The 56,431-nt window shown below is 67.5% G+C and carries 47 protein-coding genes and 1 pseudogene (2 of these 48 cut by a window edge); 20 read left to right on the forward strand and 28 right to left on the reverse strand.

Annotated features, from left to right (window positions below):
* The 5 genes in view from HMPREF9710_RS05040 to HMPREF9710_RS05060 are tightly spaced (each overlapping or abutting the next) and all read left to right on the forward strand, a layout consistent with a single transcriptional unit that may run on beyond the window.
* Nucleotides 1-2,425: the 3' portion of a cobaltochelatase subunit CobN gene (locus tag HMPREF9710_RS05040; RefSeq protein ID WP_005664470.1), read on the forward strand. 1,931 nt of this gene lie to the left of the window's left edge; the window shows 2,425 of its 4,356 coding nt (coding positions 1,932-4,356); its start codon lies off the left edge, out of view; the stop codon is at nucleotides 2,423-2,425.
* On the forward strand, nucleotides 2,422-2,865 hold the full coding sequence (locus HMPREF9710_RS05045) for a MotA/TolQ/ExbB proton channel family protein (RefSeq protein WP_005664472.1): 444 nt from the start codon (nucleotides 2,422-2,424) through the stop codon (nucleotides 2,863-2,865). The genes HMPREF9710_RS05040 and HMPREF9710_RS05045 overlap by 4 nt, the downstream gene beginning before the upstream one ends.
* Nucleotides 2,862-3,179, forward strand: coding sequence for a hypothetical protein (locus tag HMPREF9710_RS05050; RefSeq protein WP_005664474.1), 318 nt, complete (start codon nucleotides 2,862-2,864; stop codon nucleotides 3,177-3,179). Before HMPREF9710_RS05045 ends, HMPREF9710_RS05050 begins: the two co-directional genes overlap by 4 nt.
* Nucleotides 3,179-5,263, forward strand: coding sequence for a TonB-dependent receptor (locus HMPREF9710_RS05055; protein WP_005664476.1), 2,085 nt, complete (start codon nucleotides 3,179-3,181; stop codon nucleotides 5,261-5,263). Before HMPREF9710_RS05050 ends, HMPREF9710_RS05055 begins: the two co-directional genes overlap by 1 nt.
* Nucleotides 5,264-6,700 carry a PepSY domain-containing protein gene (locus HMPREF9710_RS05060; protein ID WP_005664477.1) on the forward strand — a complete coding sequence of 479 codons (1,437 nt, stop codon included), beginning with the start codon at nucleotides 5,264-5,266 and terminating at the stop codon, nucleotides 6,698-6,700.
* On the opposite strand, the gene HMPREF9710_RS05065 is transcribed toward HMPREF9710_RS05060, so the two are convergent.
* The 5 genes from HMPREF9710_RS05065 to HMPREF9710_RS05085 form a co-directional block, all read right to left on the reverse strand.
* On the reverse strand, nucleotides 6,701-7,468 hold the full coding sequence (locus HMPREF9710_RS05065; RefSeq protein WP_005664479.1) for a ThuA domain-containing protein: 768 nt from the start codon (nucleotides 7,466-7,468) through the stop codon (nucleotides 6,701-6,703). It lies immediately after the preceding gene.
* 9 nt (nucleotides 7,469-7,477) lie between these two features.
* Nucleotides 7,478-10,507 carry a glycosyl hydrolase family 28-related protein gene (locus tag HMPREF9710_RS05070; protein ID WP_005664481.1) on the reverse strand — a complete coding sequence of 1,010 codons (3,030 nt, stop codon included), beginning with the start codon at nucleotides 10,505-10,507 and terminating at the stop codon, nucleotides 7,478-7,480.
* A 15-nt stretch (nucleotides 10,508-10,522) separates the two neighbouring features.
* Complete coding sequence (locus HMPREF9710_RS05075) at nucleotides 10,523-11,836, reverse strand: gluconate:H+ symporter (protein ID WP_005664482.1); 1,314 nt, start codon at nucleotides 11,834-11,836, stop codon at nucleotides 10,523-10,525.
* Between the two features lie 12 nt (nucleotides 11,837-11,848).
* Entirely contained in the window at nucleotides 11,849-14,833 is a 2,985-nt protein-coding gene (locus HMPREF9710_RS05080) for a TonB-dependent receptor domain-containing protein (protein ID WP_005664484.1), read from the reverse strand.
* Nucleotides 14,834-14,977: 144 nt separating this feature from the next.
* Complete coding sequence (locus HMPREF9710_RS05085) at nucleotides 14,978-15,511, reverse strand: gluconokinase (protein WP_005664485.1); 534 nt, start codon at nucleotides 15,509-15,511, stop codon at nucleotides 14,978-14,980.
* Between the two features lie 316 nt (nucleotides 15,512-15,827).
* Here HMPREF9710_RS05085 and HMPREF9710_RS05090 point away from each other — a divergent pair, with 316 nt between their 5' ends.
* Nucleotides 15,828-16,388 carry a putative glycolipid-binding domain-containing protein gene (locus HMPREF9710_RS05090; RefSeq protein WP_005664487.1) on the forward strand — a complete coding sequence of 187 codons (561 nt, stop codon included), beginning with the start codon at nucleotides 15,828-15,830 and terminating at the stop codon, nucleotides 16,386-16,388.
* Between the two features lie 2 nt (nucleotides 16,389-16,390).
* On the opposite strand, the gene mnhG is transcribed toward HMPREF9710_RS05090, so the two are convergent.
* The 8 genes from mnhG to HMPREF9710_RS05130 form a co-directional block, all read right to left on the reverse strand.
* A complete protein-coding gene (gene mnhG / locus HMPREF9710_RS05095) occupies nucleotides 16,391-16,762 on the reverse strand; it encodes a monovalent cation/H(+) antiporter subunit G (protein WP_005664489.1) in 372 nt (123 codons plus the stop codon).
* Nucleotides 16,759-17,037 carry a K+/H+ antiporter subunit F gene (locus HMPREF9710_RS05100; RefSeq protein WP_005664490.1) on the reverse strand — a complete coding sequence of 93 codons (279 nt, stop codon included), beginning with the start codon at nucleotides 17,035-17,037 and terminating at the stop codon, nucleotides 16,759-16,761. Before HMPREF9710_RS05100 ends, mnhG begins: the two co-directional genes overlap by 4 nt.
* Nucleotides 17,021-17,551 carry a Na+/H+ antiporter subunit E gene (locus HMPREF9710_RS05105; protein WP_005664492.1) on the reverse strand — a complete coding sequence of 177 codons (531 nt, stop codon included), beginning with the start codon at nucleotides 17,549-17,551 and terminating at the stop codon, nucleotides 17,021-17,023. The genes HMPREF9710_RS05100 and HMPREF9710_RS05105 overlap by 17 nt, the downstream gene beginning before the upstream one ends.
* Entirely contained in the window at nucleotides 17,548-19,212 is a 1,665-nt protein-coding gene (locus HMPREF9710_RS05110; protein ID WP_005664494.1) for a monovalent cation/H+ antiporter subunit D, read from the reverse strand. The genes HMPREF9710_RS05105 and HMPREF9710_RS05110 overlap by 4 nt, the downstream gene beginning before the upstream one ends.
* Entirely contained in the window at nucleotides 19,209-19,553 is a 345-nt protein-coding gene (locus HMPREF9710_RS05115) for a Na+/H+ antiporter subunit C (RefSeq protein ID WP_005664496.1), read from the reverse strand. Before HMPREF9710_RS05115 ends, HMPREF9710_RS05110 begins: the two co-directional genes overlap by 4 nt.
* Complete coding sequence (locus tag HMPREF9710_RS05120) at nucleotides 19,553-22,465, reverse strand: monovalent cation/H+ antiporter subunit A (protein WP_005664498.1); 2,913 nt, start codon at nucleotides 22,463-22,465, stop codon at nucleotides 19,553-19,555. Before HMPREF9710_RS05120 ends, HMPREF9710_RS05115 begins: the two co-directional genes overlap by 1 nt.
* A 60-nt stretch (nucleotides 22,466-22,525) precedes the next feature.
* Nucleotides 22,526-23,374 (reverse strand): universal stress protein, encoded by an 849-nt coding sequence (locus HMPREF9710_RS05125; protein WP_218918181.1) that lies wholly within the window; start codon nucleotides 23,372-23,374, stop codon nucleotides 22,526-22,528.
* A gap of 185 nt (nucleotides 23,375-23,559) precedes the next feature.
* Entirely contained in the window at nucleotides 23,560-24,099 is a 540-nt protein-coding gene (locus tag HMPREF9710_RS05130; RefSeq protein ID WP_005664500.1) for a hypothetical protein, read from the reverse strand.
* 176 nt (nucleotides 24,100-24,275) lie between these two features.
* On the opposite strand from HMPREF9710_RS05130, the gene HMPREF9710_RS05135 reads away from it, so the two are divergent.
* The 3 genes from HMPREF9710_RS05135 (at nucleotide 24,276) to HMPREF9710_RS26455 (ending at nucleotide 28,692) form a co-directional block, all read left to right on the forward strand.
* The gene (locus HMPREF9710_RS05135) at nucleotides 24,276-25,376 is read left to right on the forward strand and encodes a porin (protein WP_005664501.1); all 1,101 of its coding nucleotides are present in this window, start codon (nucleotides 24,276-24,278) and stop codon (nucleotides 25,374-25,376) included.
* An 83-nt stretch (nucleotides 25,377-25,459) separates the two neighbouring features.
* A complete protein-coding gene (locus HMPREF9710_RS05140; RefSeq protein ID WP_005664503.1) occupies nucleotides 25,460-26,608 on the forward strand; it encodes a serine hydrolase domain-containing protein in 1,149 nt (382 codons plus the stop codon).
* Between the two features lie 80 nt (nucleotides 26,609-26,688).
* Entirely contained in the window at nucleotides 26,689-28,692 is a 2,004-nt protein-coding gene (locus HMPREF9710_RS26455; RefSeq protein ID WP_005664504.1) for a hybrid sensor histidine kinase/response regulator, read from the forward strand.
* On the opposite strand, the gene HMPREF9710_RS05150 is transcribed toward HMPREF9710_RS26455, so the two are convergent.
* From HMPREF9710_RS05150 to HMPREF9710_RS05175, 6 genes are all read right to left on the reverse strand, one after another.
* A complete protein-coding gene (locus HMPREF9710_RS05150; protein ID WP_005664506.1) occupies nucleotides 28,677-29,660 on the reverse strand; it encodes a Gfo/Idh/MocA family protein in 984 nt (327 codons plus the stop codon). The two genes, HMPREF9710_RS26455 and HMPREF9710_RS05150, sit on opposite strands and share 16 nt — an antisense overlap.
* The gene (locus HMPREF9710_RS05155; RefSeq protein ID WP_005664508.1) at nucleotides 29,657-30,226 is read right to left on the reverse strand and encodes a heme-degrading domain-containing protein; all 570 of its coding nucleotides are present in this window, start codon (nucleotides 30,224-30,226) and stop codon (nucleotides 29,657-29,659) included. Before HMPREF9710_RS05155 ends, HMPREF9710_RS05150 begins: the two co-directional genes overlap by 4 nt.
* Nucleotides 30,223-31,563 (reverse strand): MFS transporter, encoded by a 1,341-nt coding sequence (locus HMPREF9710_RS05160; protein WP_005664510.1) that lies wholly within the window; start codon nucleotides 31,561-31,563, stop codon nucleotides 30,223-30,225. Before HMPREF9710_RS05160 ends, HMPREF9710_RS05155 begins: the two co-directional genes overlap by 4 nt.
* Nucleotides 31,556-32,578, reverse strand: coding sequence for a glucokinase (locus HMPREF9710_RS05165; RefSeq protein WP_005664511.1), 1,023 nt, complete (start codon nucleotides 32,576-32,578; stop codon nucleotides 31,556-31,558). The genes HMPREF9710_RS05160 and HMPREF9710_RS05165 overlap by 8 nt, the downstream gene beginning before the upstream one ends.
* Before the next feature lie 31 nt (nucleotides 32,579-32,609).
* Entirely contained in the window at nucleotides 32,610-33,962 is a 1,353-nt protein-coding gene (locus HMPREF9710_RS05170) for a GH1 family beta-glucosidase (protein ID WP_005664513.1), read from the reverse strand.
* A gap of 87 nt (nucleotides 33,963-34,049) precedes the next feature.
* Nucleotides 34,050-36,473, reverse strand: coding sequence for a TonB-dependent receptor (locus tag HMPREF9710_RS05175; RefSeq protein WP_005664515.1), 2,424 nt, complete (start codon nucleotides 36,471-36,473; stop codon nucleotides 34,050-34,052).
* 287 nt (nucleotides 36,474-36,760) lie between these two features.
* On the opposite strand from HMPREF9710_RS05175, the gene HMPREF9710_RS05180 reads away from it, so the two are divergent.
* The 4 genes from HMPREF9710_RS05180 to HMPREF9710_RS05195 all read left to right on the forward strand — a co-directional run bounded on the left by HMPREF9710_RS05180 (nucleotide 36,761) and on the right by HMPREF9710_RS05195 (nucleotide 41,379).
* On the forward strand, nucleotides 36,761-37,771 hold the full coding sequence (locus HMPREF9710_RS05180) for a LacI family DNA-binding transcriptional regulator (protein ID WP_040775722.1): 1,011 nt from the start codon (nucleotides 36,761-36,763) through the stop codon (nucleotides 37,769-37,771).
* Between the two features lie 220 nt (nucleotides 37,772-37,991).
* Nucleotides 37,992-38,417, forward strand: a complete 426-nt coding sequence (locus HMPREF9710_RS05185) for an organic hydroperoxide resistance protein (RefSeq protein WP_005664520.1) — start codon at nucleotides 37,992-37,994, stop codon at nucleotides 38,415-38,417.
* 212 nt (nucleotides 38,418-38,629) lie between these two features.
* On the forward strand, nucleotides 38,630-39,655 hold the full coding sequence (locus HMPREF9710_RS05190) for an alpha/beta hydrolase (protein WP_005664521.1): 1,026 nt from the start codon (nucleotides 38,630-38,632) through the stop codon (nucleotides 39,653-39,655).
* Nucleotides 39,656-40,218: 563 nt separating this feature from the next.
* Nucleotides 40,219-41,379 (forward strand): MFS transporter, encoded by a 1,161-nt coding sequence (locus HMPREF9710_RS05195; RefSeq protein ID WP_005664523.1) that lies wholly within the window; start codon nucleotides 40,219-40,221, stop codon nucleotides 41,377-41,379.
* Nucleotides 41,380-41,468: 89 nt separating this feature from the next.
* On the opposite strand, the gene HMPREF9710_RS05200 is transcribed toward HMPREF9710_RS05195, so the two are convergent.
* Entirely contained in the window at nucleotides 41,469-42,299 is an 831-nt protein-coding gene (locus tag HMPREF9710_RS05200) for an AraC family transcriptional regulator (protein WP_081589849.1), read from the reverse strand.
* A 123-nt stretch (nucleotides 42,300-42,422) separates the two neighbouring features.
* Here HMPREF9710_RS05200 and HMPREF9710_RS05205 point away from each other — a divergent pair, with 123 nt between their 5' ends.
* Nucleotides 42,423-44,075, forward strand: a complete 1,653-nt coding sequence (locus HMPREF9710_RS05205; protein ID WP_005664527.1) for a methyl-accepting chemotaxis protein — start codon at nucleotides 42,423-42,425, stop codon at nucleotides 44,073-44,075.
* Between the two features lie 70 nt (nucleotides 44,076-44,145).
* Here HMPREF9710_RS05205 and HMPREF9710_RS05210 read toward each other — a convergent pair whose 3' ends face one another.
* From HMPREF9710_RS05210 to HMPREF9710_RS05220, 3 genes are all read right to left on the reverse strand, one after another.
* Nucleotides 44,146-45,198, reverse strand: coding sequence for a glycosyltransferase family 9 protein (locus HMPREF9710_RS05210; protein WP_005664529.1), 1,053 nt, complete (start codon nucleotides 45,196-45,198; stop codon nucleotides 44,146-44,148).
* A gap of 126 nt (nucleotides 45,199-45,324) precedes the next feature.
* On the reverse strand, nucleotides 45,325-46,740 hold the full coding sequence (locus HMPREF9710_RS05215) for a N,N-dimethylformamidase beta subunit family domain-containing protein (RefSeq protein ID WP_005664531.1): 1,416 nt from the start codon (nucleotides 46,738-46,740) through the stop codon (nucleotides 45,325-45,327).
* Nucleotides 46,737-48,320 carry a carbamoyltransferase C-terminal domain-containing protein gene (locus HMPREF9710_RS05220; RefSeq protein ID WP_229409729.1) on the reverse strand — a complete coding sequence of 528 codons (1,584 nt, stop codon included), beginning with the start codon at nucleotides 48,318-48,320 and terminating at the stop codon, nucleotides 46,737-46,739. The genes HMPREF9710_RS05215 and HMPREF9710_RS05220 overlap by 4 nt, the downstream gene beginning before the upstream one ends.
* A 341-nt stretch (nucleotides 48,321-48,661) precedes the next feature.
* On the opposite strand from HMPREF9710_RS05220, the gene nudC reads away from it, so the two are divergent.
* Nucleotides 48,662-49,483, forward strand: coding sequence for an NAD(+) diphosphatase (gene nudC / locus HMPREF9710_RS05225; RefSeq protein WP_005664534.1), 822 nt, complete (start codon nucleotides 48,662-48,664; stop codon nucleotides 49,481-49,483).
* Between the two features lie 16 nt (nucleotides 49,484-49,499).
* Here nudC and HMPREF9710_RS05230 read toward each other — a convergent pair whose 3' ends face one another.
* The gene (locus HMPREF9710_RS05230) at nucleotides 49,500-50,411 is read right to left on the reverse strand and encodes a hypothetical protein (protein ID WP_005664536.1); all 912 of its coding nucleotides are present in this window, start codon (nucleotides 50,409-50,411) and stop codon (nucleotides 49,500-49,502) included.
* Between the two features lie 143 nt (nucleotides 50,412-50,554).
* Here HMPREF9710_RS05230 and folE point away from each other — a divergent pair, with 143 nt between their 5' ends.
* From folE to HMPREF9710_RS05245, 3 genes and pseudogenes are all read left to right on the forward strand, one after another.
* Nucleotides 50,555-51,121 carry a GTP cyclohydrolase I FolE gene (gene folE / locus HMPREF9710_RS05235; RefSeq protein WP_005664537.1) on the forward strand — a complete coding sequence of 189 codons (567 nt, stop codon included), beginning with the start codon at nucleotides 50,555-50,557 and terminating at the stop codon, nucleotides 51,119-51,121.
* A gap of 80 nt (nucleotides 51,122-51,201) precedes the next feature.
* Nucleotides 51,202-51,474, forward strand: a pseudogene (locus HMPREF9710_RS05240) (transposase); the annotation flags it as partial.
* A 282-nt stretch (nucleotides 51,475-51,756) separates the two neighbouring features.
* Nucleotides 51,757-52,254, forward strand: a complete 498-nt coding sequence (locus HMPREF9710_RS05245; protein WP_229409730.1) for a phosphatase PAP2 family protein — start codon at nucleotides 51,757-51,759, stop codon at nucleotides 52,252-52,254.
* Here the strand turns inward: HMPREF9710_RS05245 and HMPREF9710_RS05250 are convergent, their stop codons facing one another.
* On the reverse strand, nucleotides 52,255-52,674 hold the full coding sequence (locus tag HMPREF9710_RS05250) for a hypothetical protein (RefSeq protein WP_229409731.1): 420 nt from the start codon (nucleotides 52,672-52,674) through the stop codon (nucleotides 52,255-52,257).
* Between the two features lie 119 nt (nucleotides 52,675-52,793).
* On the opposite strand from HMPREF9710_RS05250, the gene HMPREF9710_RS05255 reads away from it, so the two are divergent.
* Both HMPREF9710_RS05255 and HMPREF9710_RS05260 read left to right on the forward strand, forming a co-directional pair.
* Nucleotides 52,794-54,032 (forward strand): RtcB family protein, encoded by a 1,239-nt coding sequence (locus tag HMPREF9710_RS05255; RefSeq protein WP_040775731.1) that lies wholly within the window; start codon nucleotides 52,794-52,796, stop codon nucleotides 54,030-54,032.
* 31 nt (nucleotides 54,033-54,063) lie between these two features.
* On the forward strand, nucleotides 54,064-54,255 hold the full coding sequence (locus tag HMPREF9710_RS05260; RefSeq protein ID WP_005664542.1) for a hypothetical protein: 192 nt from the start codon (nucleotides 54,064-54,066) through the stop codon (nucleotides 54,253-54,255).
* A gap of 14 nt (nucleotides 54,256-54,269) precedes the next feature.
* Here HMPREF9710_RS05260 and HMPREF9710_RS05265 read toward each other — a convergent pair whose 3' ends face one another.
* The 3 genes from HMPREF9710_RS05265 to HMPREF9710_RS05275 all read right to left on the reverse strand — a co-directional run.
* Nucleotides 54,270-54,905, reverse strand: coding sequence for an HAD hydrolase-like protein (locus HMPREF9710_RS05265; RefSeq protein ID WP_005664543.1), 636 nt, complete (start codon nucleotides 54,903-54,905; stop codon nucleotides 54,270-54,272).
* 159 nt (nucleotides 54,906-55,064) lie between these two features.
* The gene (locus tag HMPREF9710_RS05270; RefSeq protein WP_005664544.1) at nucleotides 55,065-55,988 is read right to left on the reverse strand and encodes an AraC family transcriptional regulator; all 924 of its coding nucleotides are present in this window, start codon (nucleotides 55,986-55,988) and stop codon (nucleotides 55,065-55,067) included.
* A gap of 91 nt (nucleotides 55,989-56,079) precedes the next feature.
* Nucleotides 56,080-56,431, reverse strand: partial view of an SDR family oxidoreductase gene (locus HMPREF9710_RS05275; RefSeq protein ID WP_005664545.1) — the final stretch only. 383 nt of this gene lie beyond the right edge of the window; 352 of the gene's 735 nt are visible here — the last part of the coding sequence; its start codon lies beyond the right edge, outside the window — the gene reads right to left on this strand; its stop codon occupies nucleotides 56,080-56,082.

Here is a 56,431-nt window from a genome sequence, read left to right on the forward strand (position 1 = left end):
GAACACCAGCATCACGCCGCCGCATCAGTTCCTGGGCTTCTACCACTGGATCCGCGACCGCTTCAGGGCCGACGCCGTGGTGCACGTGGGGCGCCACTCGACCTATGAATTCATGCCGGGCAAGGCCGTCGGCCTGTCGAGCGACGACTATCCGAGCCTGATCGCGAGCGACCTGCCGGGCATCTACCCGTATATCGTCGACGGCGTCGGCGAAGGCACGCAGGCCAAGCGCCGCGGCCTGGCCATCATCGTCGACCACCTGACGCCGCCGCTGGCCACCACGCCGCTGTACGACGAACTGCTGTCGCTGCGCCAGATCGTCGAGAGTTTTGAAGCCGCATCGTCCGAATCGCTCAAGACCCAGGCCGCGCAGCTGATGCGCGAGCGGGTCGTGGCCCTGAACCTGCGCGCCGAACTGGAAGCGTCGATGTCCGACGTGCTGGAGGTGCGCGGCATCGGTTTCGACGCGGCCGACGACGACCTGCTGGCGCACGAGATCGGCCACTATCTGACCAAGCTGCAGGAGAAATTCATGCCCCATGGCCTGCACGTGTTCGGCCGGCCGTGGAGCAGTGAGTCGCTCGAGCTGATGCTCGATTCGATGAAGAAGAGCGGCATCGACGATCCCGACGTCGCCCATCAACTGCGCGACTCGCCGCGGCGCGAGATGGCGGCATTGCTGGCCGGCCTGGATGGCCGCTACATCGAGCCGGGCAAGGGCAACGATCCGCTGCGCTCGCCCGAGGCGCTGCCGACGGGCCGCAACTTCCACGCCGTCGACGGCGACATCCTGCCGACCCGCCTGGGTTATGGCCTGGGCCGGCAGATGGCAGGCAAGGCGCTTGACCGCGACAAAGTGGGCGAGGGCAGCGAAGGCATCATCCTGTGGGCGTCCGACGCCGTGCGCGACGAAGGGGTGATGGTCGGCTTCGCGCTGGCGATGATGGGCGCCGAGCCGGTGTGGAATGCGCGCGGCATCGTCACCGACGTGAAGCTCACGCCCGGCGCCGTCCGGCGCGATGCGGTGGTCACCACCTCCGGCCTGTTCCGCGACCTGTACCCGAATCTGATCCGCCTGATCGACCGCGCCGGCCGGCTGGCGCTGGCGGCGTCGGCGCAGACGCTGGTCGAACAGGACCCGTCCTTGCGCGACGCCCTGCAGGCGGCGCTGGCGCCGATCGAAGGCGCCGTGTGGGGCCGCGAAGCGGCAAGCGGCAACCGTGTGGCGCGCGAGTGGCTGACGCGCCAGCGGGCGCTGCTGGCCGATGGCATGGCGGCGAGCGAAGCAGGACGGGCCGCGGCGCTGCGCGTGTTCGGCGACGCCCCGGGCGCCTACGGCGCCGGCGTGAACCGCCTGACCGAGCGCTCGGGCGCCTGGCGCGAGCGCGAGGAGATCGGCCGCGCCTACCGTAACCGCATGGGCCACGCCTATGGCCTCGATGCCGAAGGCGCCTCCAGCCACCGCGCCTTCGACGTGGCGCTGGACGGCATCCATCGCACCTATCATGGCCGCGCCAGCAACCTGTATGGCCTGCTCGACAACAACGACGCCTTCGACTACCTGGGCGGCCTGTCGCTGGCGGTCGAGACGCGCACCGGGCGCGTGCCGGATGCGCTGATTCTGCAGCACTCGCGGCCCGGCCAGGCCGACGTCGAGCCGCTCGCCAGCGCCCTGCTGGGCGAGCTGCGCGGGCGTTTCCTGAACCCGGCCTGGCTGCGGCCATTGATGGACAACGGCTATTCCGGCGCGCGCACCATGGGCCAGGAGTTCATCGAAAACCTGTGGGGCTGGCAGGTGACGCGGCCCGACCTGGTCAAGAACTGGGCCTGGGACGAAGTGAAGGCCGTCTACTTCGACGACCGGCACAAGCTCGGCCTGCCCGAATTCCTGGGACAGCGGCACAACGCGCACGTGAAGGCGCACATGCTGGCGGTGTTCATGGTGGCGGCCGAGAAGGGCTACTGGAAGACCGATCCCGAGGCCATCCGCCGCCTGGGCGGAGAGCTGGCGCGCCTGGTGGCGGCCAATGGCTTGCCGGGCAGCGGCCATACGGCGCCGGATCATCCGATGTGGGGCTGGCTGGCGCCGCAACTGGATGGCGCGGATGCGCAAAAGCTCGGCGTGACGCTTGCCAAGGCGCGTGGCGAGCTGCTGCCGGCAGTGGCGACGTCCGTCCCCTCCGTCGCCGTCCCGGCGCAGCAAGCTATCGCACCTGACGCCGGCGAGACGGCAGAACCGGCAGCGCCCGCGCCGGAACCCGAACCGATGCGCGTCTATGAACTGAAACAGCAACCAGAACCCGCGCAGCCCGCCGCGCTGCGCATCGTGCAGGTGCTGGCCATCCTGGCCGCCTGCCTCGCCCTGTTCTCGCTCGGCCTGTGGCGCGGCCGGCACATCCCTCAACCTCTCAGGAGTCATCCATGATCGAAACCCTTTCCTATGCCTGGCTGCACGACGCCGTCAGCTGGCTGCTCGCGCCATCCCTGGTGGCGCTGCTGGCCGGCTGCGCGATCGCGCTGGTCGAATCCGGCATCGCCGTCGGCGAACGCTTCCACGGCCTGGCCAGGCTGCGCGCCAGCGGCGACGTCGAGGCGGTGCAGCGCATTGCCCGCCACCGTCTGGAACGCGCCGACCTGCTGGCGCGCATCCCGCCGATGCTGGGCCTGATGGCCACCATCATCCCGCTCGGACCGGGCCTGGCGGCGCTGGGCGAAGGCGACCCCGCCAAGCTGGCCAGCGCCGTGACCGTCGCTTTCGACGCCACCGTGCTGGGCCTGGTGGCCGGCATCGGCGGCCTGGTGATCGGCAAGCTGCGCCGCCGCTGGTATGAAGAGACGCTGGACGCGATGGAGCCGCAGCCATGAGTGGGCGCGGCAGACTGCGGCTGTACCGCCACCTCGACGCGCGCTTCGACCAGAGCGACGAAGATCCGCGCGCCAGCCTCGTCAACCTGGTCGACGTGATGCTGGTGTTCGCCTGCGGCCTGATCGCCGCCATCGCCGGCGCGCAAGGGGCCCTGAAAACCCCGCAGCCGGTGGAGAAGGGCCGCCAGATCGAGCGTCCCGCCAGCGGCGTGACCCAGGACGGCAGCGGCTACGACCGCGTCGGCGAAGTCTATCGCGATCCCGCGACCGGCCAGCTGGTGCTGATCGAACCCGTGCAAACCAGGAACAAATAATGAACACCGTTTTCCCACCCCGCCCGCTCGCCGCGGTCGTCGCCCTGCTGTGCGCCGCCGGCGCCTTCGCACAAGACCTTCCCACCGTGACCATTCGCGGCGCGGCCGGTGAAGAAGGCCTGGCACTCGACCGCCAGAACACCACCGGCAGCCGCCTGGACATCAGTGCGCTCGACCTGCCCGCCAGCGCCGAGAGCCTTAGCGCCGCCACCATCGCCGCGCGTGGCGACCTGCTGGTCAAGGATGCGGTGACCCGCAGCACCGGCGTGACCGACAGCAGCTCGCCCGGCAGCGGCATCAGCTATTCGGCGCGCGGCTTCAACGGCAACAACGCGATCGCGATGCTGGAAAATGGCCAGCGCCTGCTGGTCGGTTCCAGCACTGCGGCCTATCCGGCCGATCCCTGGGGCTACGAGACGATCGAGGTACTGCGCGGGCCCGGTTCGGTCGTCCAGGGCAGCGGCGCCACCGGCGCCGTCATCAACGCCGTGCGCAAGGCGCCGCGGCGCGCATCCTCGCTCGAGATCCTGGGCGGCATCGGCGGCGGCGAGTCTCTACGCGCCGGCATCGGCGCCACCGGTGCGCTGGGCGAGCAGGGCGCCTTCCGCATCGACGCCTATGCCGGCCGCAGCGACGGCTTCATCGACCGCGGCGAATCCCGCCACGGCAAGATCCTGACCAGCATGACGACGACCCTGGCGCCCGGCGTGACCCTGTACGCCCAGCTCGATCATGCCGAACAAGAGCCGATCCGCTACTTCGGCACGCCACTGGTGAACGGCGGCCTGGCCGAACGGCTGCGCGACCAGAACTACAATGCCGGCGACGCCGTGCTGCGTTTCGTCGACGACAAGGCCGTCGCGCGCCTGCACTGGCAACCGGCGCCGAACCTGGAGATCAGCAACGAACTGGCTTACTTCACGTCGCGTCGCGACTGGCGCAATATCGAGTCGTACGCCTACGACGCCATGCGCGACGTGGTGGAGCGCAGCGACTACATCGGCATCCGCCACGACCAGGAGCAGACCGCGAACCGCCTGGAGGCGCGCTGGAAGACCGGCGCCAACCAGGTCGTGGCCGGCTGGGAAGCGTCGACCATCAACTTCCGGCACATCAATAACTCGCCCTATGGCGGCGCATCGACGGTGGCGCCGACCGGCTTCGACCCGGGCAGCTTCTGGGACACGCCGGACCCGTTCCGCCCGAACTTCGCGACCGACACCACCACCCATGCCTTCTACCTGGAGGACGCGTATCGTGTGAATGAACGCCTGCTCCTGACGGCGGGCGCACGCCATGACCGCTACCAGATCGGCCGCCGCAACCTGCTGGCCGACAGCGGCCATTTTGGCACGACCCTGCGCGCCAATTCGGTCCGGGTCGGCGCGAGCTGGAAGCTGGCGCCGGACACCTCGCTCTACGGCCAGGTCAGCACCGGCAGCGATCCGGTGACGAGCCTCTTGTCGATGACCCTGGCCAACAGCAGGTTCAAGCTGACCGATGCGCGCCAGGTCGAGGGGGGCGTCAAGCAGATGCTGGCCGGCGGCCTGGCCGAGTGGACGGCGGCGCTGTACCGGATCAGGAAGGACGACATCATCACGCGCGACCCTGACAATCCGGCGCTATCGAGGCAGGGCGGCTCGCAGACCTCGCGGGGCGCGGAAGTGAGCGCCAGCGTAAGCCTGGCCCCCGGATGGCGCATGGATGCCAACCTGGCCTATACGGATGCCGAGTTCGACGAACTGCTGGAGGCGGGCAACGTCTCGCGCGCCGGCAATCGCCCGGCCGACGTGCCGAAGGTTTCTTCGAACCTGTGGCTAACGCACCGCGCCGGCGACTGGCGCACGAGCGCCGGCCTGCGCTACGTGGGCGAACGCTTCATCAGCAATGCCAACACCCAGGCCTTGCCGGCCTACACCACGCTGGACGCCTCGCTCGGCTGGGCGCTGAGCCGCAACGTGCAGCTGCAGCTCAACGTACGCAACCTGACCGACAAGCTGTATGCGATCACCTCGTACGGCTCTTCGCAATACCTGCTGGGCGACGAGCGTCATGCCGAGCTGACCGTCCACTGGCGTTACTAGGTGAGTTCCTGGAAGCGCCAGCTCTACTGGTGGCACCGCTGGCTGGGCATCGCGATCGGCCTGCTGGTGCTGCTGTGGTTCGGTTCCGGCATCGTCATGATGTACGTGCCGTATCCCGAGCTGACGGAACAGGAGCGCATGGGCTGGCTGGCGCCGCTCGATCCCGACCGGGTGCAGGTCACGGCCGCTGAAGCATGGACCGGGATCGGCGCCCCCGCGCCGGATGCGGTGCGCCTGAACACCGTGGCGGGCCGCCCCGCGTGGCACTTCCAGCACGAAGGCAGCTGGCATTCGGCATGGGCCGACAGCGGGGCGCCGCTGGAAGTAAACTACCTGATCGTCTCGAGCAGCGCGCGCAGCGCGGCGCCTGATGCGCGTTCGCTGGCGGTCGACAAGATCGAACTGGACCAATGGACTTTCGGCGCCGTGCGCGCGCACCGGCCCCTGTACCGCGTTGCCGCCGACGATGGCGCCGGCAGCATCCTGTACGTGTCCGGCCGCACCGGGGAGCTGGTGCGCGACACGACCCGCAGCGAGCGCGCCTGGAACTGGGCCGGCTCCGTCATCCACTGGCTCTACGTGACGCCGCTGCGCCAGCACAATGAAGCCTGGCGCCAGGCCGTGATGTGGACGTCCGGCGTGGCCCTGGTGCTGGCCGTGACCGGCATGGCGATCAGCCTCCTGCGCCTGCGGCTACGCACGGGGCGGCGCTATGCCGGCGGCAGGATGTCGCCGTATACGGGCTGGAAAGCCTGGCACCACTGGCTGGGCCTGGGCGTCGGTGTGCTGGTCATCACCTGGCTGTTCAGCGGCTGGCTGTCGGTCGGGCCGTTCGGCTTTCCGGCCGGCGGCGGCGTCACCGCGCAAGACCGGCAGGCGTTCGCCGGCGGTGCACTCGACAGCGACGACCTGGCGCTGGATGCGGCCGCGCTGCTGCGCGCGCATCCCGGCGCCTTGGAGCTGGAATGGCGCCGCGTGGGCGGCAAGCTGTATCTGAACGCGCTCGGCCGCGAACGACGCAAGCTGGTCGACGCGCGCAACAGCACCGCCGTGCCTGGCGTGCCGCAGGACGTGCTGCTGCATGCCGCGCAGGCAATCCGCCCCGGCGCGCCATTGCAGGCGGAACTCCTCACCGGACCGGACGATTATTACTACAGCCATCACCGCGCAGTGGCCTTTCCGGTCTTGCGCGCGCGCTTCGACCTGCCTGACGCGCCGGTGTTCTACATCGACCCGGCCCAGGGCCGCCTGGCCGGCTACGTCGACCGCGACAAGCGCTGGGACCGCTGGCTATTCAACGGCCTGCACCAGCTCGACTTCGCCTTCCTGCGCACCAGGCCGGTGTGGGACGTGGTCGTGATCGTCCTGTGCGTGCTGGGCTTTGCCCTGACCTTCAGCGGCCTGGTGCTGGGCTGGCGGCGCTTGACGAAAGGATGATCAGCGCTGCTGGCCGCGGCCGGTCGCGGCCCAGTAGATCCCGCCCAGCAGGTGGCCCAGGTATTGCGGGTCGCGGTACATCTCGCCATTGTGTCCGAGCGTGGTGACGAACACGCGGCCCTTCTCGTGCTGGTGGTGCCAGGCGATCGGGTGCTCCTTGCCCATGCCCTTCACCGTCTGCCCCGGCCAGATCAGGGTCGGGTCGTAGCTCGACTCGTCCACGTTCAGCACCGGGTTGATCGTCACGCTGTAGGGATTGGTGAAGGTGTAGAACTCGTCGCTCCAGACCCAGCGCTCGGGCAGGCCGAAGGTGGCGGGGAAACGCTTGTCGACAACGGTCACCACGCCGGTCTGCAGCTTCGGATGCAGGCCGACCGTGCGGCCCACCATCTTCTCGAACCAGACCCAGTCGTTCGGCCTGGCGATCGCCGCGCGGTGCACCACGACGGCATTGCCGCCGCCGCGCATATACTCCTCGAAGTTGGCGCGCTGGGCGGGGTTCAATTCCTCGCCCGGCGTGTTCAGGAACATCACGGCGGCATACTGTTTCAGGTCGCCTTCGAATACCTGCGTCTTGTTGGTGTAGGTCAGCGCGAACGCGTGCAGCTTGGCCAGGCGTTCCAGGTTGTCGCGCGCGATCGGGATGTATTCGTAGTGGTATTTGCCGGGCGTGGCCAGGACCAGCAGCTTGAACTGGTCTTCGGCCAGGCCGTGCGACGCCGCCGTCGTCAAGACGACGGCGCCCAGCAGCGTTGTCATGCGTCCCATGGATTCTCCTCAGTCGATGCGGGTCGAGTACAGCGAGTGGTGGGTCAGGATGAACAAGGTGCGCTTGTCGGGTCCGCCGAAGATCAGCTGCAAGGGCCGCTCCGGCACGTCGATGCGGCCCTTCTGCTTGCCATCCTTGCCATAGATGAAGACCTGGCCGTTGGCCACGTAGACGTCGCCGTTCGGGCCGACCGCCGCACTCTCGCCGCCGCGGTTGGCCAGCAGCTTAAGGTCGGTGATGCCGCCGCCCGCGTTGACGGCGCCGCTGAAGGTGCGGTTCTCGGAGCCGTTGGTGAACACCACGCGCTGGCCCACCGGCGCCGTGACGAAGCCGAAGGCCTGCAGCGAATCGGCCCAGCGCCAGCCCAGGTGGTCCGCCGCGCCCTGGCGCAGCACGCGGTAGGCGGGCAGCACCAGGCTGCCGTCGGGCGACACGTATTCTTCCTTCTTCGGCAGGGCGACGTCGCGCGCGAACATCTCGGCCAGGGTCGTGAATTCGAAGGTGTCGTAGTCGAGTTGGTCCTTGAATTCGCCGTTCTGCCAGAAGTTGACCGGCACCGCGACCCGCGCGCCCTGGCGAGGCGCGACCGGGGTCGGCTTGATCATCGTGATCTCCGTTCCCGGCGTGCCCGGCTTGAAGGCATACACGCTGGCCTGCGGGCCGTAGTTCGAGATCACCATCAGGTTGCCGCTGTCGTCGATGGCCAGGTTGACCGGGTCGAGCGGGGCGTCGCGCACCACGACCAGGCCCTCGTCCTTCGTGTAGCTGTAGATGCGTTTCCAGTGGCGGTCGACGAAATACAGCTTGCCCTTGGGGTCGACGGTGGTGCCGGCGATCGAATAGAAGCCGCCTTCCAGCTTGTCGACCTTGCCCAGCGGGGCGGGCGCCTTGCGCTGCTTGCCGGTGTAGTCGAACACGGCGAACTCGCGCTCGCGCACTTCCAGCTTGTTGGTGACGTCGCGGATCGCGTTCTCGTAGGCGAACTTGCTGGCGCGCAGATAGGTGGTGCAGCCATTGTCGTCGCAGGTGGCGAAGCCGCTCTCGCCATTCACGTGGACGTTGCGGAAGCGGATGTCGCTGGAATTGGTGATCAGGATCGCGGCCGGCATCGGCTTGTACGAGCGCGTCACGCGGTAGCCGTGGTAGTTCGCAAACAGCAGGTTCTTCGAGTTGCGAATCTCCAGCGACACCGCATCGGCGCCGTCGCGGATCTCTTCCTCGGTCTGCGGCGCCAGGAATTCCCAGTTCTCCACATTGTCCAGCACGATCTCGGCGCGGATATGGTGTTCGGCCGACAGCTCGTAGACCTTGCCCGGCGTCTTGGTATTGGTCACGTAGAAGCCGGCCTGGGCATAGCCGCTGGGCGACCAGATGCCGGAGAAGGTGCCGCCGCCGCCATCGGTCACCCACACGCTCGGATACTGGCGGTCCCAGTGCGCGGTGGTGTCGAACTTGGCGTCCTTCTGGTACGGATCGGCGCGCCGGCCGTCGTACAGGCGGGTGCCGTGGCCGCCCTGGATGCGCACGTCGTCCACCAGCGAGTGCTCGCCGGCGCGCCACAGCAGCGCCACCGCGCGGTTGTTGATCTCGCCGGTCGCCAGGCCGATGCCGGACACGATGCCTTCGCCGCCGCGCGCGCTCTCCAGCAGCGCCTTCGGGCTGTCGACGCCCTGGAACCTGGGCGAGCCGTTTGGCAGCAGGAGCTGGGTCAGGCCCGGGTGCAGGGCGATGATCACGGTGTCGGGCCGCATGCGGATGGTGTCGTTGACGACGTAGAAGCCCAGCGGCAGGTAGACCACGCGATTGGCGTCGATCGCCTTCTGGATCGCCGCCGTGTCGTCGGTCTTGCCGTCGCCTTTCGCGCCGTAGGTATGCACGTTGGCCCACTCCTTCGAGGCCGGCAGCGGGCGCAGGGCGCGCGTCGTCGTCGGGTTGGCAGGCAGCGCAGCTGTCTTGTAATGGGTGGAGAACGTGCCCGGCTCGCCCATCTGCTTGATGAACAGGCCGTAGTTGAATTCGCTGACGGCGTAGTCGCGGCCCTTGCCGGCCAGCGTCTTTCCGCTGTCGCGGAAGCGCACGAAGGTCGGCACGTTGCGCGCGATGGCATTCTCCATGCCGACCTGGGTATAGACATTGTCTTCGTTGCTGACGATGAGCGCAGCCTTGCTGACGTTCTCGAAGCGCACGTCCTTGCCCCACAACCAGTCGCCATAGCCACGGTTGATCTCGACGCCGACCGGGGTGTCCCTGATTTCCGTGTTGATCATCGTGAGGCTGGCCTCGTGCTCGCGGATCGCCGCGTCGCGCTGGCCCTCGAACGTCGAATCCATCAGCGTGAACTGCCAGGCGGGCGAGGTCTTCTCGCTCAGGATGCCGTAGCGGCCGCCGTAGAAGCGCAGGTTGTAGGCCACGTTGCCGACCTGGTAGACGCCGGCCAGGCCGGAACCCAGGTGGAAATCGATATGGCTCAGGTTCGAGTGCTGGGCCGTGTGCATGCGCACCGCGGCCGCGGCCGGGTTGCCGTCCTTGATCTCGAAGTCGACGTTCGACAGCGCCGAATAGAAGGTCGAGGAGTTGGCGTTACGGACCGCCTTGCCTTCCTCCGCGCTGAACGGCACCGCGCTCGGCACCGGCATCGGCACCTTGCCGACGCTGTACTGGTCGCCGCCGGTGAAGATGACCATATTGGCCACGCCCTTTTGGTAGCCGGGCGTGTTCTCGGCCAGCACGAACACGGGACGGGTCGGTCCGACGCCATACAGGCGCACGGCCAGCGGAATCAGCAGCGAGCGGGTAATGCGATAGCGGCCCGAGGGCAGAAACACGATGCCGCCCTGGCTTTTGTTGGCGGCGGCGTCCAGCGCTTGCTGGATCGCGGCCGTGTCGTCGGCCTGGCCGTCACCCGTGGCGCGTACCACGACGGCGCGTGGGTCTTCGGGCATGGTCTGGTAGGCCGAGATGGAGGCGGCGTTCGCGGCGCCGGCCAGCAGGAACGACAGCGCGAGAAGGCGCGGAAATACGGAAAGAGTTGTCATCATTGATCTTTTCCTCAGCTATTGTAGAAACAGCGACAGAAGCATCACGAACAGCAGGCCGAACACGCCCACCAGGGTCTCCATCAGGGTCCAGGAGCGGAAGGTATCCTTCAGGGACAAGCCAAAATATTCCTTGAACATCCAGAAGCCGGAATCGTTGACGTGGCTGCACATCAGGCTTCCCGCGCCGATGGCCAGCACCATCAGGTTCGGGTCGACGCCCGAGCTGTGCACCAGCGGCGCCACGATGCCGCCGGCCGTCACGCCCGCGACCGTGGCCGATCCGAGGCAGATGCGGATCACCGTCGCGACCGACCATCCCAGCACCAGCGGCGGCACCGGAAGGCTGGACAACAGCGCGCCGAGATCGGCGCTGACGCCCGACTCCACCAGCACCTGCTTGAGCGCGCCGGCGCCGGCGATGATCAGGAGGATCGGCGCGATCTCGCGCATCGCCTCCGCCGGGCCCTGCATCACGGCCGAGAAACGGCGCCCTTGCGCGAGGCCCAGCGTGTAGATCGCCACCAGATAGGACGCCAGCATCACCACCAGCGGATTGGCGAGGAACGACAGGCTGCCGTTCAGCTCCGGCCGCGCCATCATGAGCACCGTGCTCGCTCCCAGCAGCAGCACCGGCAGAAGCGCGGTGGCGAAGCTGTTGAAGACGCCCGGCAGTTCTCCATCCTGCAGCGCGCGACCGTCCTGGAACATGGCGGCCGGTTGCGCCTCAATGCGGCGCAGCGACAGCGCGAACAGGGGCCCGGCGATGATCAAGGTCGGTATCGCCACCACGATCCCGTACAGCAGGGTAGTGCCCATGTCGGCGTGGATCGCCGAGACCAGCGCTACCGGTGACGGATGCGGCGGCAGGAAGCCGTGCGCGATCGACAGCCCGGCCAGCAGCGGGATCGCCAGCGCCACCGCCGGCCGTCCCGAGCTGACCACCAGCGAGAAGATCAGCGGCACCAGCAGCACGAAGCCGACGTTGTAGTACAGCGGGATGCCGACCACGAAGCCGGTGACGGTGAGCGCCACCGGGATGCGCGACGGGCCGAGCGCGTCGACCAGGCAGGTGGCGATGCGGCGCGCGGCCCCGCTGTCGGCGATCAGCTTGCCGAACACGGCGCCCAGGCAGATGATCACCACCAGGGAGCCGAGCAGGTCGCCGATGCCCTTCTCGATCGCGCCGGGAATCTTCGACGGCGGCACCCCGAGCAGCAGCGCCGCCGCGATCGACGCCGCCACGAAGGCCAGCAGGGGCTGGACCTTGCCCCAGGCGATGAGCAGGGTCAGCAGGCCGACCGCCAGCAGCACGGAAACGATGTTCCACACGGCCGGCCTCCGTCAGAAGCCGTAGCGCAGGCCGGCCCGGTAAGTCCGTCCAACCACGTCGTACAGCGCCGGGTTGATGCCGTAGCTGGCATTGGTCTGCGGCGCCGCTTCCGGCGCGCGGTCGGTCACGTTGTCGATCTTGAAGTAGGCCTGCAACTGCTTCGACAGGTTGTAGCTGGCGCCGATGTCGAGATAGGCCGCCCCCTTCATCTTGTTGTCGTAGATGGTCGGGTGGATCAGGGTCGACATGGGGCAACCGGTCTGGCACTCGATGAAGTCGTTGCGGTAGGTGCCGTCGCTGAACCAGCGTTCGGTCAGCGTGACGCTCAGCTTGTCGTTCTCCCAGGTCTGCTGCGCCAGCACCTTCCACTTCGGCGTATTGCCCATGTTCGAGCCGGCCGAATCCACCGCGATGGTGCCGACCACGCCCGACTCGGTGATGTAGTGCAGGTTGCGGGTGGCCAGCGCGCGGAAGGTGAAGCGGCCCGGCAGATTCAGCCGCTCCAGCCCTGTCCGGTAGGCGGTCTCGAGGTCGAAGCCCTTGACCTTCAGCGACGCCAGGTTGAAGTTCTGCACCGTGACGTAGTTGTTGCCCGGGCTGTTCAAGACCATGGCATTGCAGATCTCCTGGTTGCCGGCCACGCACAGGTCGACTTCCTGCTGGATCGTCAGCGCCGAGATCACGCCTTTGACTTCGATGTCGAAGTAGTCGGCCGAGATACTGAAGCCCGGCGCCCACTTCGGCTGGCTCAGGACGATGCCGAAGGTGTTGTTGCGCGCGATCTCCGGACGCAGGTTGGTGTTGCCCACCGTGCGTTCCTGGACGCTGATGGTATTGCCCTGGTACTGGACCACGTTGTTGACCACCACCGGCGCCGCGAACAGTTCGGACAGGTTCGGCGCGCGCACGTCCTTCGAGGTCACGCCGCGCAGGCGCAGGCCGTCGATCGGCGTCTGCCAGGTGGCGCCCAGCTTCCAGCTGCCCACGCTGCCGGCGGTGCTGTACTTGGTCTCGCGGTCGGCCAGGTTGAGGTTGGCCTCGCCCCAGGTCGCGGACTTGAACACCGGGATGTTCAGCTCCACGTAGGCTTCGCGCACGTTGTAGCTGCCCTCGCCGTTGTGGAAGTTACCGGCGTACCAGTTGTTGCCGACCGTGGTATTGAGCAGCGGGTCGGCCGGGTACATGGCGTTGTTCGGCGATTCCGGCGTCACGCCGTTGCCGTAGGCGTCGCCGCGCACGCGGTATTTCTCGCGCCGGTACTCGGCGCCCGTGGCCAGCGAGATCGGGCCGGCCCAGCCTTCGAACAGCTCGCCGTTGATGTTGAAGCTGCCGACGTCCTGGCTTTGCGTGGTGCGCTGGCGCGGGCCGTTGGCCGGCGCGATATAGGCCCAGGCGGCCGGATCGATCGGGTTGTCGCCGATGATGTTGAGCGGCACGCAGCCCGACGCCGCGGCCACCGGATTGCGGCAGACGATGCGGCCGTCCGGCGCGCGCACCGCGTCGATCGCATTGTTGTAGCGCGCATTGAGCGTCATGTTGAAGGCGTCGAGATTGGTCTTGTTCTCGCCATGGGTCACATAGGCGTCGTACGACCAGTCCTTGCCGAACAGGGCGAACTTGCCTTCGGCGCCGAGCACGAAGCGGCGCTGGGTGCGGGTCGGCTGGACGTCGATGTTCTCGGGGAAGACCGCGTTCGCGGTGCCGTACTGGAAGCTGGTGATGTTGTTGCGGGCGCAGGCATCGACGATCGACGCCGGCAGGAAGGGATTCGAGCACTGGATGGTCAGGTTGGCGTTCTTGGCCGCGCCCGGGTTGGGCGAGAAGCGCGAGTCCACCTTGCCGTAGTTGGCGGTGAAGTAGAGCTGGTGGTCGGGATTGAGGTCGAACGACATGCGGGTATAGGCCACCTGGCGCTTGAAGTTCATCGCCAGGTTGGTGCCCGAGCCCACGCTGCCGCTCAAGTCGCCGCCGATGCAGAACGGGTTGACGCAACCGGTGACGGCGCCGGTGCCGGTCGGCTGGCCATTCGAACCGTACTGGAACTGGTAAGGCACGCCGCCCGCGCCGAAGGCCGTGCCCTGGAGCGGGCCGCTGGTGATCAGGCCGTACTTGGCGTACTGGTATTGCTGCGCCTGTTCGATCACGCGGTATTGCGGCAGGCCGTCGCCGGTCTGGTTCAGCGGACGCACCGAGTAGGCCGGGTTCTGGTACCAGGTGCGGCCGTTCGGTCCCTTGCCGCCGAAGCCGGGCGACTCGATGCCGTTTTCCTTCGTGAACTCGGCGCTGGCCGTCACGTGGAAGCGGTTGTCCAGGAAAGCCCGGCCCCAGGCCGCCTGCACGCTGCCGCCGCGGTCGTCGTCGTACTTGGTCTGGCCGCCCTGGACGTGGGCCTTGAAGCCGGTGAATTTTTTGTCGGTGACGAAGTTGACCACGCCGCCCACCGCGTCCGAGCCATAGGACGCCGAGGCGCCGCCGGTCACCACGTCGACACGTTTCACCAGCAGTTGCGGGAACTGGCTGACGTCGGTCACGCCGGTGACGTTGGCGCCGACCACGCGCTGGCCGTCGAGCAGGGTCAGGGTCCGGATCGTGCCCAGGCCGCGCAGGCTCAGCGAAGACAGGCCCTGGATGCCGCTGCTGGTGCTGTTGGTGCTGGTGGTGCGGCCGGTGCTGCCCTGCAGGGCCGGCAGTTCGGCCAGGGTGTTGAACAGGTTCGGCTTGGCCGATTTCTCGAGGTCGGCGCTGGTGAGGCTCGTCGTCGGCGTCGGCATGGTGAAGCCGCGCGCGGCGATGCGCGAGCCGGAGATGCGCACGACGTTGGAGGCTTCCCCGGTCGCCGGTGCGACCTCCGCGGGCGTGGCTTGCGCCGCGGCGTCGGCGGTGGCGGCCGGGGTGTCTGGCTCGGGCTGCGCCTGCTGGGCATGGGCGATGCCCACATTCCAGCAGGCGCTGGCCACGGCCAGGCTGATGATAGTCCGTTGAACTGGTGTACGCATGATGTCTCCTCGATGCTTGTTGTATGGGAGCGCGCCGTCTCTGTGGTCGGCTGCGCGACAGCTTGCAAAGACTGCTTGCGATGAATCTTGCCGAACCCCGGTGCCAGGGCCGTGGTGCAGGTGTCGTAATTCGGACGTCGTGGTTCAGGCGCTTCTGGTGATGCGTTCCACCAGCGCCGGCGGCGCCAGGGTGATGTCCAGCGTGAGGCCGGCTTCGTCGGCCTGCAGCGGTTCGAGGATGCTCAGCTGCGAATCGAGCAGCGAGGGCGGCATGTAGTGGCCGGGGCGGCCGTGCATGCGCACGGCGATCAGTTCGCGCGGCCCGGCCAGGTGCACGAAGCGCAGCGCCGGGTCGGCCATGCGCAGCAGGTCGCGGTAGCGCCGCTTGAGGGCCGAGCAGGACAGCACCAGGCCCTGGCCCCGGCTGCGGGCCTGGCCGATCTCGGCCGCCAGCGCGTCCAGCCAGCCGGCGCGGTCGTCGTCGTCGAGCGGGATGCCGGCCGTCATCTTGCTGACGTTGCTGGCCGGGTGGTAGGCGTCGCCTTCGAGGAAGGGGACGGCGAAGTGGCTGGCCAGGGCGGCGCCGATCGTGCTCTTGCCCGATCCGCTGACGCCCATGACGACCCAGCGCAGGGCGCCGGCGGGTTGGGACGGGGTGTTGACGCTGGATGCTGACATCGTTTCTCCTCGATAGACCGTTAGCGCTAACATCGCGTTTTTCGGAGTGTTGTTCAGCTAATTTTTTTTGTAAACACGTTATCGATGTTGCAATGCAATGTGATCCAGGGGCGGTTTTGCCGCTTTGTCGTGGGCGCAAGCGGGGGCGTCAGCGGTTTTTCACTCAGAAAGCACCATGAAAATCTGATAGCGCTAACATTGTTGCGACGCGCAATCTATTTTTTCGCAATGTTGTATTTACTCGACGGCGCCATGTGCGCGTGACTGGAATCGGCTATGTTGGAACCGATCACGCACGCAGAAAGCGAGGACGACCATGGAACGCCGCTTGCGCTGGGCAACGGAAGAAGGAAACGGCCTGGAATATGTCGCGATCCGCGGCACGCCACAAGGCGTCGTTGCCGAAGGCGTGGTGATCGGGCCGGATTCCGGCACGCCGTACGAGGGCAGGCTGTTCGGCTGCAGCTACGCGATCCATTGCGATGCGCACTGGCGGGTGCGCCAGGTCCAGGTCAGGTTGGCCGGCGGCGCCCACTTGCTGTTGCGCGCCGATGGCGAAGGAAGATGGAGCGGCCCGGACGGCGCGCCGCTGCCGGCGCTGGACGGCTGCATCGACGTCGACCTGACGTGCACGCCATTCACCAATACCTTGCCGATCCGGCGCCTGGGCGAGGCCCTGCGCGAGCGCCGGGAAGTCCGGGTGGCCTACGTCACCTTGCCCGGGGCGGCCGTGATGCCCTCGCGCCAGGCCTATTCCTTGCTGGGCGAGGGACGCTACCGTTTCGAGAGCCTGTCGGATCCCTTCCGGGCCGACATCGAGACCGATGCCGACGGCCTCGTGGTGCACTATCCAGGCCTGTTCCAGCGCCTGGACTGATCCTACTCGCGCGAGATGGTGTACACCTCGCCCGCGGTCGCGCCGGCGTCGCCTTTCTTGGCGCGCAGGTCGCGGTAGACGGCGGCGCGCATGATCATCATCGACACCACGGGCGCGGTCAGCAGCACGAACACGGTGATGATGATCTCGTGGACGACCGGCCGCGACTGCGCCACCGTAAAGTACAGCATCGAGGCGATCAGGAGGCTGCCGGCGCCCAGCGTGACCGTGATCGCCGGGCCGTGGATGCGCTGGTAGAAGGTGCGCAGGCGGACCAGGCCGAGCGCGCCGATCAGGATGATGCTGGCGCCCAGGATCAGCAGCAGCGAGACCAGCAGGGCGGCCCAGTCGGGCAGGTGTTCGATGCCGGTCATTCGATGATCTCCCCGCGCATCAGGAACTTGGCCATCGCGATGGTCGAGACGAAGCCGACCAGCGCGATCAGCATCGCCACTTCAAAATAGACCTGGGTGCCGAAGCGGATGCCCAGCACCAGGGCCAGCAGCATGCCGCACATCCAGAGGGTGTCGAGGGCCAGCACGCGGTCGTGGGCCGAGGGGCCGATCAGCAGGCGGCCGGCGCATAGCGCCATGGCCGCCAGCACGCATACGAGGGCGTAGCCGATCGAGAGTTCAAGCAGGGTCGCCATGGCGGACCTCCGTGTCGAAGATGTGAATGAGGGGCTGTTCGTAGCGGGTCTTGATGGTGTCGACCCACCACGCGGCGTCGTGCAGGTCGAACACGTGCAGCACCAGCTCGAGCTTGTCGGAATCGGCGCTCGGCTGCAGCTCGGTCCACACCGTGCCCGGCGTCATGTTGATCAGGCAGGACAGCGCCGCCAGGCCGTAGGGGTCGCGCATGTCGAGCGGCACGCGGATGAACTGCGAGTTCAGGTTGGCGTAGTCGGCGAACAGGATGACCTTGCTCACGTTGAGGCAGGAGCGCACCACCTCGACCGAGGCGAAGCCCAGCAGGCGCAGCGCGACGATGGGCTTGTGCAGGCGCGGGTAGCCCAGCGGGTTGAGGTGGCGGGTCAGGACCGGGCCGGCGATGCCGAACAGCGCGCCGAGCAGGATGTGGCCAGGATACAGGGTCTGGTTCAGCAGCAGCCACAGGCCGCACAGCGCCAGCGACACGAAGGGATGGGGAAGCCAGCGGGTCATGGCGCCTCCTTGGGCGAGAGGGGCGCGGGCGCCGGGTTCGATACCGGTCCCGGCACGGTCGGCTCGGCCAGCACGCGGCCGATGTAGGCGCCCGGACGGTGGATGTCGTCGCTGGCGCGGGCCAGGTAGCCGAACAGCGGATTGGCCTGCACGGTCATCAGGACCGACAGCGCCAGCAGGAACAGGATCGGCGCCACTTCGGAGCGGTGCACCTTGGGCGGCTCGGTGGCGCCGCTGGCCCAGAAGGTGCGCACGCCGAAGCGCATCATCGAGATCACGGCGATCAGGCCCGAGACGATGATCAGGGCCATCAGGGTCCAGCCGGACGCGGAGATCGCGGCCGCGCCCGACACCGCGTCGACCTGCGGATTGAGCAGCGCGTGGAACATGCCGAACTTGGCCACGAAGCCCGACAGCGGCGGCAGGCCGGCGATCATCAGCGCGCAGGCGGCGAAGGCCAGCGACAGGAAGGCCATCGCGGCCGGCACGCCGCGGCCGGTCGGCTCGTCCGGCGCATCCTCGACCGCGAACGCTTCCATGGTCAGCGCCAGCATCGCCGAGCGCGGGGTGCGGATGCGGTCGATCAGCTCGATCAGCAGCAGGAAGGCGGCCACCGCGATGGTGGAGCCGATCAGGTAGTAGATGCCGGCCGTCACCAGGGTCGGCTGGCCGTAGCCGATCACCGCCAGCAGGGTGCCGGACGAGACGATCGCGCCATAGCCCGCCATGCGGCCGGCGGTGTCGGTCGACAGCATGCCGGCGGCGCCGAACACGATGGTCGCCATGCCGGCATACAGCAGCGCGTCGCCGCCGAAGCCGGCGGCGGCGCCCGCGTTGTCCGAGAAGATCAGGAGCCACAGGCGCAGGATGACGTAGGCGCCGACCTTGGTCATCAGGACCAGCATCACCGCCACCGGCGGCGAGGCCGCGGCATAGGTGGTGGGCAGCCAGAAGCCCAGCGGCCACATGGCGCCCTTGGTCAGGAAGGCCAGCGCCAGCACGCTGGCGCCGACCTTGAACAGGGCCAGTTCCTCGCCCGCCAGCAGCGGCACGCGCGCGGCCAGGTCGGCCATGTTCAGGGTGCCGGTGGTGGCGTAGATCAGGGCGGTGCCAAGCAGGAACAGCAGGGCGGCGGCCAGGTTGATCGCGATGTACTGCATGCTGGCGCGAATGCGCTCGGCGTTATACCCATGCAGCACCAGGCCATACGACGCGGCCAGCATCACCTCGAAGAACACGAACAGGTTGAACAGGTCGTGCGTCAGGAAGGCGCCGTTAATGCCCATCAGCAGGAACTGGAACAGCGTGTGGTAATGCACGCCGATCCGGCCCCAGCGGGTGCGGGTGAAGTGCAGCGAGGCCAGGCCGAGCACCGCGGTCAGCAGCAGCATGATGGCGCTCAGGCGGTCGGCCAGCAGGGCGATGCCGAACGGCGCGCTCCAGTTGGCGGCCAGGTAGATGCCCATGCCTTCCTGCCAGTGGCCGCCGTCGGTCATGAAGATCAGCGCCAGCGAAGTCGCCAGCAGGCCCAGCAGCGAGGCGTAGCTGAGCCAGTACTTCAGGCGGTGCCAGCCCTGCGTCAGCGGGGCCAGGGCGGCGCCCACCAGCAGCGGCAGCAATACCGGCACCAGGATCAGGTGCTGGGTCCAGTGCAAACTCATAATTCAGGCTCCTTGCCATCCACGTGGTCGGTGCCGGTCAGGCCGCGCGAACCGATCATCACCACCAGGTACAGCGCGGTGGTGGCGAAGCCGATGACGATGGCCGTCAGCACCAGGGCTTGCGGCAGCGGGTCGGCCAGGACGGCCGGATTGGGCGTCGTGCCGGCGGGCGTGAGCGGCGGGGCGTCGACCCACAGGCGGCCCATGATGAAAATGAACAGGTTGACGGCATACGACATCAGCATCAGGCCCGAGAGCACCTGGAAGCTGCGCGGACGCAGGATCAGCCAGATGCCGGAGCCGAACACGATGCCGATGGCGAGCGAAATGACGAGCTCCATCAGAAGATCTCCTTGGCGGGCGGGATGGTGGCGCGCGTGGCGTCGGCCGCCGCGCGGTGGCTGCGCAGCGACTGGTGGGCCAGCGCGACCAGGGTCAGCATGGTGGAACCGACCACCACCAGGAACACGCCCAGGTCGAACATGAAGGCGCTCGGGACGTGGATCTCGTCCAGGATCGGCAGGGTGAGGTGGGCGGTGTGGCTGGTCAGGAACGGGTAGCCGAGGAACCAGGCGCCGATGCCGGTGAAGGCGGCGCACGCGAGGCCCCAGGCGATCCAGCGGTGCGGCCGCAGGCGCAGGTGCGATTCGACCCAGTCGGTGCCGGCCACCATGTACTGCACGATCAGCGCGGTGGCGAAGATCAGGCCGGCGACGAAGCCGCCGCCCGGCAGGTTATGGCCGCGCATGAAGAAGTAGGCCGCCATCACGCCCATCACCGGCAGCAGCATGCGCAGGTACACCGCCGGAATCATGAGGTAGCCGCTCGAGGCCTGCTCGGCCGGGGGCTGGGTGACGGCCGGATCGACGTCGCTGGCCTGCTGCACCGGAATCGCGATCGATTCGGTGGCAGGGCGGAAGCGGCGCAGCAGGGCATAGACGGTCAGGGCGACGGCCGACAGCACGGTGATCTCGCCCATGGTGTCGAAGCCGCGGAAGTCGACCAGCAGCACGTTGACCACGTTCGAGCCGCCGCCTTCGGTGAGCGCGCGCAGCACGAAGAATTCGCCGATCGAGGGCGGCGGGGACAGGCTCAGGATCGCATAGCTGGCGGCGGCGATGCCCAGGCCGCCGGCGACGGCGATGAAGCCGTCGCGCCCGCGGCGGAACCAGGTGCTGGCCGGCGCCCGCTGCTTGAGGCCGGGCGGGGCGAAGCGCGGCGGCAGCCAGCGCAGGCCGAGCAGGATCAGCACCGTGGTCACGGTTTCCACCATCAGCTGGGTCAGCGCCAGGTCGGGCGCCGACAGCCAGACGAAGGTGATCGCGGTCACGATGCCGGTGCCGCCGACCAGGGCCAGCGCCACCAGGCGGTGGTATTTGGCGTTGTAGGCCGCGCCCAGCGCGCAGCCGGCGCCGATGATCCACAGCACTGCGAACAGCGGGTCGAGCGCGTGCACGCTTAAGGTAGGAATGGCGGGCAGCGGGTCGACCAGCAGCAGCGGCGTGGCCACCATGAAGGCCATCAGCACCAGCATCTGCGGCTGCAGGCGGCGGGTGCCGGTCCAGCGAATCAATGCGCTGGCGCCGGTCGACAGCGCCAGCATGGTGTTCTCGTAGGCCTGCGCGCCTTTCAGGCGATGCAGCACCGGCACTTCGGTGCGCTCGCGCAGGTCGTGGCGGCGCAGCAGCACCCAGTACAGCAGGGCGCCCAGCACCAGCGCGGCGCCGCTCATCCCGAGCGCCAGGTTGAAGCCGTGCCAGATCGCCAGGTCGTATTCGGGCATGGCGGCGCCCAGCACCGAGCCCGATGCGACGGCCAGCACGTCGCCGACCACGCGCTCGGGCATGACGCCGACCGCGATGCACAGCACCACCAGGCACTCGACCGGGAAGCGCATCCAGCGCGCCGGTTCGTGCGGCTCTTGCGGCAGGTCTTTCGCAAGACGGCCGAAGAACACGCTGATGAAGCGCAGCGAGTAGGCGACGCTGAAGATGCCCATCGCCACCGCCACGTACGACAGGGTCCAGTCTTCGCTGCCGCCCACGTGGGCGGTCTCGGCGAAGAACATCTCCTTGGACAGGAAGCCGTTCAGCAGCGGCACGCCGGCCATCGAGGCCGAGGCCACGATCGCCAGCGCGGCCGTCACCGGCATCGCCTTGCGCAATCCGCGCAGCACGCGCATGTCGCGGGTGCCGGTCTCGTGGTCGACGATGCCGACCGCCATGAACAGCGAGGCCTTGAAGATCGCGTGGTTCATGATGTGGAACACCGCCGCCACCACCGACAGCGGGGTGCCGATGCCCAGCAGGCAGGTGATCAGGCCCAGATGGCTGATGGTCGAGTAGGCCAGCAGCCCCTTCATGTCGTTCTGGAAGATCGCGAAGAACGAGGCCAGCGCCAGCGTGGTGGCGCCGGCGCCGACGATGATCCAGGTCCATTCCGGCGTGCCGCCGAGGGCCGGGTACAGGCGCGTGAGCAGGAACACCCCGGCCTTGACCATGGTGGCCGAGTGCAGGTAGGCCGACACCGGGGTCGGCGCCGCCATCGCGTGCGGCAGCCAGAAGTGGAACGGGAACTGCGCGCTCTTGGTCAGCGCGCCAAGGGCGATCAGCACCAGCGCCGGCAGGTACAGCGCATGGGCGCGGATCTGGTCGCCGGCCGCCAGCACCGCCTCGAGCTCGTAGCTGCCGACGATATGGCCGAGCGTGAGCACGCCGGCCAGCAGGCACAGGCCGCCGGCGGTGGTGACGGTGAAGGCCATGCGCGCGCCGCGGCGGGCGTCGTTGCTCTCCTGCCAGTAGCCGATCAGCAGGAAGGACGTCAGGCTGGTAAGTTCCCAGAACACCACCAGCTGGATCAGGTTGCCGGACAGGACCACGCCCATCATCGAGCCCATGAAGGCCAGCATGTAGGCGTAGAAGCGCGCGACCGGGTCGCGCTTGGACATGTAGTAGCGCGCGTACAGGATCACCAGCAGGCCGATGCCGAGCACCATGATCGAGAACAGCCAGGCCAGGCCGTCCATGCGGATGATGATGTCGAGGCCGAACATCGGCAGCCAGCTGTGGCGCGACTGCAGGACTTCGCCGGCGTCCAACCGGCCGAACTGGGAGATGGCGAAGAGAAGGGCCAAAAGGGTGAACGCGCCGGCCGCGATGGCAGGACGGTTGCGCGACCCATTGGGCAGGCAGGCGGCGACGAAGGCGCCGGCGAAGGGAAGAAGGACGAGCAGGATCAGTGGCAGTGAGGTCATCGACATCATCCTTCGGGGCAGTGCGACATGTAGCGGCGCGCGCAGAGGCGCAGGGCGGTTTCAGGTTTCTTCATTCTCATCATATTCTCCAGGGCGCACAGGGGGACGCACGAGCAGCGTGTCGCACACGACTGCCTGCAGCAGGTATTCACTGCGGCTACCGGTCAGGAGGCGCATCAGCGCCGATTCTTCATGCAGGCCGAGCACGACCAGATCAATACTATTATCCACTACATGGCGCGCAAGCTGCGAGGCCGGTTCGCCTTCGCCGATCACCGGGTCGACCAGCTCACGGACGCCGGGCGGCAGCGCGCAGCCGTCCAGGAAGCGGATCAGTTCCGCATGTGGACGCGCGTCGGGCGCCAGCGCTTCGGCGTCATGCGCATGGAACACGGTGAGCCGGCGCTGCGGGAACAGGCTGGCCGCCGTTTCCAGCGCCAGCTTCGCGGCCGGCGTGAAGTCGGTCGCGACCATGATGCGGCGGTAGGGGCCGCGCACGCGCTGGCGCACCACCAGCAGTGGCTGCGCCAGGGCGCGCGCCAGTTTCTCGACGGTGGAGCCGAGCAGCAGGTCGCCCAGGCTGTCGTGCTGCGAGGCGCCGGCGACCACGATGGCGCCGGGCAGGGTGGCCGCGCCGTCGAGGATGGCGGCGGCGGCCGGGCCGGTGGCGAAACGCTGGGTGACCTGCAGGGGCGAGCCGGCGAACTCGCGCGCGAACTCGGCGCGCGCCGCGCGTTCCTGGTGTTCGCGGCCGGCGTCGTCGCCCTGCCATTGGAGCACTTCGCCGGGCGCCTGGGGCGCGTCGTGCACCGTCAGGACCACCAGCGGTAGTGAAAATTCGTCGGCCAGCTGCTTGGCGCGTTCCAGGGGCCGGTCGCAGCGGGCGCTCAGGTCCGTCGCAAGCAACAATCCGCGGGGCGTAGTCGGGCTACGGTCTGGCATGCGCCGCCTCATGGAAAGTCTTCTCGGAAGGCGACACTCTACCGTAGTTGATGACCTGACTACAACGCGTTTCTTCAGTTATTTTGAATTTACTTCGGATAACTCCGGGTGCAGTGCAGCATTTTCGCGCATCGTCGACCCGGATCTCTGCGTCAGGCGGTAACGTCGAGCGCCGGCGTGGCGCCCACGTCCTGTCCATACGCGGCGCGCACCTCGGCCTGCTTCTCGTTCTGCTCGCGCAGCTTGGCCTCGTAGGCGGCACGTTCCTCGTCGCTGACCGTCTTGTCCGAATTGGTGTCGGCTTCGGCGATGTAGTCGGTGTCGGTGGTCTCCGAGGACGCTGCAGCGCCCCCAGCGCCACCGGCGCCGCCAGCCGGCGCCGGCGCCGCCGCGGCCGGGTCCTGGGCGCTTCCGGTTTCCTCGGCCGCGTCACTGTCCTCGCTTGACGCCGTGGCCGATGCCGGCGATGCGTCCACGGCGCGCTGCACGCGCGCGGCGTCGGCCTGAGCATTCAATTCGTCGCCCAGGCGCGCCGCCGCCGACTCGGCGCTTTGGCTGGGCGCCGGTGGCGTCGCCTCGGCGTCCGGTGACGTGACTGTGGAGGCCGGGCCAAGCGCCGCTTCGTCGTCCTTCTTCGGGGTTGGGGCATATGCCGCCTGTGCGGCGCTGGCGCCGCCGATGCTGTTGACCATAATCGTTTCCTGTTGCGGGTTGTCGTCCATGATTAACGGCCGGGCCGGCCGCGCGGCGCAGGGCGGGAAATGTAAAGCCACGTAAAACCAACACGAATGGGGGGATGGGACTCCCCTCGATTGGGGATAGGCCGGGACAGGCCCCGTGGCCGACAATTCCCGCAAGGAGAATCTCGATGAGTAAATACTCGCGCCGCAGTGCGCTGGCGCTGGCGGCATGCGTCGCCGCCGCCCAGACCCACGGCCAGGCCCAGACCCATGTCCAGCTGTACGGCCGCCTGAACGTGGCGGCCGAATACGTGAAAGCGTCCGCCACCGCCGACGGCCCGCGCCTGAGTCAGCAGCGGGTCTCGAACAACCGCTCGGTGCTGGGTTTTCGGGGCAGCGAAGACCTGGGCAGCGGGGTCAGCGCCATCTTCCAGGTCGAGGGCACGCTCTCGCTCGATACCGGCGCGGGCGAGCTCGCGCGCCGCGATACCCGGATCGGCCTCGATGGCGGCTTCGGCACGCTGTTCGCCGGTCACTGGGTCACCGCCTACAATGGCGCGACGTCGGGACTCGACCCTTTCTATCCAACTACCGCCGGCTATATGAGCATCATCGGCAACGGCGCCGGGGCGGCGGTCGACAACGTGAACAATCTGTCTTCCTTCGACCGGCGCCAGGCCAACTCCACCCATTATTGGAGCCGGCCCTGGAAAGGTGTCGGCCTGCGCCTGACCCACGGCCTGGCGGAGGAACGTCCGGCCAGCGGCGCCAGGCCATCCCTGACCTCGGCCGCCGTGGTCTATGAACAGGGGCCGTGGTATGCGACGCTGGCCCACGAGCGACACCACGAATACCAGGGGCCGGGATTGCGCGACAGCGGCACCAAGCTGGCCGTGGCGCGCCGCTTCGGCGACACCCGGGTGGCGCTGCTGGCCGAACGCCTGGAATACGAGACCGCCGGCGGCGGCCTGGATCGCAATGCCTGGTATGTCTCGGTCACCCATCAACTCGGCGCGCACGGCCTGCGCCTCGGGCTGGCGCATGCCGGCGACGGCAAGGGCGCCGACGGCAACCGGGTCGGCTTCATCCGCGGCGGCGCACGCACCGGCGCCACCCACGTCACGCTCGGCTACGAATACCTGCTATCGAAGCGCACCGCGCTGTATGCCTACGTCACCCACCTCGACAATGAGGCGAACGGCGCCTACGACTTCGCGATCAACAGCCTGGAGGCGGCGCCCGGCGCAACCCTGAAAGGCGCCGCGCTCGGCCTGCGCCACGCCTTCTGATCCCTGAGATTGTCCGGCGCCCATCCTGGCGCTACACTTGGTTGTCCCGCCGCCGATATGGAAGTTCAACCGAGGAGAAGCCGATGAAAGCGCTGTTGATGGCAGTCGTGTCGCTGTTCCTGGTCAGCTGTTCGGGCGCGCCGCGCGGGCCCGACCCTGGTTTTTCCGACCCCGACATCGAGGCCCTGATGGCGCGCCAGAAGGTGGTGGGGCTGGCGCTGGCGCTGATCGACGAGGGCCGGGTGGTCAAGGTCGCGGCCTACGGCAAGCGCAACCTGGAGCGCGGCCTGCCGCTGCAGCCCGACACCGTCATGTATGGCGCCTCGCTGACCAAGACCGCCTTCGCCTACATGCTGCTGCAGCTGGCCAGCGAAGGCCGGCTCGATCTCGACGCCCCGCTCACGCAGCTGCTGCCCAAGCCCCTGCCCGAGTACCGCCTGGGCGAGCGCCGGGATTTCAGCGACCTGGCGCTGGATGAACGCTGGCGCCGGCTCACGCCGCGCATCCTGCTCACGCACGCCGGCGGCTTCGCCAACTTCCGCTGGCTGGAGCCGGACGAAAAGCTGCGCTTTCACTTCGACCCCGGCGCGCGCTACGCCTATTCGGCCGAAGGCATGTACATCCTGCAGCTGATCGTCGAGCAGGGCCTCGGGCTCGATGCCGGCCGCGAGATGCAGGTGCGCGTGTTCGACCGCCTCGGTATGCCCAATACCGCCATGCGCTGGCGGCCCGACTTCGCCGCCAACCTGGCCGACGGCTATACCCTGGAGGGCAAGATGGAGCCGCACGACCAGCGCGGCGCCGTCACCGCCGCCGGTTCGATGGACACCACGATCGCCGACCAGGCCCGCATGTGGGCGGCGCTCGTGCGCGGCGACGCGCTGAGCCCCCGGATGCGCGCCGAGATGGTGCGCCCGCAACTGCCGATCCTGAGCGCCGGCCAGTTCCCGACCCTGGTGTCGCGGCCCGGTGCGCAGGTAGCGGGACTGGCGGCCGGCCTGGGCGTGGTCACCTTCCAGGACCGCAGCGGGCGCGGATGGTTCAAGGGCGGGCACAACGACAGCACCGGCAATATGGCGATCTGCCTGGAGGCGCGCCGGCGCTGCCTGGTGATGCTGTCCAACGACGTGCGCGCCGAGCGCATCTTCCCCGAGATTGCGCGCCTGGCGCTGGGCGAGAACGACATGCCGTGGCGCTGGGAATACGGCTGGTACGGCGCGTCCCGGCCGTGAATGGTCCGCGGGCATCCGTGCCCGCCTGAAAGGCCGTGACTGGTACGATGGGCGAAAATCGCTCAACTAACCGTCCGTTCATGAACACATTCCCGATCCGGCTTGCCTTCCCGGGCGGCGCCGCGATCGCCTGCCTGCTGCTCGCCCTCACCGCGCTGGCCGGCTGGGGGCTGCATTCGCCGGCATTGATCGGCGCCGGCGTCGGTGCGCCGCAGATGTATCCGCTTACCGCGGTCGGCTTCCTGTGCGCCTCTGCCTGCCTGTTGCTGCAGTTGCATCCGGTGCGCGCCGTTGCCCGCGCCGGCCGCGTCCCGGCCCTGCTGGTCCTGGCGATCGGCGCCGGCGGCGTGGCGATGCGCCTGTCCGGCTGGGCGCCGGCGCCGCTGTCGCTGGGCCTGGGCCAGGCATCCACTGCCTGGAGCCTGCCGGCGCTGCTGACGGCCGGCCTGTTCGTCGTACTCGGGGCCGGCATGGCGCTGTCGTGCGCGCGCCGCACGGTCGGCATCGGCCAGGCGCTGGCCGCCAGCGTGCTGCTGTTCTCGTTGCTGACCCTGGCCGGCTTCGCCGCCGAAGACACCTTCCTGTACCAGCTGCTGCCGGGACGCGGCACCTCGCTGCGCACCGCGCTGGCCTTCATGCTGGCCTCCGGCGCCACGCTGGCGCTGCATCCGGACCAGGGCATGGTGGTGGCGCTGGCCAGCCCCACGTCCAGCAGCCGCACCCTGCGCCAGCTGATGGCGCCACTGGTGCTGGCGCCGATCGTGCTGGGCATGGTCGCCACCGCGGCGGTGCGCGCGGCCGATCCCGGACTCGACCTGACCACCATGATCTGGCTGTTCGTGTGGGGCTTGCTGGTGATCCTGATCGCCGTGGTGTGGCGCTTCGCCTACCAGCTGTACCGCCAGGACCTGAACCGCGGCATGGCCGAACGCGAGCGCAACGAGGCGCTGCAGGCGCTGCGCCTGGCGGACGAGCGCAAGAACGAGTTCCTGGCCATGCTGGCGCACGAGCTGCGCAACCCGCTGGCGCCGATCAGCACCGCGGCGGGCCTGCTCAAGGGCGTGTATGCGAGCGACCCGGGCGCGGTGCGGCGCACCAGCGAGATCATCGCGCGCCAGGTGGACCATATGGTGCACCTGGTCGACGACCTGCTCGACGTGTCGCGCGTCACGCGCGGCATGATCGAACTCGAGCGCGATCGGGTCGACCTGCGCCAGGTGGTCGGCGCCGCCCTGGAGCAGGTGCAGCCGCTGCTGGACATGAAGCGCCATCGCCTGCGCACCGAGCTGCCGGATACGCGGGTGCTGGTCGAGGGCGACGCCAAGCGCCTGATCCAGGTCATCGCCAACCTGGTCAACAACGCCGCCAAGTACACGCCGGACGAAGGCAGCGTGCTGGTGGCGGTGCGCATCCGGGGCGGCGAGGCGGTGCTGGCGGTGCGCGACGACGGCATCGGCATCGCGCCCGAACTGCTGCCGGACGTGTTCGGCCTGTTCACCCAGGCCCGGCGCACGCCGGACCGGGCCCAGGGCGGCCTGGGCCTCGGGCTGGCGCTGGTCAAGAACCTGGTCGAGCTGCACGGGGGCACGGTGCGCGCCGATAGCGCCGGACCGGGCCACGGCAGCACCTTCACCGTGACCTTGCCGCGCCTGGACGAACCTGTCCCGGCCGGCCCGGACGACGCGCCGGGACCGCAACGACCCACGCGCGACCAGGCGATGAACGTGCTGGTGGTGGACGACAACGTCGATGCGGCCGCCTCGCTGGCGCTGCTGCTGGAGGCGGAAGGCTACCGGGTGGCGGTCGAGCATGCGCCGGCGCCGGCGCTGCGGCGCGCGCTCGCACAGCCCCCGGACGCCTGCATCCTGGACATCGGCCTGCCCGATATGGACGGCCGCGAACTGGCGCGCCGCATCCGCGCCGGCCTGGGAGAGCGCACGCCGCTCCTGATCGCCCTGACCGGCTACGGCAGCGACGCCGACCGCCAGGCCGCGCTGGACGCCGGCTTCGATCATTACCTGGTCAAGCCGGCCAATATGCAGCAGCTGGATGCGCTGCTGGCCGAGGCTCAGTCGCTCGGATAGCGCAGGTCGATCTGCCCGCGGATCGCGTCGAGCAGGCCCATGATCGCCAGCGTGTCGTCGTGGGTCATCGCAGGATGCTCGAGCAGGCCTTCGCGCAGGCAGCGGCCGGCCTCGATCGCCTCGTGCGTGTAGCCGTTGCCGAGCCAGGGGGTCTCCAGCGTGCGCGTGGAGCCGTCCTGCAGCGCAACCGTGACGCGCTCGGCCATGTGGAACATGCGGTGCATGCGCACGCTGCCGCGCGTGCCGGACACCACCAGCTCGCCCGGCGCATGCGCCCGCAGCGAGCAGCTGCAGACCGACAGCGTGCCGCCGGCATGGCGCATGGTGAAGGCGGTGGTGAGGTCGACGCCGGTCTCGCCCATGATGGCCTGGGCCTGCACCGCCTCGACCCGGCCCAGCAGGGCGCAGGCGATCGACAGCGGATAGATGCCCAGGTCGAGCAGGGCGCCGCCGCCCAGGGCCGGATCGTTGACGCGGTGGGCTGGATCGGGCGTGGCCGAGAAGCCGAAGTCGGCGTGCAGCTGGGTCACCGTGCCGATCTCGCCCGAGGCGATGACGCGCCGCACTTCGGCCAGGGCCGGCATGAAGCGGGTCCACATCGCCTCCATCAGGAACAGGTTCTTTGCCCGCGCCAGCGCCACGATTTCTCCCGCCTCGCGCCGGTTCATCGCGAACGGCTTCTCGCACAGCACCGCCTTGCCGGCGCGCAGGGCGAGCAGGGCGTTGGCTGCGTGCATCGGGTGCGGGGTGGCGATATAGACGATGTCGACGTCGGGACAAGCGACCAGCGCCTCATACGAGCCGAACGCACGAGGAATCTCGAACTGCGCCGCGAAGGCCTGTGCGCTATCGTCGCTCCGGGAGCCGACCGCGGCCAGCACGGCGTCGGGCGTGGCGCGCAGCCCTTGCGCGAAATCGCGGGCGATGCGCCCGGTGCCGAGGATGCCCCAGCGGACGATGCGGGTCATGGCGATTCTCCGATCTTCAGATGGTCCTTCAACGCCGCCACCACCAGCGCGTGGTCGTCCACGCCCGGCAGGCCCGAGACCGTGACCGTGCCGACCGCGCCGCGGCCGCGCACGACGATCGGATAGGCGCCGCCGTGGGCCGCGTAGTCGCGCATGTCCAGGCCGGGCAGCGCGTCGTGGTCGCCGCCGGCCTGGCGCACCTCGTTGTGGGTGTAGAACGAGCTGTGGCCGGTGCGCCTGACCAGGTTGTTCTTGCGCCGGATCCAGTCGGCGTGGTCGGGCGAGGCGCCCGGCATCGCGTGGGCGAACAGGACCTCGTCGCCCTGCCTGATTTCAAGCGTCACCGGGCGGCCGGCGCGCTTCGCCCGCGCCACCAGCGCCGCCCCGAGGGCGGCGGCGGCATCCCGGTCGAAGCGGTCGAACTGGAGCTGGCGTTCTTCCTGCAGCAGGGCGTCGAGCGAGATAGTGGAAATGGCGTGCATGGCGGATGGCTGTGGAAGTTGCTGCGCCGCGGCCGCGGCCGCGGACAGCAGCAGGCAGGAAGCAAGCTGGACATGGCGCTTCATGCCGGCACCGTCTTGCCCTCGGCATCGAGGTCCGGCTCCGGCTTCGGCTGGCTGCCGTCGTCGTGGTAGAACGGCGCGAACCAGGTGGCCAGGAACGAGGGGATGGTGGCGACCATCACCAGCACGAAGTAGCCGACGTACCCCATCATCTCTTGCAGGTGGCCGCTGATCACGCCGGTGACCATGCCGCACAGGCCCATCAGACCGGTGCCGAAGGCATAGTGGGTGGTGGTGTACTTGCCTGGCGCGAGCTGCTGCATCAGGTAGATCATGAAGCCGACGGCGCCGAAGCCGAAGAAGAATTTCTCGATCGCGACGCCGAGCGTGATCAGGACCAGGCTCGATGGCATGGTGAGCGCCAGCACCAGGAAGGCCACGTTCGGGATGTTGATCGCGCAGCACAGCACGAACAGCGTCGCCTTCAGGCCGCGTTTGGCGACGTACAGGCCGCCGAGCAGCGAGCCGACCAGCACCGCGGCCAGGCCGTAGGTGCCGTAGATCAGGCCCAGCATCTCGTTGGACAGGCCCAGGCCGCCCTTCGAGGCAGGATCGACCATGAAGAAGGGACCGATCTTTTCCAGCAGGCCCACGCTGAAGCGGAACAGGAAGGCGAAGGCGATCATGCGCCACACGCCGCGCTTCTGGAACAGGGTGACGAAGGCGTCGAGCAGGATGCGGCCGGCGTCCTTCACCGAGGACGGCGTGTCGGCCGCGCGCGCGCCTTGCGGCATGGTGCGCCAGTGCCATAGCGCCATCAACAGGGTCAGGCCGCCGACCAGCAAAAAGATAATGCGCCAGGCGTCGATCCAGTCCGGCCCGAACACGGCGGGATCATGGCCGAAGACGTGTGTGTGCAGGTAGCCGGAGAGATACACCATGCCGCCGGCGGCCACGATCGGGCCGATGTTCCAGGACAGGCTCTGGATGCCGCAGTACAGCGATTGCGCGCGGGCGTCGAGCGAGGTGACGTAGACGCCGTCGCTGGCGATGTCCTGCGTCGCGCCGATGAACGACAGGGCGAAGAAGATCGCCATCAGGAAGGTCATGTAGCCGGGCAGTTCCATCAGCAGCGCGACCCCGGCGAAGCCGGCGCCGATCGCCACCTGCGCGCACAGCACGAAGAATTTCTTGGTGCGGTACATCTCCACGAACGGCGCGAACAGCGGCTTGACCGTATACGCCAGGATCAGCAGGCTCGAATACTGGGCGGCGCGGCCGTTGTCCATGCCCAGGTTCTTGAACATGATGGCGGTGACGCTGGTGAGCATCACGTAGCCGAGCGCCATCGTGAAGTAGCCGGTCGGCACCCACAGCAGCGGCGAGGCGATCTTACGCATGGGCGGCCTCCGTGCTCGCCCGCGGCGCTGTCGCATGGGTCCAGGCCAGGTGGTCCGCGAGGATCGCCGATGCGCCCTGCAGGGCCGGATAGGGGGCCGTGATCAGCCAGGTGGGGATGCGCGCCGTGAACTCGCTGAAGCGGCCCTTGCGCTCGAAGCGCGGGCGGAACGGCGAGGCGACGAAATAGGCGCCCAGGCGCGGCACGACGCCGCCGCCGATATAGATGCCGCCGCGTGCGCCGAGGGTCACCGCCAGGTTGGCCGCCACCGTGCCCAGCATGCCGCAGAAGCAGTCGATCGCTTCCAGCGACAGGGCGTCGCCGCCGGACAGGCCGCGCGTCACGATGTCGGAGGGCGACAAGTCTTTATCGGACGCTATGCCGCGGCTCATGGCCAGCGCCTCGCGGATCAGCACCAGGCCGGGGCCGGAGACGAAGCGCTCGGCCGAGACGTGGTCGTAGCGCTGCCAGGCGTGGCGCAGCACGGTCACCTCGCGCTCGTCGAGCGGCGAGAAGGCCACGTGGCCGCCTTCGCTATGGAGGGGAATCCAGCGCTCGCCGCTCGGGACCAGCCCCGAGACGCCGAGGCCGGTGCCGGCGCCGACCAGGCCGATGGCGGCGCCGGCCAAGGGAGCGCCGCCGCCGACCTGGGCCAGGTCGTCCGGCTGCAGGATCGGCAGCGACATCGCCAGCGCCGTGAAATCGTTCACCACCAGCAGCGTCTCCAGGCCCAGCGCTCGGCGCGCCGCCTCGATCGAGAACGCCCAGTGGTGGTTCGTCATGCGGATGGCGTCGCCGTCCACCGGATTGGCGATCGCGATCACCGCGTGGCGCACCTTCGCGCCGGCGCCGGCCAGGTAGAAGCGCACCGCGTCTTCGAAGCGGGCGTGGTCGGCGCAGGCCAGCGTCTGCACGGCCTGGATCGCGCCCGGCGCCGGCTCCAGGGCGAAGCGCGCGTTGGTGCCGCCGATGTCGGCCAGCAGGCGCGGGCCGTCGGGGTGGGTAGTCGTCAGCATGTCTCCTCCTTGTCGCTCTTTTTTATGGCGATCAAGTCTTGATGCGGTTGTCGCGGGCTGCGATGAATTCGCGATACCACAAGGCGCTGTCCTTCAGGGTGCGCTGCTGGGTCGCATAATCCACGTGCACGATGCCGAAGCGCTTGGCGTAGCCCGAATTCCACTCGAAGTTGTCGAGCAGGCTCCAGAGGAAGTAGCCGCGCACGTCGACGCCGGCATCTATCGCCTCCTTGAGCGCGGCCAGGTGGCTGCGCACGTAGGCGATGCGTGCCGGATCGTGGACACGGCCGTTCTCGACCACGTCGGGATTGGCCATGCCGTTCTCGGTAATGTACACCGGAGGCAGGTCGGGGTACTCGGCTTTCAGCTTGATCAGCAGTTCGGGCAGGCCTTCCGGGAAGATCTCCCAGCCCATGTCGGTGACCCCGTGGCGAGCCGGCGGCGGCACCGGCGGGTTGGCGGCGCTGCACCAGCTGCGGAAATAATAATTCGAGCCGAGGAAGTCGATCTTCTGCCTGATGATGTCGAAATCGCCGTCGCGAACCTGCGGCGCGTTGGCGCCGTGGCCGCGCAGGGCCAGTTCCGGATAGCGGCCCTTGAAGATGGGGTCCATGAACCACTGCACCGAGCGCGCGTACTCGAATTCGGCCATCGCGCGGTCGGCCTCGGAAGCCGAGGCGGCATCGGCGGTCCACTGGTTCAGCACGATGCCCAGCTGCGCCGCGCCGCCCACCTCGCGCATGGCGCGCATGGCCAGGCCGTGCGACAGCAGCAGGTGGTGCGAGACCTGGATCGACTGCTTCAGGTCGACCACGCCCGGCGCGAACTGGGCGTTGCCGTAGCCGAGGTTGGCCGTGCACCAGGGTTCGTTGTGGGTGGCGATCGCCTCGATGCGGTTGCCGAAGCGGCGCGCCACTTCATGCGCGTAGTCGGCGAAGCGGTGGGCGGTGTCGCGGTTCAGCCAGCCGCCATCGTCCTGCAAGCCTTGCGGCAGGTCCCAGTGATACAGGGTGGCGTGGGGGCGGATGTTCTTTTCGGCCAGCGCGTCGAGAAGGCGGTCGTAGAAGCCGAAGCCGGCCTCGTTCCAGGCGCCCTTGCCATCCGGCTGGACGCGGGCCCAGGCCAGCGAGAAGCGGTAGGCGTCCACGCCCAGCGAGGCCATGATGTCGACGTCCTCGCGGTAGCGGTGATAGTGGTCGCAGGCGACGGTGCCGTCGCTGCCATCCTTGATGTTCGCCTTGTTCTTGCAGAAGGTGTCCCAGATCGACGGGCCCTTGCCGTCGACGTCGTGCGCGCCTTCGATCTGGAAGGAACTGGTGGCCACGCCCCAGGTGAAGTCGGATGGGAAGTCGTTGTTGAAGTCGAAATTGGGGCTCTTGGTCATGGAATTCTCTGATCGAGGCAAAGCGCGAGGGCGAAGCGCTTGAAAACAAAAAGCAGGCCCGCGGGAGCGGGCCTGCCGTGCTGCGGCTTAGAAATCGAAGCCGGTGTTGATGCCGACGGTGCGCGGCGGCTTGTACTGCGCCAGCCATGGGCCGAAGCCGTTGAAGGCGCTGGTCTTGATCTTCTTGTCGCTCACGTTGCGCACGAAAGCGTCGACCCACCATTTGTCCTGCTGGTAGCGCAGGCCGACGTCGGCGCTGGCATAGGCCTTCTGGCGGTCTTCCGGGCCGAGGTCGAACACGCTCAGGCGCACCTCGTCCTCGTAGCGCGCCGTGATGCGCGGTATCAGGCTGCCGCCATTGGCCAGGCGGAAGGTGTGCTGGTACTGGACCGTGGTCGAGAACTTCGGCGCGTGCGGCAGCTTGTGGCCGGTGACGTCGAGGCAGTTCGAGATGCTCGGGTCGACCGTGCAGGTCGGCAGCGAATAATCGTTCGAGCCGGCGATCAGGTGACCGAGCTTGGTGTCGAGCACGGCCAGCGCGATCGACAGGCGGCCATCCTTTGCGATGCGGGCGGCGATCTCGGTTTCCAGGCCGTACACCTCGGCGCCGTCGGCGTTCTCGATGGCCAGGCCGCGGCTGCCGTCCGGGAAGCTGACCGGCGAATTGAACTGGAAGTCCTTGAAGTCCATGTAGAACAGCGCGTTGTTGATGCGCAGGGCGCCGTCCAGGAAGGTGCTCTTCGAACCGATCTCGTAGTTGGTCAGCGTCTCGGGCTGGTAGGGCAGGCCGCGATCCTGCACGCCGCCCGACTTGTAGCCGGTCGATACGCTGGCATAGACCATATTGTTGCGGTCGATGTCGTAGTTCAGGCGCACCAGGCCGGTGGCCTTGTTGTCGCTGTAGCGGCCGTCGTTCGGCACGCCTTCGACGTAGCCGTTGACCGGGTCGCGCGGGTCGATGTGCGGGTTGAGCGGCACTTGTGGCGCGCTGAGGTCATTACCCCAGGTGTAGCCGCGACCGCCCGTGTGGACGCGCTTGTCGTGGGTGTAGCGCACGCCGCCGGTCAGGTGCCAGGCATCGGTGATGTTCCAGGTGGCCTGGCCGAACACGGCCGAGGTGTCCACGGTCTGCTTCGGCTGGATGAAGGAACCCTGCCAGTTCACGGCGCCATCCTGCGTGCCTTTCATGCCGGCGATGTCGAAGCGGACGTCGTTCTTCTCGTTGCCATAATAGGCGCCGACCTGCCAGTCGACGGTGCGGGTGCCGGTGGACTGCAGCAGCAGCTCGTGGCTGTGGCTCTTGTAGTTGGAGTCGACCGTGGTGTGTTCCTGGAAGATGCCGCCGGTGGTGATCGAGGTCGGGACCACGGTGCCGCCATCCTGGTCGAAGCGCATGTCGCCGCTGTACTTGGACCAGCCGGCCACGTACTGCAGGGCCATGTCGGGGCTGATGTCCCAGCTCAGCCGGCTGCGCACGTTGTGGCTGTCGCGGTTGATCCACGGCGCGCTGTCGGACAGGGTCGACCAGTGCTTCTCGCCGGCGCGCGGGACCTGCATCAGGTTGGCGCTCGGGGTGCCGCGGTCGATGAATTTTTCGTAGGCGATGTCCCAGCGCACGTTGGGCGCCAGTTGCCACAAGAGCGACAGGCGCGCGGCGCTCTGGTCCTGGGCGCTGTACTTGTCGCCGCCCGAGACGAACAGGTTCGGGTCGATCGGACGGAAAGCGGCCGGATCGGCGCCGGACGCCAGGTAGGCGGCGCGTTGCGACTCGACCGACGGGTTCTTGAAGCGCTGGTAGTCGACGTAGCCGTCGTGGCGCTCGTGCACCACGGCGAAGCGCAGTGCGGCATTGTCGGCGATCGGGATGTTGACCGCGCCGCGCACGCCCAGGCGGTTGTAGTCGCCGATGCCGCCCTCGAGGTAGCCGGAGCGGCTGTTCAGTTCCGGCTTGACGGTCTGGATGTTGACCGCGCCGACGGTGGAGTTGCGGCCCCACAGCGTGCCTTGCGGGCCGCGCAGCACCTCGATGCCCTCGACGTCGAACATCAGAGCGGTGGCGCCTTCGGCGCGCGGCGAATAGACGTTGTCGACGAAGGACGCGACTTCGGGGTCGGCGTATTCGGTCTTGGCGCTGTCGTTGCCGATGCCGCGCAGGGTCATGGTGGTCACGCCGTGGTCGCCCTGGGCCGTGGCCTGGAAGCCCGGCACCAGCGCCACCACGTCGAGCATGGTCTGCACGTGGTTGTCCTGCAGGGTGGCGGCGCTGAGCGCGGTGACCGCGATCGGGGTGCGCTGCAGCGAGGTCGAACGCTTGGTGGCGGTGACCTTCACCTCGGCGATCTGGCCGTTGTCGACGACGGCGGGCGGTGTGGCGGCGGCAGCCGAAGCCGGGTCGGACGCGCTCTGGGCCTGGGCGCTGCCGATGCCGGCGAGCAGGGTCAGGATGGCGAGGCGGATGGGGGTGGACGACGAGGTGCGCACTGCGGCCCCCGCGGGCGTAGTCATGGTCATTGCTTGTCTCCGAATATTGTTTTATGGGTACATCAGGAGCGCTGAGAGCGCTAACACGTGGATCGATGAGAAATCGATTTCATCAATCTTGAAAACGGTTTCATAGTAATTTCGTCCGTAAAAAAATGTCAATTAGAATTTTTGAACATGCTTACTGCGTTTGTTGTATCTCAACGACGGCCATCCTATGAAAGATTTTCATGGCGACGCGCTTTCCATGCTTTGCGGGTGAGTATCGGTGATATACTTCAAGCAACAATCTGTCTTGGATGAGTCCGGAACGCTTCATGAAAAACGTCGAGAGCAGCACCAGCACCCTGTACCAGGTCGCCAGCGCTGCCGGCGTCTCTCCCGCCACGGTCTCGCGCTTCCTGAACGGCACCGCCAAGGTGTCCGAAGACAAGCGGCGCACCATCGAGCGCGTCATCGATGAACTGAACTACAAGCCGAACCGCCTGGCGCAAAGCCTCAAGATCGGCAGCACCCGCACCATCGGCGTGCTGACCCAGTCGCTCGAGAGCGGCTACTTCAACCGCGCCATGGTGGGCATCGAGGATGCGGTCAAGGCGGCCGGCTATGCGCTCCTGATCATGAGCGGGCACTGGCATGCCGACGAAGAAGCCGAGCGGGTCGAGCTCCTGATCGGACGCCGCGTCGACGGCGTGGCCATCCTGACCGGGAACATGAGCGACCAGCAGATCCTCGACTTCTCGAAGCGGGTGCCGATCGTCGCCTTCGGGCGCGACGTCCAGGGCGCGCGCACCCACGGCTTTTGCCTGGATAACTACCGCGGCGCCTGCGAGGCGGTGGAATACCTGATCGCGCAAGGCCACCGCCGCATCGCCCACATCGCCGGCCCGGACGACCATCGTGACGCACGCGCGCGCCTGGCCGGCTACCACGACACCCTGGCCAGGCACCGGATCGAGGCCGATCCGCGGCTGGTGGTGGCGGGCGACTTCAGCGAATCCGGCGGCTTGCTGGCGTTGAACGGGCTGCTGGCCGCCAACCTGCGCTTCACCGCGATCTTCGCGGCCAACGACCTGACGGCGTATGGGGCGCGGCTGGCGCTCTACCGGCGCAATATCCGGGTGCCGGAAGACATCTCGCTGGTCGGCTTCGACGACCTGGAAAGCTCGATGTATACGACGCCTCCCCTGACCACGGTGCGCCAGCCGCTGTACGACGCCGGGATCGGCATCGGGCGCCGCATGCTGGCGATGCTGGCGCACGAGCAGCCGGAGGGCGAGGTGCCGCAGCTGAGCCTGATCGTGAGGGAATCCGTCAGACTGCTGTGAGCCCGCGCAGGCTTGCTGTTACATCTGGTAACACCTTGCCGAAATAAATCGTTTGCAATTAAATCGCGAGCTATGTAATATGCTTTCCATGGCAGCGCCGAACGGACAAGCAAACGGGTCGGCGGGCCAAGGCAGCAAACCATTTATATAGCGCGCTACTAAATAGCGATTTAATGAAATCGGGCGGCAAGGGCCGCCGACTACGACAAGGAGTCTCATCATGGCAATCGACAAAGTCCTCTACCGTGCAAGCGCCAAAGCCACCGGCGGTCGCGAAGGCCGCGCCGTTTCCTCGGACGGCGTGCTGGACGTGAAACTGACCACCCCGAAAGAACTGGGCGGCGCCGGCCTGGAAGGCACTAACCCGGAACAGCTGTTCGCGGCCGGCTACTCGGCCTGCTTCCTGGGCGCCATGAAATTCGTCGCTGCCCGCGACAAGCTGAAAATCTCGCCTGACGTGTCGGTGGAAGGCAGCGTCGGCATCGGCGCGATCCCGACCGGCTTCGGCATCGAAGTCGTCTTGAAGATCAGCCTGCCGGGCGTGCCGGCTGATGAGGCGCAAACCCTGGTCGACCGCGCCCACATCGTCTGCCCGTACTCGAACGCTACCCGCGGCAATATCGACGTGACCCTGCAACTGGTGTGATGCGGTGCTTCCCCCGGGCAACCGGGGGATACGGAAACCTGTCGTATGCAAGTAGCCGAAATGAATAAGTAGTGTGCGATTTAATCGTGAATATTTTCACTGGCCGCTACCACCACCGAATGATCCGTTTATGCAATGAAGGCGCGCGGCGCGCTGCTAATGTGGCAGATGGCACCCCGCCAATCCAGAACCCAAACAAGAAAGGAAGCACCATGAACACCCTGAGCAAAGCCCTTGTCGCGGCATCCCTGACCCTCGCTTACGGCGCCGCAGCGGCTGCCGACATCGCCCCCACCGTGGAGCGCCGTACCGCCGAATTCCTGACCGCGCTCAACTCCGGCGGCGGCAAGCCGATCGAGCAGCTGTCGCCGGCGGACGCCCGCAAGGTGCTGGAAGGCGCGCAGAAGAGCGTCAAGGTGAACCTGCCGGCGGCCGAGGTTTCGGACAAGGTGATCACCGTCGACGGCAAGCAGATCAAGCTGAAGATCGTGCGTCCGGCCGGCGTCAAGGGGGTGCTTCCCGCCTTCATGTTCATCCACGGCGGCGGCTGGGTGCTGGGCGACTATCCGACCCACGAACGCCTGGTGCGCGACGTGGTCGAAAGTTCCGGCGCGGTGGCGGTATTCGTCGACTATACCCGCTCGCCGGAAGCCGGCTACGGTGTGGCGCTCAACGAAATCTATGCCGCGACCAAGTGGGTGGCCGAACATGGCAAGGAACTGAATATCGACGGCAGCCGCCTGGCGGTGGCGGGCAATAGCGTTGGCGGCAATATGTCGGCCGCGCTGACCCTGATGGCCAAGGACAAGGGCGGACCGACACTGCGCTATCAGGTGCTGATGTGGCCGGTGACCGACGCCAACTTCGAGACCGGTTCGTACAAGCAGTTTGCAGAAGGGCACTTCTTGACTCGCAATATGATGAAGTGGTTCTGGGACAGCTATACGAAGGACGCGGCCAAGCGCAAGGAAGTCTATGCCTCGCCGCTGCAGGCCACCCTGCCGCAACTGAAGGGCTTGCCGCCAGCGCTGATCCAGACCGCCGAGAACGATGTGCTGCGTGACGAAGGCGAAGCCTATGGCCGCAAGCTGGACCAGGCCGGCGTCGACGTGACCGTCACCCGCTACAACGGCATGATCCACGACTTCGGCCTGCTCAATCCGCTTGCCACCTTGCCGGGCGTGCGTTCGCAAGTGCTGCAAGCCGGCGCCGAACTGAAAAAACACCTGGCCAAGTAACACTTGCTGCTTGCTGTCTGGGCCGCCCGAGGGCGGCCCTTTTTTTATGCGCCGTCATGCAATCGGTGTCGTCGGCGCAAATAAATTTAACAATTGGAGGAATATCCGGGCGGCCGATCTGGGCGAATAAAAGTGATGGGAAACCACGAACGGGGACTGGTCAAGACGGCGCTTGCCCTGGCTGCATCAACGCGTCCCGACGCACGAAAACAAGCCGTTTTGGAAATAAAACTGCTGCATTGCAGCAATTTGGGGCATCCGTGGGGCGTCGTCGGGCTCAGCAATAAATGGTTACATCTGACGCTAAATCCTTACTTCTTCATGCGTCAACCATGCTGAATTACCAGCTTTTCGTATATGTCCGGCAAGTAAGTTGTCATCTTTGCGTCGGCGCAATACAACGGCGCGAAATATTTTTCCGCGCGGAAAACCAAAGCGAAAAAAGGTGTTTAGAATTGCCGTCCATCAGCTTCCTGACGTAAATATTTCAGACGCGTCCGGGCTGTAAAAAGCACACAGGCAATTACTTTACATCTCAAGAAATTTAACAATTCGCGGCTTCCATGCAAACTACTGTTTCTGTTCCACGTCGTTCTTCTTCCGTACTCGTACAAGCACAGCTGTTCTCGCTGCCGGTCGTGTTCGCCCTGTTCGGCGTGATCATGGGCTCGTGGGCCGGCCGTATCCCGGCCCTGGCCGCCGGCGTCAACGTCTCGCACGCGGCGCTGTCGATGGTGCTGCTGTGCGGCGGCCTCGGCGCCGTGATCTCGTACCCGATCTCGTCCTTCCTGATGGGCCGTTTCGGCGCGCGCAAGACCCTCATGATCTCGGGCCTGGCCCTGCTGTGCGTGCTGGTCTCGATCGGCATGGCGCCGGACGTGTCGCGCCTGATGATGGCAGTCCTGATGCTGGGCATCACGGCCAGCACCTTCGACGTCGCCATGAACTCGGCCGCCGCCCGCCGCGAAAAAGAGAGCGGCAAGTCGGAAATGTCGCGCCTGCACGGCCTGGCCTGCGCCGGCGGCCTGGTCGGCGCCACCCTGGGCAGCCTGATGGCCAGCATGAAGATCGCGCCGGCCACCCACTTCCTGATGCTCGCCGGTCCGCTGGCCGTGGTGCTGTGGCTCGCCGTCAACCTGCTGGAGGCGGATGAAGCCGGCGTCAAGGTCGAGAAGAAGAAGTTCGCGCTGCCGCGCGGTCCGCTGGTCCTGCTGGGTCTGCTGGGCTTCTTCGGTTCGATGGCCGAAGGCAGCATCGCCGACTGGAGCGGCCTGTTCCTGAAAGAGCACTTCGGTGCATCGGACGGCCTGGCGCCGCTGGCACTGTCGTCGTTCTCGGTGATGATGCTGATGTCGCGCATGGTCGGCGACAAGATGAAGGAACGCTACGGCGCCAAGCGCCTCGTGACCCTGGGCGCGCTGGTCGCCGCAGCGGGCCTGTTCTTCGCGGTGCTGGCGCCGAACGCCTATGTCGCCCTGGGCGGCTTCGCGATCGCCGGCGTCGGCCTGGCCCTGGTGTTCCCGTTCGTGTTCAGCGCCGCCGGCGCGCAAGGCCCGGCTGCCCTGGCAGCGGTGGCGAGCATGGCCTACAGCGGTAGCCTGATGGGCCCGCCGGCAATCGGCGCCGTCGCCCACTTCGTCGGCATGCAGGCAGCCATCGCCTACGTCGGCGGCCTGTCCCTGGTGATCGCCATGGTGGCGTGCCGCACCCGCCTGCTGAAATAAGATCGATGGCGGCCTCGGTGGCCGCCTGGAAAGTCACAACGCAGACGCGTCCGCAAGGGCCGTCTGCGTTGTCGTTTGTGGTGTCCGGATCAGCCGGTTACCTGCTTGAGCCACTCGCGCGGCGAGGCGCCCATCATCGTCGTGAAGGCGCGCGTGAACGTGGATGGACTGGTATAACCCGTGCGGCTGCTGACCTGCTTGACCGGCATGCCTTCGCGCAGCAGACGTGTGCCGACGCCGATGCGCCAGCGTGTCAGGTACTCGCCAGGCGGGACGCCCATCACATCGCGGAAGCGCTCGGTGAACGCGGCGCGCGACATGCAGGCCACCTGGGCCAGCGACTGCAGGCTCCATGGTTCATGCGGGCGCTCGTGGATGACGGCCAGCGCCAGCGACAACTGGCGGTCGGACAGCCCGGCCAGCAAGCCCACCGACAGCCTGCCGCTGTCGAATTCGCGACGGATGACCTGGATCATGAGCACGTCGCACAGGCGGTCCACGATCATGTCCGAACCAGGACCATTCTTGCCCGCTTCGTCGAACAGAAGGTCCAGGGTGCTGCGCAGCCCATCGATTTCCGAAAGGGGAATGACGAGACAGGATGGCAGCACGCGCGTCAGCGGATTGTTCAACCCATCCTGGAACGTGATGTGTGCGCACAGCAGGTTGGCGGAATGGCCGGGGCGCACCTGCAGTGTGTGGTTATCGCCGCGGGGATAAAACAGCAGGCTTGGCTCCGTGATGCAGAGGGTGCCGCCGTCGTCATGCACGAAGTCCACCGTTCCGGAGCGAACCAGGTGTAGCTGGCCCGACATGCCGTCTGCCAGGAAACGATTGCCGTCGCAAAACGTGCCGTTGTAGAAAATACGGGCGTTGAAGGATTGACGACCGACCAGCGATGACAACTTATCCATAACCATTCAATTTCGACTGAGTGACAGCTATTCTGGACGATAAGGCAGGTTTCCGCGTGGAAATTGGTGAGAATTCAAGCGAGAATACAACGCTTGTCGGCAATCGCCTTCCTATCTTATTTCCCCAGCATGAACAATCTACGTATCAAGCACGTGATCACCGCCGTGGTCGGCGTGCTCATCCTGCTTACGATCGCCGTCGGCGCCATCGGATTTCATACCACCCAGCGCGCGGTCGACCTGCTCGAGAACCTCGCTCTGCGCGCAGCCAACCAGCAAACCGCTGTCGCGAGTATCGAACTGCGCATGGAGATGAATCGAAGCCATATCCTGCAAGCATTGCAACATAACCCGGAAAATCGGTTTGCGCCGCTCCATAACCATCCGCTATCGGTTCATAGTCAGTTCATCGCCAACAATAGTGAAGAATTGCGTAGGGAAATCGCCACGCTGCGTGCAAGCGTCGTCCGTCCCGAGACGCGGCAAGCGATCGAACAGTGGGCTGGCGTCAGCAACAACTTCGGTATGGCGTTGATAGATGAAGCCATGCGCGCCATCGAAGGCAGTCAGTGGGACCAGGCAAATGACATGCTGGGGAAAAAAATCAATCCGGTGTATGCCGAATCCATGAAGGCCTACAGGAATCTCGATGCATTCATGAACGAGCGCAACAAGCAGCAGAGCGAGCAACTCCACGCGGAACTGGACACCCTGAACATGATTGTGGTCGGCGCCATCCTGCTTGCCGTGCTGCTGGCTTGCGGCGCCACCGTCTATCTGGTGCGCGCCATCGGCGCGCCGCTGTCCAGGGCCGTCGACGTGGCGCGCCGGGTGGCTGCCGGTGACCTGGGCGTGCGGATCGATGTCGATTCGCGCAACGAGTTCGGTCAACTGCTGGCGGCGCTGCGCGACATGACGGCAAGCCTGGCCAGCATCGTCGGCGACGTGCGCAACGGCAGCGATACCATCGCCACCGCCTCCACCCAGATCGCAGCGGGCAACCTGGACCTGTCGGCGCGTACCGAGCAGCAGGCCAGCGCGATCGAAGAAACCGCCGCCTCGGTCGAGGAGCTGACGAGCACCGTGCGCCAGAATGCAGAGAACGCACGCCAGGCCAATGGATTGGCAGCATCGGCGTCAGACGTCGCCCGCCGCGGCGGCGCCGTGGTCACTGAAGTGATCGGCACGATGGGTGAAATCAATGCATCGGCGCGCAGGATCGTCGACATCATCGCGGTGATCGACGGCATCGCTTTCCAGACCAATATCCTGGCCCTGAATGCCGCGGTCGAGGCGGCGCGGGCCGGCGACCAGGGCCGTGGCTTCGCGGTCGTGGCGACCGAAGTGCGCAACCTGGCCCAGCGCTCGGCCAGCGCCGCCAAGGAAATCAAGGAATTGATCACCGATTCGGTCGGCAAGGTCGACAGCGGCAGCCGCCTGGTCGACCAGGCTGGCGCGACGATGGAAGAGATCGTTCAAAGCGTGCGCCGGGTGGCCGACATCATGGGCGAGATCACCACCGCCAGCGCCGAGCAGAGCGCCGGAATCGAACAGATCCACCAGGCCATCAGCCAGATGGACCAGGGAACCCAGCAGAATGCCGCGCTGGTCGAGGAGGCCGCCGGCGCCGCCCAGTCGCTGCAGGACAGCGCCGCAGGACTGGCACAGCGCGTCAGCGTCTTCAGGCTGGCCGCAGGCCAGCAATCCTCGGCGCCGGTCGCGCCGGCCGGAATGGCGAGCGCATCAAGAAAGCTGGCGCACTGGTCGCCGGCGCGTGCCTGACGCCTGCCTGCGCTAGCGCGGAGACCGGCCGGGATGGTCGCTGCGCGCAGCCTGCTTCGGACGACTGCGCTCACCAGTAAGGCCACATCCCCGCCGCCCGTTGCCTGCTGGGTTCGGCGCCAGTCAGCAGGGTGCGCGCATGTTGCAGCACGACGGTGGCGCGCTCGGCGCCGGGGTCCCAGATGCAGCGGTGACGCAGGCGGTCGAGCGGCGCCCAGCGCGCGATGTCGGCCTTGCTGAAGATGACCACGCTGTTCAGGCCCAGCCCGGCCGCGATGTGCGACACCCCGGTGTCGTTGCAGATCAGCAGGCGCGCGCGGCTCATCAGGGCGGCCATGGCGCCGATCGAGATCGGGGCGGCGGCGATGACGGCGGGCGCATGCATGCGATCGGCCACCGCCTGCGCCAGCGGCGCCTCGTCCGCCGATCCGGTCAGGACGATGCGCATGCCGAACTCGTCGGCAAGCCGATCGGCCACCCTGGCGAAGCGTTCCGGCGGCCAGCAGGTGTCGCGCTGGCGCGCTCCCGGGTGCACGCAGATATAGCTGCCCGGCTCGAGCCCTGCCGCCAGGCCGCTGGTGGCGAGCTCGTCCTCGTCTTCGCGCAGGATCGGGAACTCGAGGTGCGTGCCGGCCTCCGGCGCCCCAAGATGGCCGACCAGGTGCAGCAGGCGTTCCGGCTCGGCGCCGCTCTCGGGATAGGGGACGAGAACGGTCTTTTCGGTGCTCAATGGCTTGCCGCGGCAGTGGCCCGCCATTGCGGTCGCCCCGAAGCCGGAAACGATGTGGTTCGCGATGTCGCCGCTGCCGTGCAGTTGCACGGCCAGGCTGAATTCACGCGCGCACACGGTCGCATAGAACGGGGGCAGGTCGTCATGGTGCACGGTTTGCTCCGGCAGCAGGGGATGGCCCGGAAACGGCAGGAATTCATCGAGGTAGGCGGCAAACCGGTGGACGAACTGCGCTGCCCACGGCAGGCCGACCAGGGCAATTCTGGCCTTGGGCAAGGCGGTGCGCAGGGCGCGCAGGGCCGGGACCGCACACAGCATGTCGCCAAGATGCAGTGCGCGAAACACCACGACCGATTGGATAGGAATGCGATGCAGCAATGGTCGCCGGAGCATGGCTTTTTCTCCTCTCAACATCGTTTTTCATCGCGGCGAATTCTTGTCGTTCGCCGATTGCCCTTCTCCTTGCACGAAACATATCGCTAGCCCTGCCTTGCCCTTCGTGAAACAGCCGCGCCCGCATCACGCCAGCAAACGGTCGAGCACATTGCGCGTGATGCGTTCGACGCGGCGGTCGCGCGGCCCGTCGATGACTTGCGCCCAGTCGGTGGTTCCGGCCGAGAACACGGTGCCGCCGCGCTGGTAGATGCCCAGCGTGGCGGCGTGGATGCCTTCGCGGGCGGCGTGCCGCTCGCGCGAAGGAAGATCTTGCCAGTGGCGGTCGAGGTGGCAGGCCGCCAGCACCTGGTAGCCGTGCGGCGTGCCGGCGCGGTCGCACCAGGCGGACAGGGTCGCCTTGCCGCTGTCGTGGTCGAAGGCGGCGAGCGGGGCGCCGTCGCAGGCATGGCCGGCCAGGGGCGGCCAGGTGTCGTGGCCGAAGCGCTCGCCCTGCGCCAGGCCGGTGCCGGCGAATATCCAGTGGCTGGCATCCTGGACCCGGAACCCGCCGCTGTGGCGCGGGCCGTCGCGCCAGCCGCCGCCGTGGCGGTAGCTGGCGCCGCTCAGGCTGTCTTCTGGACGGGCCGCGCCGCCCGGCCGCCACCAGTGGTCGGGCGCATCCTGCGGCCCGTCCTGCCGGCACACCAGGGCCGTGCCGCCGTCGACCAGGTGGACGCGCCACCAGCACAGCTTGGCGCCGAAGAAGGCGACGTTGCCGCCGCCTTCGACGAAGGCTTCGACGGCGTCGCGGCGCGCCTCGGTCCAGTATTCGTCGTGGCCCGCGCCGACCAGCAGCCGGTAGCGGCCGAGCAGGGCGGGATCGGCATGGATGTCGAGATCGGTGCAATAGTCGACCGCGTAGCCGCTGCGCTCGAGCCAGCGCACGAAGCGGGCGTCCCAGTGGGCGAACGTCTGGCGCGGCGAGCGGCAGTCGTAATGGTCGGGGGCGCCCCAGACCGGCCCGCCGATGCCGCCGCCCGGCCTGCGCAGCGAGACCCGCGCCCCAGGCGGCGTTGCGGCGCGCTGCGCTGCCTGGTAGTCACCGCCGCCACCGCCGCTGCGGTTGTAGGCGTGGTAGGTGGCCAGCGGCAGCTTGTACAACAGGCGGCGCGCAGGGCGGCGGCCGGCGTCGGCGCCGCTCGGGACATGCACGGAGGGCGGGGCCGCGGCGTCGGGTTCGGCCCGCACCACGAACAGGGCCGCGCCGGCATCCTGGTCGAGCCGCGGCGGGCGCGGACCGGCGTCTTCGAGCTGGGCCAGGTAGACGCCGGAGCGCAGCGACGGATCCAGCGCCAGCGAGTAGTCGGGCCAGTGCCAGTCGTCGGCCGGATCGGCATCGAGGGCATGCTTGCCGGGCAACCAGTCGCTGCGCATGACGGGCTCGAAACCATCGCCCCAGCGGTACAGTGCGGCGCGAAAGCGCGGCCGGTCGGTCGACACGTGCAGCTGCAGGCGTTCGCCGGGCCAGATGCTGGCATGGCGTGGGTAGCCGCGGATCATGCCGGCAACCCTGGTTCGTGGCGCTTCATGACGAGGTAGGGCGGCATGGCCAGGCCGTGCAGCGGCAGGCGCCGGAAAGTGGCGACGGCCTCTTGCGGCGTTTCGACCAGCGGCTCGTGCCTGCCGCACAAGGAGGTGCCCAGCAGCACCGGCACCCCGGTGCGCACTTCGAAGCCGGCCAGCAGGGCGCGCAGCACCGGATCGTCGCTGGGACCGACCGTCTGCAGGCGCGCGCTGCCGTCGACGTGGGTGACCGCCGCCAGCAGCGGCATCACGCTGCTGCGCACCGGGACCGCGAACTGCATGAAGGGCGATGGCGCCTGCAGGTCGAAATACTGGGACGCGCGCTCTTCGGCCACCATCGGGGAGAAGGGGCGGAACCATTCGCGCTCCTTGACGCGGGCGTTGATCCAGTCGCGCATGCGCTCGCGGCGCGGATCGGCCAGGATGCTGCGGTGGCCCAGCCCGCGCGGGCCGAATTCGCTGCGGCCCTGGTACAGGCCGACGACCCGGCCCGAGCACAGCAGGTCGAGCATGCGCGCGCACAGGGCGTCGCGCCCGCGCGGATGCTCGACGATCAGGTCGCTCGCGCCATCGAGCGCCGCCTCGATGTCGGCCAGCTGGGGCGCCGGACCGAGATAGTCGTGGGTCCAGCGGAAGTCGGCGCTGCGGCCGGCCAGCTCGAGCAGGCCGTAGATGGCGCAGCCGAGGGCAGCGCCGGCCGCGCCCGGCGCCGGCGGCACGAACACGCGCCGGAACGGGCCCTCGCGCAGCAGGCGCGCATTGGCCGCGCCATTGAGGGCGGCGCCGCCGGTGAGGCACAGGTCGTCCAGGCCGGTGCGCCCGTGCAGCCAGCGGGCCAGCGCCAGCAGCGCTTCTTCGAAAGCGCGCTGGCCGGCCGCCGCCAGGTTGGCGCAGTCGGTGAAGCTGGCCTTGGGCGAGCCGAAGCGGAAACGCTCGGCTTCTTCGAGCAGCACCGGCCAGGCAGGCGGGATGGCGACCTGCATGCCGTCGACCTCGAGTGGCGGCAGGCCGAGCGCGTGCGGATCGCCGTAGGGCGCCAGGTCGGTCACCTTGCCCTCGTGGCCCTGGCCTGGGAACAGCGCCTGGGTGAGCCTGGCGTAGAACATGCCGAGCCCGGCGGGGTGCTGGTCGCCATCCTCCCTCAGTTGCTGGCCGATGCGGGCGATGCGTTCGCGGTCGACGCGATGGCAGGAGGCGACTTCGCGCCGCCCGTCGGCCCCCACGCTGCCCCGGCCGCCCACGACCATCACCGCGGCCTCGCGGAAGGGAGACGGGTGGAAGGCGCCCACCACGTGCGCCAGGTGCTGCGGGATGCGCGCGCGGCGCGCGCCGCGGGCGAAGACGAGGGCATGGTCGCCATCGCCGCCGGCCGCCTCGGCGGCCACTGCGTTTGCCACCCCGCCGGCTCCCGCGCCGGATGCATGGCATTCGACCAGTACGTCGAGCGGTCGTTCGAGCCCGGACAGGTGGGGCAGGTAGAAGGTCTCGATGTCGCCCGGCTCTCCCGGGTGGTGCTGGTGGCGGGTGAGGCGCGCTTTCTGGATTGCCCATTGCACGTGTGAACCGTGCATGAGGCAGACGCTCGCATGCCGGTCGCGGTTTATACCGAGCACAACGGGGGTATCGTCCATCGTCTTCTCCTGGTTAGCGCAGCGGCAGATCAGTGGGTCGAACACCGGGAACGACAGCCGGTGTATGCCGGATTGAAAGCAGCGGGCAGCGTGCGGTAGTCAGCCATTGGTAGTCAGCCATTCTTTGAGCGCGACCGTTCAGGATTAGTTCGCGGCCATGCGGCGAATTCGGCCGGCGGCGCCGGGTCGCCCGCGCCGGGCCGGCGCCGGTACGCTCACCGGAAAGGCGGTATCATCGATGGATCCTGGCCACCATTTTCCCGACCATGCTCCAGACGCCCGCCTCCTTCACGCCGCTGTTCGCGCCGCATCCCGACCCGGAACCCTTGAACTTCCTGTTCCACAAGGGACAGCTCCTGGTGCGCGAAGACGGGCCGGCATTGCCGGACGCGGCGGCGCTGGAGCGCATGGGCGTGGCGCGCGACACGCTACAGCCGCTGGGCTTGCTGGACGGACGGTATTGCCAGGCCGGCTGGTTCGACCTGGAACCGGCGCTGCCGCCGGGCCATGCCTGGCGCGGCCTGCGTGCGCTGTTCGGGGTGATCGACGAGGCGCTGGTGGGCGTCGCGGGAAGGGCGGCGCAAGTGGCCGAGTGGGCGCGCACCCACCGCTTCTGCGGCGTGTGCGGCAGCGGCACCGTGCTGGCCGTCGGCGAGCGTTGCTTCAAGTGCGTCAATTGCGGCCACATGGCCTATCCGCGCATCTCGCCGGCCATGATGGTGCTGATCCGCAAGGGCGACTCGGTGCTGCTGGCCAAGCACCTGCAGCATGCGACGCAGCGCTTCGTGCCGCTGGCCGGCTTCCTGGAAGCGGGCGAGTCGATCGAGGAAGCGATCCACCGCGAGGTGTTCGAAGAGGTGGGCCTGCGCGTGCACAATCTGCGCTACTTCTCCAGCCAGTCGTGGCCGTTCCCGCACTCGCTGATGCTGGCCTTCACGGCCGACTACCTCGAGGGCGAGATCCGGGTCGACACCAGCGAGATCGCAGAGGCGCGCTGGTTCGGCCCGGACGACGAATGGCCGGAGCGGGTGCCGCAGATGTCGATCTCGAGCGTCCTGGTGGACGCCCACCGCCCGCCCGGCCGTTAGGACGCGGGCGGCTCGCTCAGGGCCGGGCCGGCGCCACCACCACGGTCACGCCATCCGGCGCGCTGGCGGCGGTTGGCGCCAACGCGGGCGCCATGGCTTGTTCGACATTGAGCGGGGCCGGCTTGGCGCCGGTGCTGCGCAGGTTGATCGCGCGCTGCAGGATGTCGAACCAGAACGGCGCGCCGAACAGGGTGGTGCTGGCGGTCACCAGCCAGCCCGAGGCCTGCAGCGCGAAATCGGCATCGAGCAGCGGCGGAAAGGCTTGCCAGCCGATCGGCAGCACCCACAGCTGGGCCATCACGTCGGCGTCCAGCCCGTCGGGCACGGAGGTGATGTGGGCCGCCATGGCGGGATGCTGCCACAGGGTCTGGAACAGGTGGATGCTGTCGATGTTGAACAGGATCGTCAGCAGCAGCGAGACCAGGAACGAGATCAGGAGCTGGCGCCGCTTGTAGACGCCGGACAGGCGTTCCATGGCGGTTTCGAACCAGCCGGCAAGGGCCGCCTGGAAGCGCTGCAGGTCGCCGCCCGCCTGCTGGTACAGGGTCTGCAGGGTGCGCCGCAACTGGGGATCGGGAACGGCGGCGATGTCGGCCTCGAGCGAGCCCTGGCCCCCGCGGATGGCGTCGATCAGCGCGATCGCGAAGTTTGCCGGTTCGATGTAGGATGGGCGCAGCCTGGCGGGCAGGCGTGCGCCGGGATCGAGCGCACCGGCGTGCGGGTTGACCAGCGGATGCGCGTACAGCGCCCGCGCCGTGGCGTCGAAGCGGGGATCGTTCAGCATGCGCTTGATGGCATCCTGCAGCATGCCGGCGCGCAGGCGGAAGCTTGCTGCCAGCGCTTCCTGCAAGGTGGTGACGACCAGCGCCAGGGTGCCGTAGCAAAATGCCAGGCCGATGGCGACTTCCAGAACCGTGCTGCCGAACATAGCGCTCTCCCAGGCTGGAACCACACTCAACGCTAAGCGATCTGTGTCATATCGGATTTAATTTTCCTCAAGAATAGGGCGGCCGCCAGCCGGCTACGGTGCTTCCCTATATACTTGCGGCAATCGTTTTTTTAAGGTGCACCATGTCTGACAAAGAAGCTTTCACAGAACACGACTGGCGTCGTCTCCTGACCAGCCTGGGCGAAAATCCGGAGCGTCCGGGCCTGGTCGAAACGCCGGCACGCGTCGCGAAAGCCTGGAAACACTGGACCTCGGGCTACAACCAGGATCCGGTGGAAGTGCTCAAGGCGTTCGAGGATGGCGCCGAGGAATACAATGAACTGATCGTGGTGCGCGGCATTCCGGTCTACAGCCACTGCGAACACCACCTGGCGCCGTTCTTCGGCAAGGCCACCGTCGGCTACCTGCCGAACGGAAAGATCGTGGGCCTGTCGAAGCTGACCCGACTGGTCGACATCTTCTCCAAGCGGCTGCAGGTGCAGGAACGCATGACGATGCAGATCGCCAATGCGCTGATGGAAGTGCTGGAACCGAAGGCCGTCGGCGTCGTCGTCAAGTGCCGCCATATGTGCATGGAAAGCCGCGGCATCCGCGCCATCGGCGAAGAAACCATCACCTCGACGCTGCTGGGCGAGCTGCAACCGAACCTGGCGCTGCGCACCGAGTTCCTCGCGCTGGCGCGCGACTGAGATCCCGCGAATAGGTTACGTTGTAAATACAACGGGAACCTGTTCCAGATCAGGACCTCCAAGTTGTTTTGGAGGTCAATATGGATCGTCCAGCCTATCCCAGCGATATTCCTCGCGAGCAGTTCGAGGCGATACGGGCCATGCTCGAGGCGGCCCGGCGCAAGACGCGTCCGCGCAAGCATGATTTGTACGATGTGTTCTGCGCCGTGCTGTACTTCCTGCACACCGGCACCACCTGGCGTGCGATGCCGGCCGGCTATCCGCCCTGGCGCACCGTGCACGAGTATTTCACCCAGTGGACCATGCAGCGCGAGAACGGTCAGTCGCTGCTCGAAAGCGTGCTGGAGAAAGCGGAGAGGCAGGCCGAACTCGCCCAGCTGCGCTCCTTGATGCACAAACGCTAGGCGCCCCGCACGAGCTGTCACTTTTTTGTCACATTCTGTTGCACTTTGCCAAAGGTGCGCAGGAATGGATGGGCTAAGCTATGGAAAAAGTTATCAATTTTTCATCAATAGCCCCGCGCCATGTTCGAGCACGTCAATCTGATCCTGTTTTCCGCCCTGAATGCCCATGCTGGCCTGACTGGCTGGCAATTGTTGGGGGCTATGTTTGCAGCCGAATGGCTGATTTTCCTGGTGCCTTTTTCCCTGGTCTTGTTGTGGGCCAGTGGGACGGGTCCGCGGCGCGAGGTGGCGCTGCGCGCCTTCCTGGCGGCGGCCTGTGCGCTGACCCTGAACGCCATGATCGGCCACCTGTGGTACAGCCCGCGTCCCTTCGTGGCCGAGATCGGCCATACCTTCCTGCTGCATGCCCCCGACAGCTCTTTCCCCAGCGACCACGCGACCAGCATCTTCTCGGTGGCGCTGGTGCTGGCCTTCAGCCGCGTGCCGCTGGCGCGCAGCCTGGGACTGGTGATGCTGCCGATCTCGCTGCTCGTGGCCTGGTCGCGCGTCTATCTCGGCGTGCATTGGCCGAAAGACATGATCGGGGCCTTGCTGGTGTCGGGCGGCTTTGCGCTGCTGGCCTATACGCCGCTGGCGCAGGCCGCCTGCGCACGGGCGCTGCCGGCGCTCGAACTGGTCTATCACCGGCTGCTGGCGCTGCCGATCGGACGCGGGTGGCTGCGGCCCTGATTATTCTTCAGTCGACGCTTCCGGCTTTTCGAAGGTCAGCTTGTCGTCATCGCCGAGTTCGAAGATTCCCAGCGGCAGGCCGGTGACGGCGTCGGCATCCGGCGCTGCCAGCTCGGTGCAGCCCGTGGTGTCGATCTGCCAGGCCTGGTCATCGGCGCGCAGGGTATACACGTTGTTGCCGTTGCCGAACAACTCGACCTGCAAACCCGACAGCCATACCGACCCCAGCTCGAGCTGGCGCTGGCATTCCGGCAGGCGCGACATGATCACGCGCAGCGTTCCTTCCTTGGCCCAAAAGGTTTCTTTCTCGACCCTGACCGTGATCGCGTGATCGGTGTTCGGATCGATGGAATAGGTGGCCGTCTCGATGAAGCAGCCGGTCAACAGCAGCGGAGCCAGGAGGATGAGGGGAAGGCGCATCGGCAGTGTCATTGTTCATTCATGCAACAGTGTGGTGTGCCGAGTATAGCAATAGCGATAAGGACGGCGCCAATTCAGGCGGACAGCATGGATTGTCGTTTTGCGCCATCATGCGCCGCATGGAAAAGAACGACTACGAAGTGCTCGGCGGCCCGACAGCCAGTCGTCCCGTGAAGATGTGGACCAGGGGCGTGCCGGTCGAGCCGGAGGCGAAGGAACAGTTGTCGAAACTGGCGCAACTGCCGTTCGTCTTCCACCACGTCGCCGTCATGCCCGACGTCCATGTTGGCAAGGGATCGACGATCGGCAGCGTGATCCCGACCCTGGGGGCGGTGATCCCGGCCGCGGTCGGCGTCGACATCGGCTGCGGCATGATGGCCGCCAAGACCACCCTGCGCGCCGACGACTTGCCCGACAACCTGGGCAGGCTGCGCAGCGCCATCGAGCAGGCGGTGCCGCATGGCATGTCGCCCAAGACACGGCACGCCAAGGGCCGCGACGTCGGTTCCTGGAACAATCCGCCGCCGACCGTCGATGCCGGCTGGGCCAGGCTCAAGAACGAGTTCGACGAGATCTGCCGCAAGTATCCGAAGCTGCGGCATGCGAACCACTACAAGCACCTGGGCACCCTGGGCAGCGGCAACCATTTCGTCGAGGTTTGCCTGGACGAGGAAAACTTCGTCTGGCTGATGCTGCATTCCGGCTCGCGCGGCGTGGGCAATGCGATCGGCACCCATTTCATCGAGCTGGCGCGGCAGGACATGCGGCGCCACATGGTCAACCTGCCGGACCAGGACCTGGCCTACCTCGAAGAAGGCACCCAGCACTACGATGACTACGTCGAGGCGGTCGGCTGGGCCCAGAAGTTCGCGCGCATCAACCGCGAAGTCATGATGCAGAACCTGATCCACGCCGTACGCAGCGTGATCAAGAAGCCTTTCGAGACGCATGTGGAAGCAGTCAATTGCCACCATAACTATGTGCAGCGCGAGCGCCACTTCGGCAAGGACGTCCTGATCACGCGCAAGGGCGCGGTGTCGGCGCGCGAAGGCGAGCTGGGCATCATCCCCGGTTCGATGGGCGCGCGCAGTTTCATCGTGCGCGGCAAGGGTAATCCAGAAAGCTTCAATAGCTGCAGCCATGGCGCGGGTCGCGTGATGAGCCGCACCGAAGCCAAGCGCCGCTTCACGGTGGCCGACCAGGAGCGCGCCACGCGCGGGGTCGAATGCCGCAAGGACGAAGGCGTGATCGATGAAATTCCGATGGCCTACAAGGACATCGACGCCGTCATGCACGCCCAGCGCGAGCTGGTCGACGTGGTCCACACCCTCAAGCAGGTGGTGTGCGTGAAGGGATGAGCGCCCCATCTTCCACCAAGCGAGCCTGTCCATGACTGAAGACCAGAGCCTGACTGCCCGTCGCGGCAACGCGCCGGTTGCGCCACCCTCCGAGGTGCACGATCCGCAGCGCAATCCGGCGCCATCGACGCCGCCCGACAACCTGTGCCGCGCCGGCAGCTATGCCGGCCTGGTCACGGCGGTACGCAAGGCGCTCGAGCGCAACGCCGACTTCGGCAGCTGAATCTGCCGGGGATACTAGCGCCGCGCCAGCGACAGCAGGTCGGCCGGCGCGCCGAACTCGCGCTCCGGCGCCACCCGGCGCAGCGTCTCGATCGGCGCATAGCCCCAGCTGACCGCGCCGAAGCCGATGCCGGCGCGGCGCGCGGCGTCGGCGTCCGTGGTCTGGTCGCCCACGTACAGCGCCTGCGACGGTGGCGTGCTCGCCAGCCGCACCACCTTGCGGATGCGCGCGGCCTTGCCGAAGATCGACATGCCGCATTCGTACTGCCGCATCAGGGCCGCCAGCTCGGGCCCGAGCACGGCGCGCACGTTCTCCTCGGCATTCGAGGACACCACCGCCAGCCGCACGCCGGCGCGGTCGAGCTCGCGCAGGATCGGGCCGATGCCGTCGAACAGCGGGATGCGGCCGGCGCCGGTGACGGCGCGCATGCGGTCGATGAAGGAGCGCGAGGCGAACGGCAGCTTCCAGGCCGGCATGCCGACGTGGCGCATCACGTCGCGCGGCCCGTAGTGGCGCAGCCGCTCGGCCTGCTCGGCGTCGACCCGCCGGAAGCCGTGCTGGTCGGCGATATCGTTGAACACGCTCAAAAAGAAGGGCCAGGAATCGGCCAGCGTGCCGTCGAAGTCGAAGATCGCCAGGCGGTAGCTCATGCGGGGAGCCGGGAAGGAGTGGTCATGGCGCGATTATAGGAGACGGCGGCCATGGGGTGACGCCTGGTTTCCAATCGCCCGCGGGCGCCGCGCGCTGCTGATCCAGGAGCTCAGTGCGCAGCGCATCCTGGAGCGGGTCCGCGGCGCGCCGGTGGCCGCCTAGCGCATCGCCTGCAGCAGGCTGGCGCCATCGAGTGACTGGCGCAGCCGCGTCGAGTCGCGCCCCGGCGACAGGCCGAAGAAGCGCGCGTACTCGCGCGAGAACTGCGAGCTGCTCTCGTAGCCGACCGCATGGCCGGCGCGCGCCGCGTCCTTGGCGCCGGTGAGCATCAGGCGCCGCGCTTCCTGCAGGCGCAGCTGCTTCTGGTATTGGAGGGGGCTCATCGACGTCACCGACTTGAAGTGTTCGTGCAGGGTCGACGAACTCATGCCCACGTCGCCGGCCAGGCGCTCGACGCTCAGCGGGCGGTTGAAGTTGTCCTTGATCCAGCAGATCGCGCGCGTGACCTGGGCCATGCGGCCTTCGCCGCGCGCGATGTGGCGCACCACGTCGGCGTGTTCGCCGGTGAGCAGGCGATAGTGCAGCTCCTTCAACAGCAGCGGGGCCAGCACCGGAATGTCTTGCGGCGCCTCGAGCAGGCGCACCAGGCGCGCCGCGACGTCGGCCAGGCCAGGCGTGGTCTCGCTCAGGAACAGGCCGCGCGCCGACGCCGCGCCGCGTGCGCGTGGCATGGGGCGCCCCGGCAGTTCGAGGTCGAGCGCGGCCAGCACCTGGGGATCGAGGTCGACCCGCAGGCACAGATAGGGTTCTTCCTTGCTGGCCTGGGTGACGCAGCCGGTCAACGGCAGGTCGACCGACACCACCAGGAACTTGGCCGGGTCGTAATGGAAATCGTTGCCGGCCAGCGACACCAGCTTGGCGCCTTGCGCGATGATGCAGACCGCCGGCGCATGCACCACGTGCAGCGGTTCGGTGGTGCGGTCGCTGCGGATCAGCCACATGCCGGAAACGGGGCTCTGGTGCATGCCTTCGATGGGCGCATGGCGGGCAATCAGGTCGGCGAGTTCACGGATCGCTTGCATCGTCGTTCTCCTCGTGGCGGTGGCGGTTCATGCGCCTATTACACCCTATAACGCGCGTGAAATGCTCCGCAAGGATTGCCCAATCCTCCGGCTACACCACGCCGCCGTTGGCGCGCAACACCTGGCCGTTGACCCAGCCGGCCTCAGGGCCGGCCAGGAAGGACACGACACGGGCGATATCCTCCGGCTCGCCCAAGCGCTCCAGCGGCGGCAACCCGGCGAAATGGGCGATCTGCTCGGGCGTCTTGCCGTCGAAGAACAGCTCGGTCGCCACCGGGCCCGGCGCCACCACGTTGACGCGGATACGGCGGCCGCGCAGCTCCTTGGCGAAGATCTGGCTCATCGTCTCGACGGCGGCCTTGGTGGCGCCGTAGATCGCGTAGCCGGGCGGCTTGAGGCCGACCACGCTGGTGGAAAAGTTGACGATGCTGCCGTCGTCGTTC

This window comes from Massilia timonae CCUG 45783 (assembly GCF_000315425.1).
GTDB classification, from domain to species: domain Bacteria; phylum Pseudomonadota; class Gammaproteobacteria; order Burkholderiales; family Burkholderiaceae_D; genus Telluria; species Telluria timonae.

Coding starts and splice junctions, on each gene's coding strand:
- HMPREF9710_RS05185 (WP_005664520.1), top strand. CDS start 37,992: ATGGCAATCGACAAAGTCCTCTACCGTGCAAGCGCCAAAGCCACCGGC.
- mnhG (WP_005664489.1), bottom strand. CDS start 16,762: ATGACCGGCATCGAACACCTGCCCGACTGGGCCGCCCTGCTGGTCTCG.
- HMPREF9710_RS05270 (WP_005664544.1), bottom strand. CDS start 55,988: ATGCAAGCGATCCGTGAACTCGCCGACCTGATTGCCCGCCATGCGCCC.
- HMPREF9710_RS05205 (WP_005664527.1), top strand. CDS start 42,423: ATGAACAATCTACGTATCAAGCACGTGATCACCGCCGTGGTCGGCGTG.
- HMPREF9710_RS05105 (WP_005664492.1), bottom strand. CDS start 17,551: ATGACCCGCTGGCTTCCCCATCCCTTCGTGTCGCTGGCGCTGTGCGGC.
- HMPREF9710_RS05065 (WP_005664479.1), bottom strand. CDS start 7,468: ATGGGACGCATGACAACGCTGCTGGGCGCCGTCGTCTTGACGACGGCG.
- HMPREF9710_RS05110 (WP_005664494.1), bottom strand. CDS start 19,212: ATGAGTTTGCACTGGACCCAGCACCTGATCCTGGTGCCGGTATTGCTG.
- HMPREF9710_RS05190 (WP_005664521.1), top strand. CDS start 38,630: ATGAACACCCTGAGCAAAGCCCTTGTCGCGGCATCCCTGACCCTCGCT.
- HMPREF9710_RS05165 (WP_005664511.1), bottom strand. CDS start 32,578: ATGCTGACGACTACCCACCCCGACGGCCCGCGCCTGCTGGCCGACATC.
- HMPREF9710_RS05230 (WP_005664536.1), bottom strand. CDS start 50,411: ATGTTCGGCAGCACGGTTCTGGAAGTCGCCATCGGCCTGGCATTTTGC.
- HMPREF9710_RS05085 (WP_005664485.1), bottom strand. CDS start 15,511: ATGTCAGCATCCAGCGTCAACACCCCGTCCCAACCCGCCGGCGCCCTG.
- HMPREF9710_RS05130 (WP_005664500.1), bottom strand. CDS start 24,099: ATGGTCAACAGCATCGGCGGCGCCAGCGCCGCACAGGCGGCATATGCC.
- HMPREF9710_RS05100 (WP_005664490.1), bottom strand. CDS start 17,037: ATGGCGACCCTGCTTGAACTCTCGATCGGCTACGCCCTCGTATGCGTG.
- HMPREF9710_RS05155 (WP_005664508.1), bottom strand. CDS start 30,226: ATGAAGCGCCATGTCCAGCTTGCTTCCTGCCTGCTGCTGTCCGCGGCC.
- folE (WP_005664537.1), top strand. CDS start 50,555: ATGTCTGACAAAGAAGCTTTCACAGAACACGACTGGCGTCGTCTCCTG.
- HMPREF9710_RS05135 (WP_005664501.1), top strand. CDS start 24,276: ATGAGTAAATACTCGCGCCGCAGTGCGCTGGCGCTGGCGGCATGCGTC.
- HMPREF9710_RS05210 (WP_005664529.1), bottom strand. CDS start 45,198: ATGCTCCGGCGACCATTGCTGCATCGCATTCCTATCCAATCGGTCGTG.
- HMPREF9710_RS05160 (WP_005664510.1), bottom strand. CDS start 31,563: ATGCGTAAGATCGCCTCGCCGCTGCTGTGGGTGCCGACCGGCTACTTC.
- HMPREF9710_RS05090 (WP_005664487.1), top strand. CDS start 15,828: ATGGAACGCCGCTTGCGCTGGGCAACGGAAGAAGGAAACGGCCTGGAA.
- HMPREF9710_RS05170 (WP_005664513.1), bottom strand. CDS start 33,962: ATGACCAAGAGCCCCAATTTCGACTTCAACAACGACTTCCCATCCGAC.
- HMPREF9710_RS05150 (WP_005664506.1), bottom strand. CDS start 29,660: ATGACCCGCATCGTCCGCTGGGGCATCCTCGGCACCGGGCGCATCGCC.
- HMPREF9710_RS05265 (WP_005664543.1), bottom strand. CDS start 54,905: ATGAGCTACCGCCTGGCGATCTTCGACTTCGACGGCACGCTGGCCGAT.
- HMPREF9710_RS05140 (WP_005664503.1), top strand. CDS start 25,460: ATGAAAGCGCTGTTGATGGCAGTCGTGTCGCTGTTCCTGGTCAGCTGT.
- HMPREF9710_RS05045 (WP_005664472.1), top strand. CDS start 2,422: ATGATCGAAACCCTTTCCTATGCCTGGCTGCACGACGCCGTCAGCTGG.
- HMPREF9710_RS05115 (WP_005664496.1), bottom strand. CDS start 19,553: ATGGAGCTCGTCATTTCGCTCGCCATCGGCATCGTGTTCGGCTCCGGC.
- HMPREF9710_RS05050 (WP_005664474.1), top strand. CDS start 2,862: ATGAGTGGGCGCGGCAGACTGCGGCTGTACCGCCACCTCGACGCGCGC.
- HMPREF9710_RS05200 (WP_081589849.1), bottom strand. CDS start 42,299: ATGGTTATGGATAAGTTGTCATCGCTGGTCGGTCGTCAATCCTTCAAC.
- HMPREF9710_RS05195 (WP_005664523.1), top strand. CDS start 40,219: ATGCAAACTACTGTTTCTGTTCCACGTCGTTCTTCTTCCGTACTCGTA.
- HMPREF9710_RS05175 (WP_005664515.1), bottom strand. CDS start 36,473: ATGACCATGACTACGCCCGCGGGGGCCGCAGTGCGCACCTCGTCGTCC.
- HMPREF9710_RS05120 (WP_005664498.1), bottom strand. CDS start 22,465: ATGACCTCACTGCCACTGATCCTGCTCGTCCTTCTTCCCTTCGCCGGC.
- HMPREF9710_RS26455 (WP_005664504.1), top strand. CDS start 26,689: ATGAACACATTCCCGATCCGGCTTGCCTTCCCGGGCGGCGCCGCGATC.
- nudC (WP_005664534.1), top strand. CDS start 48,662: ATGCTCCAGACGCCCGCCTCCTTCACGCCGCTGTTCGCGCCGCATCCC.
- HMPREF9710_RS05055 (WP_005664476.1), top strand. CDS start 3,179: ATGAACACCGTTTTCCCACCCCGCCCGCTCGCCGCGGTCGTCGCCCTG.
- HMPREF9710_RS05080 (WP_005664484.1), bottom strand. CDS start 14,833: ATGCGTACACCAGTTCAACGGACTATCATCAGCCTGGCCGTGGCCAGC.
- HMPREF9710_RS05260 (WP_005664542.1), top strand. CDS start 54,064: ATGACTGAAGACCAGAGCCTGACTGCCCGTCGCGGCAACGCGCCGGTT.
- HMPREF9710_RS05250 (WP_229409731.1), bottom strand. CDS start 52,674: ATGCGCCTTCCCCTCATCCTCCTGGCTCCGCTGCTGTTGACCGGCTGC.
- HMPREF9710_RS05215 (WP_005664531.1), bottom strand. CDS start 46,740: ATGATCCGCGGCTACCCACGCCATGCCAGCATCTGGCCCGGCGAACGC.
- HMPREF9710_RS05070 (WP_005664481.1), bottom strand. CDS start 10,507: ATGATGACAACTCTTTCCGTATTTCCGCGCCTTCTCGCGCTGTCGTTC.
- HMPREF9710_RS05180 (WP_040775722.1), top strand. CDS start 36,761: ATGAAAAACGTCGAGAGCAGCACCAGCACCCTGTACCAGGTCGCCAGC.
- HMPREF9710_RS05255 (WP_040775731.1), top strand. CDS start 52,794: ATGGAAAAGAACGACTACGAAGTGCTCGGCGGCCCGACAGCCAGTCGT.